Origin of the sequence: Chryseobacterium sp. c4a, assembly GCF_009900745.1 — a bacterium.
Classification (GTDB): Bacteria; Bacteroidota; Bacteroidia; order Flavobacteriales; family Weeksellaceae; genus Chryseobacterium.
The window spans coordinates 1-57,671 of the sequence record NZ_WXVU01000026.1 but is presented as its reverse complement, the minus strand read 5'-3'; the positions used below and the strand labels follow the sequence as shown (position 1 = coordinate 57,671).

General features: G+C 34.9%; 41 protein-coding genes. 19 read left to right on the top strand and 22 right to left on the bottom strand.

Annotated features, from left to right (window positions below):
* Positions 1-236 precede the first annotated feature (236 nt).
* Both GTR01_RS23570 and GTR01_RS23565 read left to right on the top strand, forming a co-directional pair.
* On the top strand, positions 237-3,134 hold the full coding sequence (locus tag GTR01_RS23570; RefSeq protein WP_160140160.1) for a SusC/RagA family TonB-linked outer membrane protein: 2,898 nt from the start codon (positions 237-239) through the stop codon (positions 3,132-3,134).
* A gap of 16 nt (positions 3,135-3,150) precedes the next feature.
* Positions 3,151-5,046 carry a SusD/RagB family nutrient-binding outer membrane lipoprotein gene (locus tag GTR01_RS23565; protein WP_160140159.1) on the top strand — a complete coding sequence of 632 codons (1,896 nt, stop codon included), beginning with the start codon at positions 3,151-3,153 and terminating at the stop codon, positions 5,044-5,046.
* A gap of 110 nt (positions 5,047-5,156) precedes the next feature.
* Here GTR01_RS23565 and GTR01_RS23560 read toward each other — a convergent pair whose 3' ends face one another.
* The 11 genes from GTR01_RS23560 to GTR01_RS23510 all read right to left on the bottom strand — a co-directional run bounded on the left by GTR01_RS23560 (position 5,157) and on the right by GTR01_RS23510 (position 21,495).
* Positions 5,157-5,732 (bottom strand): hypothetical protein, encoded by a 576-nt coding sequence (locus GTR01_RS23560; protein WP_160140158.1) that lies wholly within the window; start codon positions 5,730-5,732, stop codon positions 5,157-5,159.
* Between the two features lie 15 nt (positions 5,733-5,747).
* Entirely contained in the window at positions 5,748-6,275 is a 528-nt protein-coding gene (locus GTR01_RS23555) for a hypothetical protein (protein ID WP_160140157.1), read from the bottom strand.
* Complete coding sequence (locus GTR01_RS23550) at positions 6,272-9,022, bottom strand: hypothetical protein (protein WP_160140156.1); 2,751 nt, start codon at positions 9,020-9,022, stop codon at positions 6,272-6,274. The genes GTR01_RS23555 and GTR01_RS23550 overlap by 4 nt, the downstream gene beginning before the upstream one ends.
* On the bottom strand, positions 9,015-9,815 hold the full coding sequence (locus GTR01_RS23545) for a WxL protein host-binding domain-containing protein (RefSeq protein ID WP_160140155.1): 801 nt from the start codon (positions 9,813-9,815) through the stop codon (positions 9,015-9,017). The genes GTR01_RS23550 and GTR01_RS23545 overlap by 8 nt, the downstream gene beginning before the upstream one ends.
* A gap of 104 nt (positions 9,816-9,919) precedes the next feature.
* Positions 9,920-10,498: a hypothetical protein gene (locus GTR01_RS23540; protein WP_160140154.1), complete on the bottom strand. Its 579-nt coding sequence runs from the start codon at positions 10,496-10,498 to the stop codon at positions 9,920-9,922.
* Positions 10,499-10,685: 187 nt separating this feature from the next.
* Positions 10,686-13,028: a phosphocholine-specific phospholipase C gene (locus tag GTR01_RS23535; protein ID WP_160140153.1), complete on the bottom strand. Its 2,343-nt coding sequence runs from the start codon at positions 13,026-13,028 to the stop codon at positions 10,686-10,688.
* 82 nt (positions 13,029-13,110) lie between these two features.
* Complete coding sequence (locus GTR01_RS23530; protein WP_160140152.1) at positions 13,111-14,631, bottom strand: SusD/RagB family nutrient-binding outer membrane lipoprotein; 1,521 nt, start codon at positions 14,629-14,631, stop codon at positions 13,111-13,113.
* Between the two features lie 18 nt (positions 14,632-14,649).
* Positions 14,650-17,808 (bottom strand): SusC/RagA family TonB-linked outer membrane protein, encoded by a 3,159-nt coding sequence (locus tag GTR01_RS23525; RefSeq protein ID WP_160140151.1) that lies wholly within the window; start codon positions 17,806-17,808, stop codon positions 14,650-14,652.
* Between the two features lie 374 nt (positions 17,809-18,182).
* Positions 18,183-19,787 carry a hypothetical protein gene (locus GTR01_RS23520; protein WP_228452333.1) on the bottom strand — a complete coding sequence of 535 codons (1,605 nt, stop codon included), beginning with the start codon at positions 19,785-19,787 and terminating at the stop codon, positions 18,183-18,185.
* 17 nt (positions 19,788-19,804) lie between these two features.
* Positions 19,805-20,680 (bottom strand): WG repeat-containing protein, encoded by an 876-nt coding sequence (locus GTR01_RS23515; RefSeq protein WP_160140150.1) that lies wholly within the window; start codon positions 20,678-20,680, stop codon positions 19,805-19,807.
* 26 nt (positions 20,681-20,706) lie between these two features.
* Positions 20,707-21,495, bottom strand: coding sequence for an SDR family oxidoreductase (locus tag GTR01_RS23510; protein ID WP_160140149.1), 789 nt, complete (start codon positions 21,493-21,495; stop codon positions 20,707-20,709).
* 412 nt (positions 21,496-21,907) lie between these two features.
* On the opposite strand from GTR01_RS23510, the gene GTR01_RS23505 reads away from it, so the two are divergent.
* From GTR01_RS23505 to GTR01_RS23495, 3 genes are all read left to right on the top strand, one after another.
* Entirely contained in the window at positions 21,908-24,796 is a 2,889-nt protein-coding gene (locus tag GTR01_RS23505; RefSeq protein WP_160140148.1) for a SusC/RagA family TonB-linked outer membrane protein, read from the top strand.
* Between the two features lie 26 nt (positions 24,797-24,822).
* On the top strand, positions 24,823-26,331 hold the full coding sequence (locus tag GTR01_RS23500; RefSeq protein ID WP_160140147.1) for a RagB/SusD family nutrient uptake outer membrane protein: 1,509 nt from the start codon (positions 24,823-24,825) through the stop codon (positions 26,329-26,331).
* A 73-nt stretch (positions 26,332-26,404) separates the two neighbouring features.
* The gene (locus GTR01_RS23495) at positions 26,405-28,231 is read left to right on the top strand and encodes an alkaline phosphatase (protein ID WP_160140146.1); all 1,827 of its coding nucleotides are present in this window, start codon (positions 26,405-26,407) and stop codon (positions 28,229-28,231) included.
* Between the two features lie 271 nt (positions 28,232-28,502).
* Here the strand turns inward: GTR01_RS23495 and GTR01_RS23490 are convergent, their stop codons facing one another.
* From GTR01_RS23490 to GTR01_RS23465, 6 genes are all read right to left on the bottom strand, one after another.
* Positions 28,503-29,501 carry a phosphatidylinositol-specific phospholipase C gene (locus GTR01_RS23490; RefSeq protein ID WP_228452332.1) on the bottom strand — a complete coding sequence of 333 codons (999 nt, stop codon included), beginning with the start codon at positions 29,499-29,501 and terminating at the stop codon, positions 28,503-28,505.
* Between the two features lie 225 nt (positions 29,502-29,726).
* On the bottom strand, positions 29,727-30,407 hold the full coding sequence (locus tag GTR01_RS23485) for a hypothetical protein (protein WP_160140145.1): 681 nt from the start codon (positions 30,405-30,407) through the stop codon (positions 29,727-29,729).
* Between the two features lie 21 nt (positions 30,408-30,428).
* Complete coding sequence (locus GTR01_RS23480) at positions 30,429-30,917, bottom strand: hypothetical protein (protein ID WP_160140144.1); 489 nt, start codon at positions 30,915-30,917, stop codon at positions 30,429-30,431.
* A gap of 85 nt (positions 30,918-31,002) precedes the next feature.
* Complete coding sequence (locus GTR01_RS23475; protein WP_160140143.1) at positions 31,003-32,229, bottom strand: 3-phosphoshikimate 1-carboxyvinyltransferase; 1,227 nt, start codon at positions 32,227-32,229, stop codon at positions 31,003-31,005.
* 71 nt (positions 32,230-32,300) lie between these two features.
* Positions 32,301-32,627 carry a nucleotide pyrophosphohydrolase gene (locus tag GTR01_RS23470; protein ID WP_034692883.1) on the bottom strand — a complete coding sequence of 109 codons (327 nt, stop codon included), beginning with the start codon at positions 32,625-32,627 and terminating at the stop codon, positions 32,301-32,303.
* On the bottom strand, positions 32,627-34,036 hold the full coding sequence (locus GTR01_RS23465) for a hypothetical protein (protein ID WP_160140142.1): 1,410 nt from the start codon (positions 34,034-34,036) through the stop codon (positions 32,627-32,629). Before GTR01_RS23465 ends, GTR01_RS23470 begins: the two co-directional genes overlap by 1 nt.
* 183 nt (positions 34,037-34,219) lie before the next feature.
* On the opposite strand from GTR01_RS23465, the gene GTR01_RS23460 reads away from it, so the two are divergent.
* Together GTR01_RS23460 and GTR01_RS23455 are read left to right on the top strand one after the other, a co-directional pair.
* A complete protein-coding gene (locus GTR01_RS23460) occupies positions 34,220-34,471 on the top strand; it encodes a type B 50S ribosomal protein L31 (RefSeq protein WP_027375398.1) in 252 nt (83 codons plus the stop codon).
* A 223-nt stretch (positions 34,472-34,694) separates the two neighbouring features.
* Positions 34,695-35,855, top strand: a complete 1,161-nt coding sequence (locus GTR01_RS23455) for a putative sugar nucleotidyl transferase (protein ID WP_160140141.1) — start codon at positions 34,695-34,697, stop codon at positions 35,853-35,855.
* Positions 35,856-35,890: 35 nt separating this feature from the next.
* Here the strand turns inward: GTR01_RS23455 and GTR01_RS23450 are convergent, their stop codons facing one another.
* Positions 35,891-37,339 (bottom strand): DUF6794 domain-containing protein, encoded by a 1,449-nt coding sequence (locus tag GTR01_RS23450; RefSeq protein WP_160140140.1) that lies wholly within the window; start codon positions 37,337-37,339, stop codon positions 35,891-35,893.
* A 212-nt stretch (positions 37,340-37,551) separates the two neighbouring features.
* Here GTR01_RS23450 and GTR01_RS23445 point away from each other — a divergent pair, with 212 nt between their 5' ends.
* The 5 genes from GTR01_RS23445 (at position 37,552) to guaB (ending at position 42,221) form a co-directional block, all read left to right on the top strand.
* Positions 37,552-38,061 carry an RNA polymerase sigma factor gene (locus GTR01_RS23445; RefSeq protein WP_160140139.1) on the top strand — a complete coding sequence of 170 codons (510 nt, stop codon included), beginning with the start codon at positions 37,552-37,554 and terminating at the stop codon, positions 38,059-38,061.
* Positions 38,036-38,701, top strand: a complete 666-nt coding sequence (locus tag GTR01_RS23440) for a hypothetical protein (RefSeq protein ID WP_185155161.1) — start codon at positions 38,036-38,038, stop codon at positions 38,699-38,701. Before GTR01_RS23445 ends, GTR01_RS23440 begins: the two co-directional genes overlap by 26 nt.
* 51 nt (positions 38,702-38,752) lie before the next feature.
* Positions 38,753-40,033, top strand: a complete 1,281-nt coding sequence (locus GTR01_RS23435; protein ID WP_160140138.1) for a DUF4252 domain-containing protein — start codon at positions 38,753-38,755, stop codon at positions 40,031-40,033.
* 10 nt (positions 40,034-40,043) lie between these two features.
* Positions 40,044-40,553, top strand: a complete 510-nt coding sequence (locus tag GTR01_RS23430; protein WP_160140137.1) for a DUF4252 domain-containing protein — start codon at positions 40,044-40,046, stop codon at positions 40,551-40,553.
* Positions 40,554-40,760: 207 nt separating this feature from the next.
* Entirely contained in the window at positions 40,761-42,221 is a 1,461-nt protein-coding gene (gene guaB / locus GTR01_RS23425; RefSeq protein ID WP_160140136.1) for an IMP dehydrogenase, read from the top strand.
* A gap of 74 nt (positions 42,222-42,295) precedes the next feature.
* Here the strand turns inward: guaB and GTR01_RS23420 are convergent, their stop codons facing one another.
* From GTR01_RS23420 to GTR01_RS23405, 4 genes are all read right to left on the bottom strand, one after another.
* Positions 42,296-42,982, bottom strand: a complete 687-nt coding sequence (locus tag GTR01_RS23420; protein WP_160140135.1) for a T9SS type A sorting domain-containing protein — start codon at positions 42,980-42,982, stop codon at positions 42,296-42,298.
* A 5-nt stretch (positions 42,983-42,987) separates the two neighbouring features.
* Complete coding sequence (locus GTR01_RS23415; RefSeq protein ID WP_160140134.1) at positions 42,988-43,581, bottom strand: phage tail protein; 594 nt, start codon at positions 43,579-43,581, stop codon at positions 42,988-42,990.
* Positions 43,582-43,687: 106 nt separating this feature from the next.
* Positions 43,688-45,565, bottom strand: a complete 1,878-nt coding sequence (locus GTR01_RS23410; RefSeq protein WP_228452331.1) for an AAA family ATPase — start codon at positions 45,563-45,565, stop codon at positions 43,688-43,690.
* Complete coding sequence (locus GTR01_RS23405) at positions 45,565-46,635, bottom strand: DUF4407 domain-containing protein (protein WP_160140133.1); 1,071 nt, start codon at positions 46,633-46,635, stop codon at positions 45,565-45,567. Before GTR01_RS23405 ends, GTR01_RS23410 begins: the two co-directional genes overlap by 1 nt.
* A gap of 352 nt (positions 46,636-46,987) precedes the next feature.
* Here GTR01_RS23405 and GTR01_RS23400 point away from each other — a divergent pair, with 352 nt between their 5' ends.
* The 7 genes from GTR01_RS23400 to GTR01_RS23370 form a co-directional block, all read left to right on the top strand.
* Entirely contained in the window at positions 46,988-48,322 is a 1,335-nt protein-coding gene (locus GTR01_RS23400) for a hypothetical protein (protein WP_160140132.1), read from the top strand.
* Positions 48,323-48,384: 62 nt separating this feature from the next.
* Positions 48,385-49,530, top strand: coding sequence for a lamin tail domain-containing protein (locus GTR01_RS23395; protein ID WP_160140131.1), 1,146 nt, complete (start codon positions 48,385-48,387; stop codon positions 49,528-49,530).
* Positions 49,524-56,291 (top strand): RHS repeat-associated core domain-containing protein, encoded by a 6,768-nt coding sequence (locus tag GTR01_RS23390; protein WP_160140130.1) that lies wholly within the window; start codon positions 49,524-49,526, stop codon positions 56,289-56,291. The genes GTR01_RS23395 and GTR01_RS23390 overlap by 7 nt, the downstream gene beginning before the upstream one ends.
* The gene (locus GTR01_RS23385) at positions 56,281-56,832 is read left to right on the top strand and encodes a hypothetical protein (RefSeq protein WP_160140129.1); all 552 of its coding nucleotides are present in this window, start codon (positions 56,281-56,283) and stop codon (positions 56,830-56,832) included. Before GTR01_RS23390 ends, GTR01_RS23385 begins: the two co-directional genes overlap by 11 nt.
* A gap of 254 nt (positions 56,833-57,086) precedes the next feature.
* Positions 57,087-57,284 carry a hypothetical protein gene (locus GTR01_RS23380; RefSeq protein WP_160140128.1) on the top strand — a complete coding sequence of 66 codons (198 nt, stop codon included), beginning with the start codon at positions 57,087-57,089 and terminating at the stop codon, positions 57,282-57,284.
* Between the two features lie 3 nt (positions 57,285-57,287).
* Positions 57,288-57,431, top strand: coding sequence for a hypothetical protein (locus tag GTR01_RS23375; RefSeq protein WP_160140127.1), 144 nt, complete (start codon positions 57,288-57,290; stop codon positions 57,429-57,431).
* A 54-nt stretch (positions 57,432-57,485) separates the two neighbouring features.
* The coding region (locus tag GTR01_RS23370; protein WP_160138522.1) for a transposase at positions 57,486-57,671 on the top strand (186 nt) is incomplete at its 3' end.

Genomic DNA, 57,671 nt, shown 5'->3' with positions numbered 1-57,671 from the left:
GATAATCTAAAGTATCATACCAATATTTATCATTCGTTATAAATTACTTATTGCTCTTAAACTTTTTTGCATTCAAAAATGATCTATTTCTATTAAAATCGAATCTATTTTTTCAAATATGAAAGTATAACTTTAATTGTATCAGCGATATTTCAATATTTTAGCTTAATTTTTGTTAGTATGATATTAAATACTGTTAAAATGTTATATTTGATTCCCAAACATTAAATATAATTATGAATAGAATGATCATTAAAGTAGGACTTCTTTCAGCTTTATTTTTTTGCTTTACTGAATTGTCTGCACAACGTACAGATTCTACTAAAGTTGGAAAAATTGATGAAGTTGTTGTAACAGCCTACGGTGCTAAAAAGGAGAAAAAAACTCTTGGATATTCATTTCAGGATGTAAAAGGTCAAACATTGGTTGATGCTAAAGAGACAAATGTAACCAATGCTTTGGTAGGTAAAGTTGCAGGTCTTCAGGTTATAAAAGGAGGCTTTGGAGCCGCTTCTTCATCAAAGATAAACCTTAGAGGGTTCAACTCGCTTAAAGGGGATAATCAGCCTCTTATTGTAGTTGATGGAGTACCATTAAGCAATAGTGCAGGCTCAAAAGCAAAACAGAATGACGGATACTTTAATAATGACTTCTGGAATCCGGATTTGGACATGGGAAATGGGTTAGCTGATATTAATGCCGACGATATAGAAAGCATGTCTGTTCTTAAAGGAGGAGCTGCTTCTGCTTTGTACGGATCCAGAGGAGGAAACGGGGTGATCCTGATCACCACCAAAACGGGAAAGAGAAAAGGTGGTCTGGGCATTACCTATTCTACAAGTTTAGGTTTTGAAACGTTGTTTATGAAACCAGATATGCAACATAGTTTTGGGTTAGGGCTCAATGGGGTAGCCAATTCTGCAACAAGTGATAATTCCAGTTCCTGGGGCCCTGCTTTGGAAGGAGGTAAAAGGTATGATAATCTGAAAAATTTCTTTAAGACAGGAATAAGTTCACAACACACGTTAAGTTTCCAGGAAAATTTAGGAGAAGGGACAAGCTTATATACTTCAGCCAATTATTTGAATGATAACAGCCAGGTTCCTAATTCTAAATTTGAGAGATTTAATTTTATGGCTAAGATGAACTCAAATTTTGGGGCGAATAAAAGATGGACTTCTGAAGTAAAGGTTCAATATATAAGTACAAAGGCTAATAACAGACCTTCAGGAGGCAAAGGAGATGGTAATTACTATCCAAATATTCTTCTCATGCCTCAGAATATTGATGTAAGAGATTATAGAGAAGGGCAGACTCAGAATAATATAAAGTCAAGATGGATTACTCCTAATGGTATCAATCCTTATTGGTCTGCTTATAATGGCCTTAATGCAGATAAGAAAGATAGATTTCTCTTAAATGGATACCTTAAGTACCAGTTTAATGACTGGTTGAGTGGTGATGTAAGGATAGGGACAGACTTTTATGCTTTAAATGCAGATGCAAGAGTATGGACAGGTTCTTCACGAAAGAATTCTTATGCAACCAGTGAAGAAAAGTTTTATGAGAATAATTATATAGCAAGTCTTACAGCGAAAAAAGATCATTTATTTGGAAAATGGGGTGGATCACTTTCTGTATATGGACAAATGATGGAAAGCAGAACGAAAGCCTTGTACTTTAGTACCCAAAGCTTGATTGTTCCCAATGTATTCAGTGTAAATAATACAAGTGATATTGCTGGTATTGCTAATAATGAGGTGGATTTCTGGAAAAAAATCAATTCTGTATTTGCCAATGCGGAAATTAATTATGATGGGTATTGGTTTATCAATGCTACCGCAAGAAATGACTGGTCTTCCACCCTCATCCTTGAGAACAGATCTTATTTTTACCCTTCTATCAGTACATCTTTAGTATTAACAGAGATGCTGGATAAGCTAAATGGTACTACTTCTAAAGTATTAACTTTTGCTAAGCTTCGTGCTGCCTATGCGATAACCGGAAATTCTTTAAATCCTTACGAACTATACAATACTTACAAACTGGGGGCAGATCCAGGCGGACATGCCATTCTTGGCAGAAAGAAAATTCTTTATGATTCTAACCTGCATGCTGAGAAACTTAAAACTTTTGAAGTGGGAGCTGATCTTAAATTCTTCAACAGGATTTCTTTGGATGTAAGTTATTTCAGGAATACCGCAACCAATCAGCTCATAGATTTACCTATGAATCCGCTTTCGGGGTATGAGTATCGAAAGATAAGCTCAGGAGGTCTTAGTAATAGTGGAATTGAAGTTGTTTTGAATACAGACATTTTCAAGAAAGAAAACTTTACATGGAACGTCAATGCAAATTTCTCTAAATTGAAAAGTACGATTGACAGAATAGACGGAGAGGTTTTAAAATACCCTTTGGCTGGATTTGATAACGTTGGCTTTTTTGCAGAAGTAGGTATGCCTTATGGATCTATTTACGGGACAAAGTTTTTAAGAGTAGAAGATACTAACAGTCCTCATTATGGAAAGCTTATTGTGGGATTGAATGGTCTACCTCAGGCCACTGCGGAACAATATTATTTAGGAGATCAGACACCAAGAGCATTGTTTGGAATTACCAATAGCTTTGCCTATAAGAATTTTGGACTTTCTTTCCTTATCGATGGGAGAATTGGTGGGAAATTCTATTCGTCTACCCAATCCGCATTACAGAAAGTAGGACTTGCTGCTGATACAGCTCCTGGAGGAAGAAGAGACAATTTTATTCTTGATGCAGTTGTACAGCAAAATGGAGGTTTTATCAACAATACAAAGGAAATTACCCAACAGGATTATTGGGCGGCTGTAATGGCAGGAAATCTAGGTATTACGGAGCAGAATATCTATGATGCCACCAATATCAGGTTAAGAAATGTTCAGGTATCTTATAATTTCCCTAAAAGTATCTTTCAAAAGCTGGCATTGCAGAGTGCTAAAGTTTCCTTTACAGCAAATAATGTCTGGATGATTTATAGTAAAGCAAAAGGAATAGATCCTGAATCTGTCTTTGCCATTAATTCTAATGCTGTAGGATTTGAAAATCTGGCATTCCCAACGACGAGATCTTATTTATTCTCTATCACCTTAGGCTTTTAATATTAATAATAACATCATGAAAAAATATATTTTATCTCTCATTGCATTGGCTGTAGTTTGTACTTCATGTAATGATTTTGAAGAAATCAATAATGATCCGTTCTCGGTAGATATTAATAAGGCCGAACCGGAATATTTTTTAAACAACTCCATTTTAGGAGCTCAGCAGGATCCCAATATTGCAGAACGTACTTTTGTTTTGTATTGGAAAACGGCCTCGAGACAACACTTTACAACAGGAATAGCAGGGGGATCATATGATGATTCCTGGACTGTAGAATACTGGAAAGGAATTTCAGAATGGCTGAATAATGCCAATGCAACTATTGAAATTGCCAATGAAAAGAAAGCCATAGGTCAGGGCAAACCTCATTATGATAATCTTATTCAGGTGGCCAGAATCTGGAGAGCTTATTTAATGAGTGAATTTTCTGATAACTTTGGTCCGCAGCCTATTCAGGCATTTAAAGGAGTAAACCCTGGATTTGATTCCGAAAAAGAAGTCTATTATTTTATTTTAAATGAATTGAAAGATGCAGCGGCTAAAATGGATGTTAAGCAACCGGTTCCTACCAATCCTAATGCTTATGATATGGCCTATGGATTTAAGTGGGGGCAATGGGTAAAATATGCCAACTCTATGAGAATGAGAATTGCCATGAGGATATCAGAAGTGGATCCTGCAAAAGCAAAAACAGAGTTTGAAGATGCAGCCAATTCTAATATGCTTATCAGTACAAGTGACGATAATTTTAAAGTTAAAGAAGATATCGGTTGGAATCCTTTATCAGGGGTGATGTCCAGAGAATGGAATTCTCAGATTTTATCAGCTACCCTTAATAATATGTATATTGGCTTAGGAGGGATCAATTCTACAGATCAGCTGCCGGCTGCACAACATACAGCAGTGAAAAATTCTGATTATATCGGTATAAAATATGATGAACAATTCTCTACAATGACCAATGATCCAAGTGCCGGATATTGGCTGGATGGGCTTCCGAATAAAATAGACCCAAGAGCTTATAAAACATTTTATATTCCGGGGGATCTTACCAGTCCAATTTATTCACTTTATCCTACTACTACAAACCAGGCGACTACCAATCAGGGTGATTTAACGTTTGCCAATGGTTCTAAAGTTACAATCAACACGGTGAATACATGGAATGCAACTACAATAGGAAGCTGGGGAGTAAAAGGACAGAGAAACGGATTGAGAGGGGTTATTGGTTGCATGCCTGCTTTAGGGAAACAATATAGAGAGGGGAAAAATTCCAGAATTTTCTTTGCAAGCTGGGAGACTTATTTCCTGATGGCAGAAGCAGCTCTAAAAGGCTGGTCTGTTCCTATGAGTGATGTTGCTGCTTATAATAAAGGAATTCAAGATAGTTTTGATTATAATGGAGTATCACAATTCTATACTCAGTATATTGCTTCAACGGATTATAACCGTGACGGAACTTCAGTAGCTTATACGCATGTAACAGAACCGGGAGCTAGCCATACGATGAATTATAAAGACCCTTCTACAGGCAATATGGTTTCTGTTGAGATTAAATATCCGGCCAATACCATTTACAAAAACGGTTCAGTGAAAAATGATAAGCTTACCAAAATCATTACGCAAAAGTATATCGCCAATATGCCATGGCTTCCGCTGGAGTCATGGAGTGATCAGAGAAGACTGGGACTGCCTTTCTTTGAGAACCCTGCAATAGAAACTCCGTTGGTTAATTTACCTAATCTTAATTCAGGGAATTATATGACCAATTCTATTCAGAATTTTCCTCAGAGGTTGAGATATCCAAGTACTTTCAGAAATACAGATCAGAATGGGTATACGAAAGCCGTACAGTTACTGGGCGGACAAGATGCCGTACTTACTCCTCTTTGGTGGGCAAAGCATTAATTTGAAGATCATTTTAAAAATAAACCTTTCCAACATCTGGAAAGGTTTGTTTTTTTATATAATAGCACACCATTTTATTTTTTAATCCTCATTTTACATGATTTATTCCGTCAGTTTGCTACGATGGTGAAAACAACCCGGGCACCGTAAGTGCCTGCAGGAATTGTAACAGAAACGCCGGATACCTGCAATAGTAAAACAATATCGTCAAAAGTAACACTATTACCAAGCCCTAGAACTCCTCCAAAAGTGAACGTTACAAATGTTACATCGGATGCTTGGGGGATTGGAATGTAACTGGCTCCTCCATTGATACTGGCTGTGCAGAGAAGACACACGCCGTGTATTGTTGTAGTTCCGCCGGTTCTTTTTGCAGAAAGAGTCATAGAAGTATTCCAGGGGTTGGATGCATAATGCATCGTCATTTTTGCTCCTGAACTTGAAAGGACTTTGAGAAAAGAACCAGGTAATGTTCCAGAAAGTATTATTTGATTAGTACCTGTATTGGCAGTATTATCATAAGTTCCTGCATAATTGGTGCCTGCTTCAGTAATTGAAGGTATACTGGCAGTCCAGCTTCCAGAGACATTTACTACCTGTGCCTCCATGCCGTTGCTAATTAAGAATAAAATAAAAGTATATAAATATCTTTTTATAAGTGTTGTTCCGAAGAAGAGGCCATTCATTTTCATATTTCCGTTTTATTCTGTAATGGTATAGACAATGGTAAGAGTTGTATTGGTCTGAGCCTGTAGGTTGGCATAAGTACTAGGAGTAAGGGATATACTAAGACGATGTCCATTATTAGTACCATTACCTGTGTAAGCTCCTCCAATACCACTTATGATCGTGATTGGAGTATTGGTAAGGGTAACCTGTGCGGAAGGGGTTCCTAAGGTACCGCCACCTGCTCCGGATGCCGCAGCTGCCTGCAATCTGATATTCACTCCCGGAATTAGGGTCGTACCATTAACAGCTGCTGTGATTCTTCTGGTAAGCCCTCCAGAAGTAATAGCAGAAGTATAGTTGATCCACTTTGAGGTATCGGGAGTAGGGTTGGTAAGAGGATTCCCGGCTTCTGTAGGGGCTGTAAATTTTAAAGTAATACTCCCTGCAGGTTCTATGTCCATTAAGGTCACAACAGGTAGAGTCAGTGTAACATTCGCTTGAGAATACAATACACCGGAAAAAATAAAAGATGCTAATAATAGGAAGCGTTTCAAAATCATTTCTTATTTTTTATTTGATTATATCCTACTTTTAAAGATTCCTGTTGATACTTAATTTCTATTTGTTGTTTGACAATCTGAATATTGAGTTTTTTTTCTTCTGAAGGTTTTAAAGAAAATTGAAATTGATCTATTGAAATTTTATAACGTTTATCAAGACCATTTCTATAAAGTTTTACGATCCAATCGCCTGGGCGGAGATAGGTAAAATCAAAACTTTCACCTACGAAACAAATCTTACGATAGGTCTGATTGTTACTAATAGCTTCTACGATAATACTTTCTCTTTTCTTTTTTCCTTTTTTTACCTGCAATGCCTCAATATTCGTTTTGTCTTTTTCTTCGGCTTCCAAAAGTTGGATCTGTCCCTGTAGATTAGCCGCCGTTGTTAATCCGAAATTAAAGATGTTTTCTTTGTTAGAAAGAGATAATGCAGCTGGAAAAGCTATTGTTGGAATATCATTAATCTCAGTGGTAGAGCGGTCTATTTCCAAGAAATAATTACCTGGAATTACATTTTTGAATACATAATTTCCATCCTTGTCGGTAATAGATAAGTAACTGCCCAGCATTAATCTTATTCCTTCTGTTTTTTTGATTCCAAGGTTATTTATATTCCCGGATAAAGAAACATATTCGGCTGTTTTCTGTACGGGAATATTCGGTCGCCAGGTATAACGCATGGAAAAAATAAAGTCTTTATCTCCAATTTGTCCTCGTTGTAGTGAATATCTGCCCGAAAAGTCAAGTTCATTTCCCGGGAACAATTGTTGATGAAACAACATCTCAAATAAGTTTCTGTCTTTAAAGTAATCCTCAGGAATGTAATTGTTTTGATAGAAAATACTCAGACTGGTTTTATTAGAGAATCTGCTGAAAATTCTTGCTCCGTAATACCACATTTTTTGATTTTGTAACTGATATCTGGAGGTATTGGCATAACTTCCAAAAAGGGTAAAGGATGTTTTGAATTTTTCAAAGGAAAGATTGGCAGAGTATATACTAGAATTCCCACTAAAACCTGTTAAATAATTATCTGTTTTCCCCAGTTGCCCTTCAATGTTAATTTGAAATATTCCGATATGCTGATCTATACTTAGGCTAAAGAACCGCTCATCGTAATCAAACTGTTTAGGTTCTAAACGGTCTTGATATTTTTGATATCCATTATTAAGCATAATAGATCCACTAGAAAGATATTTATATTGTACTCCATATTGTATATATTTTCTATAGGGTGCCGCCAGAAACAAAGTGTCTCTCTTAAAATTTTTAGCATCCTGCATATAGTTGACGAAAACATTTATCTTCTTGGATAATCTGTATTGTAGATTTCCGCTGAAGGTATTCGTATTGGTAAAGTATCCTGCGAATTCTGGACTTGCTTTCATATAGAGAAGATTTCCGTTCAATTTTTCAAAATTAACTTCAACCTGAGCCATATACGCTGTTCCTTCGTTGTTTTTCGTGGTACTGTAGGAAAATTCTCCAGAAAGGTTGATATTCTTTGAAAGTTTAAATTTGCCTTTAGTATAAGGGAGATGTGCTTCTGTGCTTAATCTTGTACTTCCAAAATTGGAATTTTCTTCTAAAGGTGTTTTATAAAGATATCCAACTGAAATTTCAGACTCCTTACGAATTTTAAAAGCCGAATAAATATTGAATTCATCCTTAATATCTCTGAAAAAGCGTGGATGGTTATAGAAGCCTCCAACACTTATTTTGTTGAAATCGTACCGGATTTCTGCACCACGGCCATATCTGGCAAACTCCGTCAAATAGGAGGATGAATAGGTCTTGTCCCCCAAATGTACGAACAAATTTTCCCTTTTATAGTTCACAAAGTATTCCTCATACTGAGTAAAAGTATTGAGTTCAATAGGATTGTGTGTAGCGGCATGAAACTCTATCTGATTTTTATTCTCCTTATCCAGTGCTCCTTTACCATAGATCTCACCCTGAAATCCATCATTATATACCCCCATATTTTTCATTCCGATAAAAGATAATGAAGCCACAACAGGAAGTCTGTGATAAATATCTTTATTTGTGGGCTTTACGGATATGATCTGAGTATTGATATATACAGTTTGGTTTTGTTTAGGATTGTCTTTGGAGTAGACCGAAAGATTTAGATTCTGAAATTCATTTTGTTCCAGTTCTGGATTAGTAGCTTTATGTACTGTGATAACCTTTGATTCGTTGGGTCCAAGAATGATAGATGTCTCATGATCAATAATAGCATTTTTACTTTCCAGAAGAATATTCTCTGTTATATTTCCATTATTTTTTAAAAGAAAAGAAGCATCGATAGTTTCACCAGCCCTTATAAATTCTGGGGAATTCAGGGCTGTGAGAGAAAGCTTTCTGCTTGCCGAAACTGTAATCTGTGAGGTTTTTGTAAGGGATGACCCGTTGGAACGATCTGTAATATTGAGTGTAACTATATAATCTCCTTGTGTGGTTTCTGCTGAAATACGCAAAGGAACCAGATATACAGAAGTTTCATAAGAAGGGATTTGGAACTCACTTTTTGCTAGAATAGGAGTGATATTTGGATTTGAAGTAGTAGCCGAAATATCATATATTTTATTTTCAGATGAATTATTTTGCAGACTGAAGGGAATAGAAGTAGACATTCCCGGTATTAAACTATCTTTTTTACTGACCAATCGATTAGATTGTTGTTGAGAAAAAGCAAATAGCGGGAATAATATAATAATAAATTGTGTCCAGGTTTTAATCATTTTTTACTTCTAATTCCACATTGAGCGCAAAAGCGTTCTCATCTTCGTCTGTTGCTATTACAGTCGCTTTGTATTGAGCAGGCGGTACTTTACTGATATCAATGTAAAATGTTTTAGAAGTAGAAGGCAGTAACCCCATTGTTAAACTTGAAAAAGTCCCTATTTTTTCCCCTGTTTTGCGGTTATAGATTTCAATAGATGCTTTAGGCTTACAATAAAGATTTCCTTTATTGGCTATTGCAATTTTTACCGTTTGTTTCCCTTCTTCTTTTTCTACTTTGATATTTTCGAATGTAAGGTCCGGTTTGGCCTTTTCCGTATCATAATCTGTAATAACCTGAATGGCATATCGGATAACAGAGGTAATATTTACTCCAACTTGTTTATCGCTTGGTTTTATATCCTCTACAGGCTCTACAATAATTACACTCCAATAACTACCGGGATCTATTTTCTGATTGGGAACGGTAATTTCATACAATACCTCTGTTTTTTCTTTACCCTTTAATGTTACTAAATTGGTGTTGAGCTTTATCCAATCTCCATTAGTTCGCTTTTGGGTATGTACTTCCGTGTAATTAATGGTTCCATCGGCATGATAAGTAAAATCCTGTAAAAATAATTTTACACTTTGTGGATTGTTACCCGTATTTTCAATCGCAATTTTCCCTTTGTAAACTTTTCCGTTTTCTATTGTATAGGAATGCGTAAGCCCATTAAGAACCACTATGCCGGCATGTAAAAAGCTGAACTGCAAAATCAATGTGATTAAAAAAAGAATACGCTTTATCATTATGTAAAGTTTGGAGTTTAATAGTTAATAATATAAAAACAGGAAGAAACTGGAATCCAATTTCTTCTTGATTTTGAAATGCGGAATAGAATTTTATTTAAATCCTAATTATCTGAAATTGTATAGGTAACGGTAGCTACAGTAGTGGCGGTAGCCTGTAAATCTGCATAAGCTGCCACACCACCAGGCCCACTTCCTGCAGCAAGAGCATACGTAAGGTTGTGTCCATTGTTAGCCCCATTTCCTGTATAAGCACTCCCAATTCCAGAAATAATAGTCTGGTCAGCGGCGCTTAGTGTTAATAATCCTGCAGATGATCCTAAAGTACCTGCTCCAGAACCACTAGCGGGTGCCGCTGTCACGTGGATATCTATCCCAGGAATAATAGCATTAAGTTTTACACTTACATTACGAGTTGGGTCTGCAACAGATTTGATAGAAGAATAGTTAAGCCACAATGTAGTATTGGCTGCACTTGGGGTAATAGGATTCCCTGCTTCAGTAGGAGCTGTAAATCCTAAGGTAATATTTTTTGTAGCGGCAGGTTCAATATCTACCAGTGCAACTTCAGGGATAGAAATAGTAATCGTATGATTATCTGTATTTGTATCCTGAGCGCTTAAATTTCCAGATATAGCAGCTGCAAATAAAGACATTGCAACGGTTAATTTTAATTTATTCATGATCTCAATATTAGTTAAGTGAATATAATAAAAATCAATTAATAATGAAATAAATATATAATAATTTTTATATTGTTGATTATTTCACTTTCGTAATGCAATATATTTGATAATTATTTCACTTTTTAAATATAAAAAATCCTGCACAAACGTGCAGGATTTACAATGTTTTATTGAGGAATTGTTGTTACATCCAATGAGGATCTGAAACAGAAACTTTACCTGTTTCTATTCTTCCTGCAAAATGCCAGATATGATCATCTGAAGTGATTTTTAGATCATACCATCCTTTATAGGGGGCAAGATCGATAACTATTTTCTCCTCTGGTTTCTGAATAGAGAGTGTTTTTTTACTTTTGTCATACAGATTTTCCAGTGTAATATTTCCTTTTTTACCATTTTTAATGATCAGTTCAACCTGATTTTTCAAAATATTATTCGTCAATATAACCTCTGATGTAGAAGTATTGTTTCCTTTAAACTTTCGGAAAAAACCATTGGGGCCAAAAACTTCATAATCGTAGTTTCCTGATTGAGTTGTAGGATGTGATAATTCCTGCTGAGAATATAAAGCGTAGGAAAAATAATACTCTTTTCCATTGAACTGAGTTCTGTCATACAGATGAAGCGGAACTCCATTCTCCTTTAAATTGATCATTTTAATTTTTCCACCCTCCAGATTTACATGGAAATTGTAGGGAAGTGCATGAGATGGTTTCATTCCTTTTTCCTGAATGTGAAGTAAATCATTCTTCAATTCATTCTCGGAATACCATTTCAGTTGTGGGACAGGTTTATTTTTAGCAGCATTGATGGTTTTAGCGTAATCCTTCTGATCCAGGTAATCCATTTGTGGAGCCTTGACATTAGGAGAATTAAAAGCCGAAGTGAGATCACCACAAATAGCTCGTCTCCATTCGCTGATATTGTCTACATGAACATCTTTATTGAACTTTTTCATGATGAATTTCTCCAGAAACTGCAATACTGAAGTATGATCCGAAACTTCAGAATTTACAAAACCTCCTTTCGTCCATGGTGAAGCAATGATCATCGGAACTCTGTAGCCAAGGCCTACTGTTCCTTCCGCTTTTTCATAATCCTTTAACGTAGGATCAGACATATATTCCTGGGTTTTATCAACATATTCTACACCACTTTTTCCGTTAAGATCAACAGGCTGACTTGGGTTTAATGGAGGAGCAAAAGGGATTACGTGATCAAAATAACCATCATTTTCATCATAATTGATAATGAAAATAGTTTTTTTCCACATTTCAGGATCTTTGGTCAGTATATTTAAAACCTCAGAGATATACCAGGCTCCATACCAAGGCGATCCCGGATGATCTGAAAAATGTTCAGGAGCGACCAGCCATGAAACCAGTGGAAGTTTTTTCTCTTCCACATCCTTACGAAACTGGAACAACACATCGCCTTTTGGGACAACCAGCCTTTCTCCGTTTTCATCCTTTCCGACTTCTACATCGTGATAGTTCGGATCATTTGAATTGGTCGTAAAAGCCTTTTCATGAAGATTTTTCTCCATTGGGGAAAGCTTAGCGTAATTATTCGGGTGATATTTTATCAGGTCTTCCTGAAGTTCAGCAATGATGGCCTCCAGCCTTTGTTTCTGATTAGGTTTTTTCAGAATTTCCTCTTTCAATGAGGTAATTATCTTGGGAATATGTTCATGATATCCTTTTGAAAACTTTACATTAAATTTTGAAAACCATTCAATCGGATTATCTGTAAAATTACTCAGCCAGGCTTCCTGTTCTCCGGATAATCCTTTTGGAAGGCTGATCTCATTCTGATAAATACGCCATGACACATTTTGTTCCTCTAAAATTTCGGGGAAACTTTTCCATTTAGCTTGTCTGGCTTTATCATAGTCGATATCATCATTTACAACATTTGCTTTTGACTTTCCATTTTGTTGTTCTCTCAGGGTTCCTGACCAGTGGAAAAGTCTGTTCGGAGTAGTTCCTGTCATAGAAGAACAAAAGTATTGATCAAATATGGTAAAGGCATCCGCAAGCTGATAATAGAAGGGGAGATCCTCACGATTGTAATATCCTAAAGTGAGGGGAATATTTTTATAATTCTCGTTACCTGAAGCTTTTGCCTGCAGCCATTGGTCATATTTTCCTTTATTAAAAGCCTGTTGTTGATTTTCCCATGAATGGGGAAGTGAACTCATCCAGGTTGATTTGGTATTTCTCAGATCCAGACGGGCTGGTGCAGCATATTTTCCGGTATTTTCTTTTTGAAAAAAAGCGGAATGACCATCCTGCTTGATGAATGTTCTTTTATCCAAAAATCCACGAACTCCTTTTAGAGCTCCAAAAGCATGATCGAAAGAACGGTTTTCCTGCATCAAAATGACAACATGTTCTGCATCATAAAAAGTAGACAATGCAGTGGGTTCTATTGCTAAAGCTTTAAGGATTGCAGGATGTAAAACACTTGATGTTCCCAACCCAGCTAATAAAATACTTGATTTTTCTAAAAATTCTCTTCTGTTCATGATCAATCGTAATAAGAAAGAAATCGCAAGTTAATAGGATTTTCTCGCGATTTCTTTGTTTGTATAAAAATAAGTCAGATTTTTATTGTAACCACCAAGGTTTAGAGTTTATATTATCGTTTCCTCCGTATTGAGAGGTAATAGCTGCCTTTAAATTGGTACTGTTATAATTATACTCAGACTGAGGATATCTGAATCTGAATGGTGCCGGTACACCTGCTTTTAAAGGATAATTAGGATATCCTGTTCTTAGATAATCATAATAAGAAGTCCATTGTGACTGGTGGAACATAGTCATATACTTTTGCGTCAAAATTTTCTCTAATTGATTCTGTAAAGGAGCAGAATTATCATAAACAACCAATGGAGTTGCCAGATACTGATTCACATCAAATCCTGTAAAATATTGTCCCGGATTTTTTACATACGTCTGGTAAAAATTGAAACTAGCTTTGATTCCGTTGTCATAGTGTGTTTTTGCAGATCCTGAAATCCATCCTCTTGCGGTTGCTTCTGCCAGAATAAACTCCAGCTCAGAATAGCTCAAAATCGAAGAAGGTTCATTTGTAGGATCTTTATAAAAACGGTCGTTTACTTTGGAAATATTTTTTGCTGTGATCAATTTTGCATTATCAGAATAAGGAGAAACAGGGTCTCCTCCGTTATATCCACTGAAATCTGTAATCGCTTTCCCTGCCTCTTTAGCACCTGTAGTCTGAGCCGCAAAAGTAAACAATCTTGGATCATTACGGTCTTTAAACATATTAATAAAGTAATCGGCCATGTATAAACTTGATCCATATCCACTGTCGTTGAACATAGAGTATCTGCTATCGGCGGCATCCGCAAATTTAAGCTCTCCATTATCAGAAATTGAGCTCATTAGAGGCTGGCTTCCTGCGATAGAGGCAAACTCTGTTGCGATGGTATAACTCCCAACTGTTGTTTTCTTAGATAGTGTAATTAAAATTTTCAAACGGAATGAATTGATCAGTTTTTTCCATTTTGAAGCATCACCGTTGAAAATAATATCCCCTTCAATTGTATCATTGGTATTAATAAGATCGTTGGCTTCTTTTAATTCTGATAAGATTCCGGCCATTACAACATCCTGGCTGTCATATTTAGGCTGTGTAATTCCTGATTCTCCTTTTACAGCCTCAGAATAAGGGATGCTGCCTACTTTTAAACTTGTATTAAAGAAATAATAAGCTCTTAAAAATTTTCCTACAGCCACATAGTTTTTATTATTTCTTTTTTCACCCTCCTGCATCATTTTTACCGTATTAAGAAGTCCTTTAGAATAGACTTCAAAAGATGCATCGTTCCATTTCATATACTGAAAAGTATTTTCACCGTCAGTACCAATCATCATTCTTGAAGCATACATATTGTCTCTATTTACCCAAAAGGCATCTTTAGAAACATAGGTGAGAAGGTATTTGGGATCAATGCTTGCCTGATCATTGGGGTTTTCATTGATTTTATCAAGATTAGATTCACACGATGTCAATGCCAGTACTCCTGCTGTAAATACAGAGGTGATTAACCTTTTGACATTTTTGTTTTTTAACTCTTTCGTTTTGAATATATTATTTTTCATTGTAATGTCGCCTTTAAATTAAAATTTAAGATTAAACCCGATTCCGAACCATCTGCTTGAAGGATCCTGAATGTCATTGGTAACATCACCTGTTCTTCCGGATCTGATCTGGAAATCCGGGTCAGAATAAAGGTTTTTCGACTTTTTCCACATGGCAAGATTGTAGGCTGAAATATTTGCGGTAAAATTCTTGATCATTCCTTTAGGATTCAAGAGATAAGAGAAGTCGTATTCCAATACCACTGATCTTAACTTGATAAAAGTTCTATCGAAAACATTTGCAAATTCTTCACTTTCATTCTGGGTAACCCTTGCCTGATATGGGTAATTTTGTGCCCAATCCTGGAAGCTGATAGGAGTTGTATGCTGAGTATAACTCCCGGTTGCAGGATCGTAATTTACCCCATTGGGTACAAAATAATATTTTCCAGGGTTGGCATATTCAAGATCTCTGTATGCTACAGAATTAGGGTGTTTACCGCCCCACCACATTTTTTCAACGACCTGAGATCTCATAATTCCTCCGATGCTTCCGTCGATTCCGATATTTAAGGACAGCTTTTTATATTTAAAAGTGTTGGTGAATCCGAAAGTCCAATCAGGGTTGAAGTGTCCTAGATTACTTTGTGTATTGGCTCTGGTTGGCATTCCTGATTTAGCATCCAAGATGACTTGTCCATTCGGAGCTTTTTGCCATTCGTAATCGTAGTAGCTATCCATTCTTTCCCCTAGCTTAATGTTATTATAGTTAGGCATATTATCATAAATGGATGTTAGCTTCTGATTATAGGTGCTCCAGTTAAGTAAAGCTTTCCATGTAAAATCTGCAGTTTTTATAGGAACTAATCCAAGTGAGATTTCAAACCCTTTAGTGGTGTACTCGTTACCATTTACATATTGTGAAACGAAACCTGATGATTCAGCACTTGGGAACTGCAAGATGTTATTATAATCTAATGTTCTGAAATACGTAGCATCTAAAGTAATTCTGTTATTGAATAAACCTGCACTTAATCCTAATTCGTAAGACTTGGTCTGCTCAGGTTTTAAAGAATTTTCTCTATTCAGGATTGTTGGATATAAATAGGTTGGATTACCGTTAAAGTTAACGCCTTTATTGTTTGCATAATAGTTTCTGATCGAATAAGGCTGGAAATCATAAGCCACCTTTGCCCATGAAGCAGAAAGCTTTAGCATATTGATTGCTTCAGGCATTTTAACCAGATTGGAAATTACAGCACTAATGGATGCCGAAGGATAAAAATATGATCTGTTGGCCTTGGGTAGAGTAGAAGACCAGTCATTACGTCCGGAAAGGTTGATGAAGAACGCATTGTATAATCCGATATCAATCGTAGAATAAGCACTATAGATTAGTTTTTCCTTTAAGTACGTATATTTTTTGAGCGCTCCTATGGAATTTTCAAAGTTGTAGACTTCCGGAATTCTTAAACCATCTGTAGACATTTCATTGTTATTGTTTTTATAATAAAATGCAGACCCTCCGGCATTGATGGCAAAGTCAAAATTATCTGATATCTTTTTCTTGTAAGTAGCCAGTACATCATAGTTCAGATTCCAGGTCTTCAGATCTTTTACAATATACCCACCACTTCTTGGTGCGCTATAATTGAAATAAGAATAAGGGCTAAATGTTTCTGATTTACTGTGATTTTCTACAATGGAAATTTTACCTTTTACGGATAAATCCTTTGTTGCTTTATATTCTAATCCGGTTTGGGCATTAATGATGTTGGTTCTGTTTTGGTTCTTATAATATTCAGCTCCGAACCATGGATTGTTGTACCATGCATAATTCCAGTTCGCTTGTGCTCTGCCTTCTTGTCCTGGAATCCACATGTGATTTCTTAAAGCTTTTCCGTCTACATCACCACCCATCCAGATTAGGATGGTGTACATGTGCCCACTTGGGTTGTATTCATAATTGGGAATGTTTGGGGTAAAGGCTTGGTTGAAATTAAACTTCGTATCCAAGATAAGTTTGTCTCCCAAGTGATTTTCAGAGGAGAAATTCACTCCATACTTTCGTAAATAAGAATTGGGAACTCTGTCATCATAATTCATGAAGTTTCCTGAAAATCTGTAGATGTCTTTATTGTTTCTGTAGCTTATCGCGAAATTATTGTTGTTAATAATAGCTGGCTTTAAGAAAGTATTTAAATTATCATGGAATTTCCAGTCAATCGGAACTCTTTCATATCTTGATTTATCATTATACTGAGTACCGCTTACAGCTCCATACCAGGGGATAACCTGTCCGGTTGTTTTATCTCTGATCGGGCTGTTCCATTGTGCAATCTGCAATCCCGGAACAAATTTTGGCCCCCAGATCATATCTCCGTCATTCACCCCACCATCAGCGCCATCCCAGAATTCGTATTTTCCGTGAGATCCGTTTCCGTATTCAGTCTGTGTTTTAGGAAGGTTAGTGAAACCTCCTGTAATCATTGTATTTTGAGAAAACTCTACAGAGAACCCTTTCTTTTTTGCACTTTTTGTAGTGATAAGAATGGCTCCATATCTACCTCTTGAACCGTAAAGTGCAGATGCTGTAGCTCCTTTAAGAACGTTGATGTTTTCTATATTATTCGGATCTAAATTTTGGAAAACTTCTTTTTCTACGATTACCCCGTCAATCACAAATACCAGGTTAGAATTTCCTCTTAATGTAAATTGAGGAGCTTGCTGCATTCCTGTTGGATTAGAAACATTCAAACCAGCTACCTGCCCTGAAAATAAATTTCCAATACTTGGCGTTGTAATTGTTTCAAATTGTTTTGTTCCTACTTCCTGGGTAGAGTATCCGATTTTTTCCTTTTTCTTGGCGATTCCTAAGGCTGTAATTACCACCCCTTCAATCTGCTTCTCATTGGTTTTTCTTAAAACAATCGAATATTGTTTCTTTGAAGAAACTTCCACGGTATAAACAGAGAAGTCGGGTGAAAAAAATTCCAGAATGTCCTTGGGATTGGCTGAAATGGTAAAATTCCCATTTTCATCTGTCGTAGCGGTTTTTCCAGTGTTTTTGTCGGTGATATTAACCCCTGAAACACTTGTCCCATTTTCAGATTTTACATTTCCGGAAACGGCAATCTCCTGAGCTGTAATATATAAGGGAAGTAAAAAAACAGCAAACGTAGCTAAAGTTTTCTTCATTTTTTTTGAATGCAAATTTAGCCGGGCATTATTACGTGAATTTTACGCTCGTATTAAAATAAAAATACGTTTTATATATTTTTTAACAGAAATAATTAATAAAATGGTAAAGTGGGACGTGGTTGTTGTATCACTGTTTTTGCTTTATTATATAGGCTGGAATTCATTGACGTTTTCAAAATAGCTGAAACACTTTCTATTAGTTTTTGGTAATGAAAGAATTTTTAAATTATACTGCCATAAGCTGGAAGTAAGAGGATGTAATCTTTTTGAGCTCAGAAAATAATTGGAACATATTCTACATAAGGCTGCTACTCTCAAGATAGTAACCTTACAGCCACTTCAAACTTTCCGCACCCAGCTTCCTTTCTCTCTTAAAATCTACTCAGAATACCCCAGTGGATCTTTATATCATTGAATTTAAATGGATTTCCAAACTCATTACCATTAGATAGCTGAAAACTCATCAGCCCAATCGGAATGAAGAAATTGAATCCGAGTCCAACACTATAGAGCTTAGGCTTTACACCCAATGATTTATTATTGAGCTGCCCATATTGGCCAAAGACATCAAAGAATGCCTGGTTGCCTATGAGGTATCGGTATTCTAAGCCTCCGTAATAATAGAAGTCGGCGGCGAGGGAATTTTCATTAAAGCCCCGCATGGAATTCCATCCTCCAAAACGATAAAGTTCGTTTGCAGAAAACTCTATTTTAGAATCCATCATAGCTCCTTCTCCTTTTATATTGAGGAAATGGTTCCCTGAAATATGGTAATTATGCTCTCCAAAAAAGTAAAATTGGTTTTGACCGGACTTTATATCTCCTTTGGTATAAGTTGTTGTTAAATAATCGTATCCGGCATTGATCTTTGTTTTGTAAAGAAAAAGATCAATATCGGTAGGTTCGGTCATTTCAAACCAGATTCCAATCCCTTTTTTGTTATAATCTTTTCCGATAGCATACAGTGAGTCTATAACGGTAGACGTTTCCAATGTTGCTCGCAGACCGATCTTGTTTCGGTTATTGATATGATAATAAAAAGCGGGAAGGAATTTTACGTTCGCAAAGGTAGAATCCTGTCTATAGATATTTACCTTTGTATTCATCCCGACATTGGATTTAAAAAGGTAAGGGATATCCACTTGTAGATCAAAGGTCTGTCCTTTGTCAGGGTTTCTTTGCCAGTATAGATTGATGGCTTCAAAACCATTGAACATATTCTTAAAATTCACATTCATCGTACCATTTAAGGTAAATTTATCGGTCTTATCATTTCCAAAACCAATTACCCCGTCAAAAGTATTGGTCTTTTTCTTCTGTAAAAAAAGATAAATATTGGTAGAATCTTTAGTGAATAAAGTTTGTGGCTGCCGATCAAGCATAACGAAAGGATGGCTTTGAAAATTTTTGTTGATCGCCACTAGGTTCTTGTCATCATAATTTTTCCCTTTGAATTCTTTTTCAAGGTTTTTAATGAACCTTTTGGGAACCTTATCATAGCCTTTTACAACAAACCCGTCAATCGTTCTTTTATCATTCTTATTGATATCCAGTTCTACAATAGGGAAGCCGTTTTTCTGACCTTTGTATTTTGATTTAATTCTACTGAAAGAATATCCATCATCAATATAGCTTTTATTGATGCTCTTCTTAGTAGAATCTAAATTTTTGGTGAAAAAATCTTTCTGAACCTTCAGTTTTTGAACTATAGAATCCGAAAGGTTTACATAGGATTCGTTAAAGTTTTTTCCTTTGTCAAAGAAAATCTCCGTACTGTCCCCTTTTATCTTCACATCCTTCAACTGGGTGAAAAAATAATTATTTTGAGCTAAGGAGTCCAGAAATTTTACAGCTGAAACAGAATCTTTTACTTTTTTTCTGACCTTGGTTTCTGTATCTATAAGCCAATACTGTTTCTTCTGTGCTTTAACAAAAGTGCAGAAAAAGAGAAGTAATATGAGGTATAGTCGGATCAAATAACTGAGATGATTTTTTATTCGCTTTTATATTCTTTTCCGGAATCATCTATATAAAACTGAATTCCGTTTCTTTCCACAAGCATCATTCCTTTTGAGAATGTATCCAATACCTTATTATAAGCTGAATTATTGATGTATTTTTGAGAATTAAGACTGTATATTCTAATCTTCTTGTCCTTATCTGCTATTTTTATGAATTTTCCGCTTAAATCTGCTGGAGAATAGGGATAATAGCTCTCTAAAAATATCTTTCCATCCTTAGAATAATATTTGTCCAGCATGTTGCTGTTGATACTGTATAATCCAGCAACCATATAAGTTTCATAAGAACCTGATGGGTTTTGGTACGCATGAGGTTGAATATAATCATACTCTATAGGAACTACTGTATTACCGGTATTGTTAACCACTCCTTTTTTATTGTCTTTTTCAACTAAAAATAATAAGGGTGATGTGCTAAGTACATTTACTTTTTTATAGGTGTTCTTGAGAATCTCAGGAGTCTGATTGATAATGTTCTGTTCTGCATTATCGGATTTTCTCCTCATTTCTTTTATTTCCTCTTCAGTAGCTGAGATAAAAGTACTTTCATCGTCCGTAAATGATGGGTCTTCAAGTTTACTACAGCTGATTTCTGTATTATTTTCTAAAATACATTTTGTTTTATCCGAGAGTTGTACTTTGGCAGACATCTGATTACTATATTTTTTCAGCTGTGGATCATAAACCTTATATTCTGAAAATGGATAGGCAAAATCATATTGTGGTGCAATCACAAACTTATTGTTTTTATCTCCATAACCCCATTTATCTCCTTTCTTCAAGGGGAAAAGTGTAGGCTTTTGGGTAAAAATAAAGCAGGGTAGCAGCAGAAAAATAATACTTTTCATTAATCTTCAAATTATTTAAACTGAAACTAGTCCAGTTTATTATATTTCTTCATCAAATTCTCGTAAACACCTTGTGGAAGAATCCATTTCAATGGTACTCCGATTTTCTGGCCGAATTTACCAAAATAATAATGAGCTTTCCATTTATTTCTTCCTAAAAGTTTTTCAATATATTCTGCAACCTCTAATGGTTCTGTTCCCTCATCCACATGGGCATTCATCAAAGCATATATTTTATCAAATACATTTTTGTAAGGCTGAGAAACCTGAGCGATAACCCTGTTGTCTGCAATATTGGTTTTAATATCCCCTAAGTGCAGTGAACATACATCAATATTCCATTGATACACTTCATATCTCATAGCTTCAGTTACTTTATCCAAAGCAGATTTGGATGCAGAGTAGAATCCACGGAATGGTAATCCCATTTCACTCCCGATACTGGATACATTGATGATCTTTCCGAATTGTTGGGTTCTCATTGTAGGAAGAACTGCGGTCATCATCTGAACAGGGCCTGCAAGATTCAGACTGAAAAGTTTCAGGATATCTTCCTTGGTAGAATCTTCCACAGCGCCCACCATTCCCATTCCTGCATTGTTGATGAGAATATCTATTCTGGTTTCTGTTTTCAATACTTCAGCAATAGCATTCTGAACAGCAGTGTTATCGGTAACATCTGCCGGAATAGACTTGAAATACTGGCTTTCTGTGTATTTTCGGCTTAAACCGTATACTTTATGTCCTTTTTTACCGAAGTATTCAGCTAAAGCAAATCCAATTCCTGATGAGGTTCCTGTAATGATAATGGTCATTTAATTCGTATGATTTTTTATTGTTTCATTTTCCTATACGCTCATAATCCGGTTTTTTGATAATCTGAGGGCTGGGAAAATCTATTTTTAGCAAATGTAAAAAAAGAAAAGGGAAGTCTGTCATTTATTACTCTGGAATACTTCAGCAGAAAATAAGGAAATCTGCACTTTCATTATAGTCTATTGTCTCAGTTGGGTTATAAATTTAAAATAAAGTTAATATCAGTTGTGCATCGAATACTAACAGAATAATTATTTTTTGATTTTATAGTATTGAAAAAAGTGATTTAATTTCCCGATAAAGAATTCAGGAAGAGAAAAAAACTAAAATTTCTTAATAAAAACATAAGAAAATCTTAATGTACCACGAGGAAAGGCTGTTCTAATTTTGCACCTAATTAAATAGGATGTCATGAATGTATTTAAAATCCCTGTCTCAGTAACATATTTAACGGGTAGGGTATTACTTATTGGTGCAATTTCAGCTTCACCGATGTTCCTCTCTCAAAAAAAAGACAGTTTAAAAGAAAAATCCATCGATGAGATTGTTGTTGTTGGATACGGAACACAGAAAAAAAGTAAGGTTTCCGGCGCTGTTACGGAGGCTTCATTGGATAAGCTTACTTCCAGGTCTTTATCCGGAGTAGGTGAAGTTCTTCAGGGAAAAGCTCCCGGAGTAACGGTTGTGAATGAAGGTGGAGATCCTAATGGCTCTCCTAAAGTAAATATCCGAGGTCTGGGCGGAGTGAACGGTGAGTCTCCTCTTTATGTAGTGGATGGAGTTGTTTTTAACGGAACACCTGCAATTAATCCTAACGATATTCAGGATATCTCTGTTCTTAAAGATGCTTCTGCTGCTATCTATGGGGCGAGATCTTCCGGAGGGGTGATCCTGATTACCACAAAAAGAGGTAAAAAAGGAACTCTGACAGTAGATTTTGATGTTAAATACGGAATTAATCAGGCATGGAAAATAAGAGAATCTTTAAATGCAGCTGAATTCCAAGATGTAATGCGCCAGGCATACGAGAATGCAGGAAAACTGAATAACCTTCCATTGGCCTTCAATGCAGATAAATATTCTGACGGAGGGATTACCAGAACCAACTGGATGAAAGAGATTTTCCGTACAGGAACCATTCAGGAATACAATGTAAACTTGAACGGAGGAAATGAAAAATCCAGATTCTTCGTGGGAATGAACCATAGAAGTCTTGAAGGGATTTTATTAAACACTCAGGCAAAACGATATAATTTCAGAGTAAACTCTGAACACAAAGTAAAAGACTGGTTGACAATCGGAGAGAATATGTATTATAATTATTCCGACGGAAATACAGCCAATACAAGAAATGGATACACAGGAGCTTTAGTGGCGGCCATGTATTATCCGCCCAATGTTTCGGTATATACACCATCCGGAGCTTTTTCAGGCTTACCGATTGATGTGGCAGGAGGATATGGAGATATGATTAATCCTGTTGCTTATTTGAAAAGAATCAGTATTCAAAATCCTACTCATGAGATTTTGATCAATCCTTACATGGAGGTTACGTTAGCTAAAGATTTGAAATTCCGATCCAATTTTGCTCAAACCTTTAAAATAGGAAATGTAAAAGAGTTTACTTCAAGGGTACTGGAAGTAGGAAAAATCTTTGATACCAACAGTTTGGAATATCAGAACAATAATATTTCAACTTCTCTTGCCGAGCAGCTCCTTACTTACAAATTTACAACCGGTAAACATAATTTTGACTTCCTTGCAGGGCTAACGTTCCAGAAAACAACTGAAGACGGATTCCGTGCTAAAACTTTTGATTTCAGAAGTGAAGCGGAAGCCTTCCGATATCTTCAGAATACCGCAGATACTTATAAAGAAGCAGAAAGTTACAAATACAGAAGTGCTTTAACTTCTTATCTGGCAAGAGTAAATTATGACTATGCCGGGAAATATATGATCAGCTTATTGGGTAGGAGAGACGGAACATCTTTAGTCTCTAAAGAAAAACATTTTGCAGATTATTATTCCATTTCTGGAGCATGGATGGTATCTAAAGAAAATTTCATGAAAGATATTGTATGGCTCTCTAACCTGAAATTAAGAGGAAGTCATGGTATTTTAGGAAATCTTGGTGGAGTTTCTTATCAGGCAGTGAATCCGCAGATGATTCGTGATAATAACATTATTTTCGGCCAGGATCCATCACAAAATATTGCTTATTATGTGAAGACAATGGCTAACTCGGAATTGAAATGGGGAAAATCAGAACAAACCAACTTTGGGGTGGATGCTTCCTTCTTCCATAACAGGCTTTCTATGCAATTTGATTATTTCGTGAAGAAATCAACCGATCAGATCTTTAATGTCAACCTTCAAAGTACGGCAACCTATGTAGATCAGTATGTAAATGCGGGATTATTTGAGGATAAAGGATATGAATTAGGTATTAATTTTAATGGTAAAAATACCGGAGATTTTACCTATTCCATTGGAGCAACATTGAGTCAACTAAAAAATACGGTGAAGCAATTGGCTGATGTGGATGAGATCTTTATCAACAGTAATAACGTACGTGGAGTCTTGAAACCTACCCGTGTAAAGGTGGGAGAGTCTCTTTATTCTTATTATGGTTATAAAACCGATGGAATTTTCCAAAATCAGGCAGAAATCAACAATTATAAAGATGCTAATGGGAATCTTATTCAGCCTAATGCCAAACCTGGTGATATTAAATTCCTGAAGAAGGAAGGAAATACAGGACAGCTCAATAACAATGATTTTGTAAACCTTGGAAATCCATACCCTAAATTCTCTTACGGATTATCTTACAACATGACTTGGAAGAACTTTGATCTTAACTTATTCTTCCAGGGAGTATATGGAAACAAAATATTCAACGGGTTAAAATTTATTTCATTAAACCCAGGTGGAACCGGGCAGAACTATAATATGGACAGAGATATTCTGAATGCATGGACTCCTCAGAATACAAATACCAATATTCCAAGAGTGGTACAGGGTGACCCGAATGGTAATTACTCTAAAGTATCTGATTTCTACGTAGAAGACGGTTCTTATCTAAGACTTAAAAACCTTACGGTTGGATACTCGTTACCGAGAGAGCTTTATAAGAAACTTGATGTGAATAAAATCAGAGTGTATGTGACAAGTAATAACCTGTTTACCATTACTAAATATACAGGTTTTGATCCTGAAGTAGGGATGGAGAGCTATGGTGTAGATACCGGAAGATATCCTCAGGCCCGTTCATTTATTTTCGGACTTGAAGTCGGGTTTTAATCTAACAACAATTTAAAAGTAAAAAGATGAAGATTTTCAATACAGTAATTTTATTAACAGGGCTTTCTGCAGCAGTATTGTCTTGTACCAATGAACTGAATATAGAGCCGGAAGGTACTCCCACAGAAGCCAATTTCTGGAAAAGCGAAAATGACCTGATTACGGGATCTAATGCTATGTATAAGCCGCTTTCCGACAGTGAATTTTATGGAAGAGGTTTTTTCTGGTTCATCAATGCCAGTGATGATATGGTAACAGGAAGATCGAAGAGTGAGGCTGATAATGTGAAGAATTTTAGCAGCAATTATATCGCAGCCGGAGATCTGGAGACGCAATGGAACAAAAGATACACGGTAATTGGTGTTGCCAATCGTGTGATCCGTAATGTTGATAATATCCAGGCTTCACAGGCGGTTAAAAACAAATACTTGGGAGAAGCACTGTTCATGAGCAGCAGAATGTATTTTGAAATGGCTTACAGCTATGGAAATGAAAAAGCAGGTGTTCCTATTATAGATCGTACAAAAGAACCGGATCCCAACCCAATTCCGAGAGCTGCTAATGTAATGGAAAACTACAATTATATTGTAAACGATCTGAAAAGAGCAGCAGAATTATTACCTAGCCAGAAAGAACTTCCAGCCAAAGATTACGGAAGACCTCATAAAGCTGCAGCATGGGCATTGCTTGCAAAAGTGTATCTGTTTATGAAGGATTGGAAGAATGCAGAATATTGGGCTAATGAAGTAATGACCAAAGGAAATAGAAATCTACTAAATAATTTTGGTGATGTTTTTAAAGCTGAAAACAACTACAGTTCAGAATATATCTGGTCAGTACCGAGTACTACTAAATTTAATGGAGTAGGTAGTATTCTTCCGGGAGTAATGCTAGAAAACAAAGGTTGGGGTAAATATAATGGTTGGGGATATTTCCAACCCACAAAAGAATTGTATGATGAATACGAAACCGGAGACCTTAGAAGAAGTGTAACCATTCTTAAAGAAGGAGATCAGTTTACCTTTGATGGAGCAGTAAGAACCTATGCTACATCAAACTCCCTTACGAAAGCTCAGTTTAACAAATATATGGATGCTTTCAAATATCCATTTAAAGATGGGCATGTAAATGCTAATGGAGATTACCCTTGTACAGATTTTGCCGTACCTATTATGCGTTATGCTGAGGTCATCCTTATCAAAGCAGAAGCATTATTGATGCAAAACAAACCTGCAGATCAGGAAATCAATATGATCAGAAAACGAGCTGGTCTTGCTGCTAAAAACGGTTGTACTATGGTTGATCTGAAGCACGAAAGACGTTGCGAACTTGCAGGTGAGTGGGCAGACAGACACAGAGATCTTGTACGTTGGGGAGATGCACAGGCAACCTATGCTAAACCCCTTCATGGAATGGATGGTAAAGAAGCTTGGGCTGCCAGAAACTTCAATCCAGCTATCCATAATGTTTGGGCAGTTCCACAGGTTGAGATCGTAAATAGCCATGGTGTTATTAAACAAAACGAAGGTTGGTAAAATTTTAGTCATGTATATTATCACTATATCATTGCAGAAATTCTGTGATGATATAGTCTTTTTAAAAGGTCTTATGAAACTATCAAAAATATTGGGCTTGCTGGCCCTTGCCATTTTTTCTGAAAATCAGGCACAAAATTATTTGAATTATAACGTAGGGAATGCCCATTCTCACAATGATTATATGCAGGAAATCCCTTTTTGGCAGGCTTATTATGCCAATTTTGGATCCATTGAAGCAGATGTTTTTTTGGTAAAAGGTAAACTTTGGGTAGCCCATACAGAAAAAGAACTTTCCGCAGACAGAACGCTGGAAAATCTTTATTTGGACAATATTTCAAAGCAGATAAAACTGAACAAAGGAAATATTTATTCAGATACAACTAAAAAACTACAGCTGTTGATCGATATCAAGCAGGATTATAAAACAACGCTGAGTGCATTAGTGAATACATTGAAAAAATATCCTGAAATTACTAGCAATTCAGGAGTGAAAATTGTGATCACAGGCGGAAGACCTCAGCCTGGAGATTTTAAAAACTATCCAAGCTATCTTTATTTTGATGGAGATTTAAGTAAAGACTATTCTGCAGATCAGTTAAAAAGAATTGGAATGTTCAGTGCAGATCTACCAGAGCTGGTAAAATGGAATGGGAAAGGAATTCCAAGGGATGAAGAAACAGATAAGATCAGAAAAGCAGTAGATAAAGCTCATGCTCAGCAAAAACCAATGCGTTTCTATGGAGCTCCTGATTTTCCCAATGCATGGGTAAACCTGATGGATCTGGGCGTAGACTATATCAATACCGATCATATTCCGGATCTTAAAAAATTCATGAATACCATTCCAAAGAACTTCTACAAGAATACTAAGGAATACACTACTTATGCACCCACCTATAAAACAGATGGTATCAGCAAAAAAGTGAAAAATGTAATTCTTCTGATTCCGGATGGTACTTCCTTACCACAATATTATGCTGCTTTTACTGCTAATAAAGGAAAGCTGAACGTTTTCAATATGAAAGCTACAGGGCTGTCTAAAACAAATTCATCCAATGCTTATATTACAGACTCAGCACCGGGATCTACAGCTTTTTCTACAGGTACAAAAACTAAAAATACATTTGTAGGTGTAGATGGCGCAGGTAAAGCTTTGGCTCAAATTCCTGATATTATAGCAGCGAAAGGATGGGTATCCGGATTGATCTCTACCGGAGATGTAACCGATGCAACTCCAGCAGACTTCTATGCACATTCTGATAACAGAAATAGTTCCGAAACTATTCTGAAAGATTTTGCTACTTCTAAAACCAAAATACTGATCGGAGGCCCTACCAATGGATTGACCCCAGCAACAGAACAGAAGCTTAAAGAAGCCAAAATAGATCTGTATCATAATCTTAAATCAGCCCAAAAAATAAATAACAGAACATTGATTATTGATCTTTTGGCTTCACAAAGAATAACCAACGGCAGAGGAAATTGGCTTGCTGAGGCCTTTGATTTGACCCTAAACGACTTAAAGAATAATAAAAAAGGATTCTTTATGATGATAGAGGCTTCCCAGACTGATGGTGGTGGACATAGTAACAATATCGAGCAGCTGGTGACCGAATTATTAGACTTCGATCATGTGGTAGGAAAAGCAATGAAATTTGCAGATGAGAATAAAGAAACACTGGTAGTGGTTGTAGGAGATCATGAAACAGGTGGCTTAACACTTTTAGATGGTAGCCTGAAAGAGGGTTGGGTGTTTGGAAATTTCAGTACCAATGACCATACTTCTATTCCATCAAGCGTTTTTGCCTATGGGCCGAACTCCAAAGAATTTACAGGATTATTTGAAAATACAGAAATTTTCAACAAGATCATGGCAGCATACGGAATTGAAAAATAGTTGAATTGATTCCTTTGAATAAAAAATGCAGTCTTTAGTAGTTAAAGGCTGCATTTTTATTTATCCCCAATAGAAATTACAAGACTTTCAAAACTTTAGTGAGCTATTTTATTTCTCAGAGATTGTACGGATTTACACAGAAGCCTACAGATAAGAAAATTAGAGTATTGATTTATTTCCCAACAAATAATCTGCTCAATCTGCGAGAGTAAATGAAAAAAGCTGCCTCAAAAAGAGACAGCTTCATGGTGACAATTTATATTTAACTATACTAAAAATTAGTTTTGACAATCAATTCAGCTAGTTCAGTATTTACAAAATCAATAGGCATTACCCCATAAGAGCCTTTTGTATTATTTTGGAAGTATGTTTTAAGTTTTGGATTAATAGCATTGGAAACCGTAGGAATACTTGGAATTCCGAAGATTCCCGGTTTATAACCGCTGGTGAAATTGATGAAAAGTCTGTTGTCATTGCTGCTTTTGGCTTCATTAAGCAGATTGAAAATTCCGTTCCATTTATCATCATTGTTAGTTACCTTATAATAATCCTGAACTTTAAGCTGAGCTCCCGGATTATTGATTTCAAAAGTGGTATTATCTGCCCAGGAAGTTGCATTGATTCCTTTAGCAGTTCCTGCTGAAAATCTTCTAAGCAATTTGATTTTTCCTCTTACCTCTCCAAGAGTAGGAATATTTGTTCCAAGATCCCATTTTGAAGGATTTTTTTGAACATAAGAGTCAAAAGTGCTTTCAAAACTTCTTGTTGTATTGGAAGCATCATGTTCTTCTTTTACAGACATGATGATGGTTTCTGATGGATGACTTTGTAGGAAAGCATAGCAGGCATTCAATACGTCATCAAAATTTAAATTCTGGTAAATAGCACCATGATGGATCGTAAATGAATTATCAATATGTCTGCAACGGATATCCAGGAATCGAACACCTGCATTCAGCTGTTCAGCAATGCTGAGGTCTTGTGTTTTTGCTGTACCACTCACTACGGGGGCATCTATACGAGCTCCGGAATCATGGGTGCCTGGAATGGAGATTTTTGAAATTGAAATATTATCCTGCAGGCCGGCCATCCAACTGTTCATTTCAACAGGAGCCAGAGATGCCATTTTAGAACTTGCTTTGCTGGCCGAAGTAAGACCTGTTTCATTGGAATCTCTTTCTACCACTCCTTCTGAACAGGAGAAGAACACGGTTGCAGCGGCAATACTAAGCGTAAAGTTTTTTACATATTTCATTTGGTACTTGAACATAGTTTTAATTTTAATTGGATCTAAAATTAAGAATATGTCAAGTAATGAGGAGTTAATTTAATTTTAAGAGATGATTAAGTTGTTGCGTAAAGAGAAAGGATACTGAGGACTGGAAGAGGGAAGTACTTTGAGTCGAGGATGAGGTATTTTCTTTTTTATATACTGAAATAGCAGATCAAAAGTCTACTATGGCTTTTCAGGGATAGTTAACCTCCAGCTTCCTTCTTAGAAAATAAAATCTTCCTTCAACCCAGGAATTTTAAACCTATGTTCTCTTATTTTGAAATCATCCATTGTAATTAAAGGGTTAAATTTATGGACGAATTCTTTATAAACGTTTTTTGGTATTTTCGTCTCTTCATCACATGAAGAATACTCTTTGTTTACAATTACTTTTCCCGTAGAAAAATTGATTTCATGGGTAATATCAAAATCACAGGTATCTGCAAAATTATCATATGAGCCAATCAGGTAAAAATCTCCATTCTGAAATCTGAAAGTATGCTTACTAACCTGAGTATGTCTTGAATTACTGAAAAAGCTCTGTTCCACAAACAGACAATTATTTTTGATCTGGATGTTAAGAATATTATCATCAGGATAAAAACCGAGTCCGCTCGAATACAAAAGGGTGGAGTTTTCTTTCCAGATTTTTAGGCTCCCTTGTTCATGTTTCAGAATATAAAAAACTCTTTGATAATCTTTTTTCCCAAAGTCTCTTTCATAATCAGATGCTATTTTATCCGTATCAAATACAAGAACTGTTTCATCTTTTCCGTCTTTATCCAAATCTCCTTTTACCTCTGTCACTTTTTTATACCCTTTAGGGACAGAAAAATTTTTTAGATTTTGAGCAAAAACGATAGTGGTCATTACAATGGCAACAAAAGAAAATAACTTTTTCATGGGAAAAACAATATTCAGGAATTATAATCCTGTATTCTCTTTGACAATCAATTTGGATTCGTCTAAACTGCTTAGGTTACCCTTTATCGACTTGTATATCCCTGGAATATCGGTTTCTTTCCCTTTACTATCAGTTACGGTAACTCCGGTGGAGTAAGATCCATCTTCTGCATAGTAAGATTTGTATAACTGATATTGATAGCCATTATTTTTGAATGACAGATAATGAAGTTCCATTCCTGAGTTTTGTTTTCCGCCACCTCTCATATAAGAATTATAAGTGAATTTTTTCCAGCTATCCTTGGTTCTTTCCATAGGAAATTCCATTTCTACTTTATTTTTGTTACCAAAGCGATATTGGATGTATTCATCTTTCTTATCCTTTACCAATATCATTTTTTTTCCATTTTTTGTTTCAAAAGAATAGATAACTTCTTCATTAGGTAAAAGGTATTGCGCCCAAATTGACAACGGAAGTGCCAAGGCAAATAAGATCAGAAATTTTTTCATGATTGGGTGTAGTTTATGATTGATGCCTTAATTTGAGAAGGTTCAATGATTCATTCTCAAATTAAGGCATTTTTAGATTTTCAAATTATTTCGTCATTACGCTGGCAAGATCCTCCCAGAACATCGGGTAAGATTTTTCCACTACATCTTCATCTTCAATCGTAAGTTCTCCAATCAGACAATAAGGAGCAAAACTCATCGCCATTCTGTGATCCTGATATGTTTTGATTGAAATATGTTCTTCAGGTTCTCCGAAACTTACAGAATCAATGGTTAAATCCGTAATCTTAGTTTCGGTACCTAATTTTTTTAGTTCATTATATAAAGCTTGAAGTCGGTCTGTTTCTTTTACTCTTAATGTTCCCAATCCTGAAATTTCAAATGGAATCTTTAATGCGGCAGCTGTTACACAAAGCGTCTGTGCAATATCCGGGCAGTTGTTCATATCCAAGATAATTTTTTCCGGAAATACAAAATCAGGTTGAGGTTCCAAAGTAAGCTTGTGCTCAGCTTCAGAGTAGGTTGTTTTAATTCCAAAGAAATCTTCATAAATTTTTGCAATCGCAGAATCTCCCTGAGTAGACTCTTTGTAGAAACTTTTCAGATGAATAGTTTTTCTTCCCAATGCACAAATCGAGTAGAAGTAGGACGCAGAACTCCAGTCGCTTTCTACTTCATAGGCCTGTACTGAAGATTCATTATCTGAAGTGAAAGGTTCTACTTTAATGGTATTTCCTTCAAAGGTGTTTTTAATTCCAAATCTTGTTAGAATATCAAGTGTCATTTCAATATAAGATCTTGACGTTACTTCACCCACAAGATTAATTTCCAGTCCGTTTTCAAGCTTTCCCGCAATAAGTAGGAGAGAGGTAATAAACTGGCTGGAAATATTGGCTGGAACATTTACCGAAGTTTGAGTGATCTTTTTTCCTGTAATTTTTAAAGGAGGAAATCCTTCGTTTTCCATGTACTCGATATCAGCCCCAAGATCTTTCAGAGCACTTACCAAATTTTTAATAGGTCTTTCCTTCATCCTTCCAGAGCCGGTAAGAATAGTTGTTTTTCCCTCTTGAATAGAGTAATAAGAGGTAAGAAAACGCATTGCTGTTCCCGCATGGTGAATGTCGACTACATCTGTAACTTCAGACAATGCCTTTTTCAGCAATTGTGTATCCTGAGAGTTAGATAAATTTCCGATTTTTATATTACTAAACAGGCTTTCCAGAATCAATAAACGATTCGAAATACTCTTCGAACCGCTGATCTGTACTGTTTTATCTCCTATTAATGTTGATTTTTCTAGCTTCTTCATTATTTCTTCATATTCCTTAATACAAGATTTCAGATCTTTAAATCTATATCTGAAATCTTGTATTAAGGATCTTATTTTAATTTTTCATTATTCTGATGACGATCCTTATCACGATCCGTCTTTATCTTCATTTTTCTGTCAAAGGCATCCTGCAGATTAACTCCAGTTTGATTGGCCAGGCATAACGTTACAAAAAGTACGTCTGCCAGCTCCTCACCAAGATCCTTATTCTTATCACTTTCCTTTTCACTCTGTTCACCATATCTTCTGGCGATGATTCTGGCCACTTCTCCTACTTCTTCAGTAAGCATCGCCATATTGGTGAGTTCATTAAAATATCTTACACCGATGGTTTTGATCCATTCGTCAACCTGTTGTTGTAATTGGGTAATTTCCATTATTGATAAGCTCCGATCGTAGGGTTTGTAGTTCTTGGTTCATTCACAATATCAAAAGGTACAGTTCCCGCTACAGTCACATTTCCTTTTCCTTTTGCCGGAGAGGTTGTTTTTACTCTTAAATTCATTTTGGCTGCAAAATAATTCATAAACTGCGGATCCTGATTTTTGATTGTTTGTATTACATTCGCATTATTATCAAAAGTAAATCCAGCTTCCGATGTTCCAGAATATTTTAATAAACAATTTTGGATAAGGTATTCAAACTGTTGTCCTGGCGTTGCTTCAAATTGTACAGCATTATCTCTATCAGAATACACAATACTGTTTTTTAGATTGAATTGTTGTAAAGCACCCTGCTCTGTCTGTCCTTTATCATTCTTCCATTCATTCGTTACGAAGATCCCTTTTCTGTCAAAGGTTCCCATCAGTTTAGAATAGTTGGCAATGGTAGCATGTGTATAATTGTGCTTTCCGCCTTTAAAAATTCCGATGGATGCTAAGCCACAGTTATTCATCACTACATTATTAGCAGTGACGGTAGAATTTACAGCGTAAATTCCATATTCAAAGAAAGTATGAATAAAAGAATTATTGATAGTAGCCGTTGTTTGCTTCATTTCAAGTCCTTTTGTTCCTCCAAATAATCTGGCATGATTCATATTAAGAATGGAAGCAGGTTCCATTTTGATCGAATTCCAGTTTTTAGAAATCGTATCATAATATGGATCATTGCGGTCACCACGAAGAATAACCTGTTTTTCAAGAGTTCCATTAATATTTAATACCCCTTTTGAGGAAACCTTCATTCCACTGTTTTTATGGAAATATACTTTGGTTCCAGGATCTATATCCAGGGTGACATCAGGATTTATAGTAAGATTTCCGTAGATAATCTTTGCTTTATTATTAGTCCATGTTGTGGAAGTCGTAATTACGTTCGGATTGGTAGGAGTCTGAATAAAAAACTCAGCATCCTGTACAACTGAGAACAAAGTAACATGTTGTTGTCCTGCAGGCCCGGTAAATATAACTTTATCTTCGGCGATGGCTTCAGGCCCCGTAGCTTGTGGAGCAATTTCTACATATATATATAGACTGTCTTTTTTTCTAAGCGGAACGTTTTTAAAATCATATCCCGGCTTTCCGTCTACATTGATTCTGTATAGCGATGCTGCTCCGCCCTCAAGATTTACTCTTGGGATCAGAACATCCTTATCCTCATTATTATATACTTTTACTACATAGGTTTCTGAACGTACCTGATGATATACCGTATCACAGAATACTGTATCTCTTGAAAATCTTAGCTGTTGTGAAGGACTATCAAAGGTAATATCATCCTTATTACATGATACTGCAACAAGGAGCATCCAGAAAGAAAAAGCCAATAATAATTTGAATTTCATCGAAATTAAAGTTTAAGTAAGTTCCAAATTTAACGAAAATACTTTGAATTTCTTATCAAGAAAAAAATATTAGAATCAGTATTTGGATATTAGAAAAAAAGTTGTACTTTTGCAACCTAAAATTAGCAGAGAAATATCCATTACTATTTCGAAAGCAAACTTTAATTTTTTAAAAATAGCATTATGAAAAACGGAATCCACCCAGAAAATTATAGACTTGTTGTTTTCAAAGATATGAGTAACGACGAGGTGTTTCTTTGCAAATCTACTGCAGAAACAAAAGATACTATCGAGTTCGAAGGACAAGAGTATCCACTAATCAAAATGGAAATCTCTTCAACTTCTCACCCTTTCTACACTGGTAAAGTGAAATTAGTTGACACTGCAGGTAGAGTTGATAAGTTCATGAACAAATACAAAAAATTCGCTAAGTAATTTTTGTATATTCAAAATATTAAAGCCTTTCAATCTTTTGGAAGGCTTTTTTTGTATCCAGACTTTATTATTATAAAAAGATCAGCCAAATATTTAGTCGTTCCGTTCCCGGTCTATTATCTTTTCTCTTCTATCTCAACTTCTCATATCTTTTTGTATTTTTGTTTTAAGTAGTAAAGGTTCAGCTTTTGGCCTCTATCTTTTAACCTATAATTTCTAAAAAATGCAATTAGTATTTTCAGACGCACAATATTGGGAAGACTTTCTTCCGCTTACCTTTACCCGACCAATTGCAGCAATGCGATGTGGAATCCTTACCTTTTCTGAAAGATGGCAGAGAATTCTGGAGAATACCGAAGTTTCTTATTTTACAGAAATGTATCTTCAGGATAAGTTTAAAACTCCGGAAGAAAAAGAAAGCCTATTCTTGGTTCCGAATTTTATTCCTACAGCATCTGTGATTCAACAGATTAAAGACCTGAAGCAAGGGGAAGCTTTGGTGTATGAAGACGAATTGGTAGCAGCAAAGGTGAATATGAAAGGGTTTTCTCTTCATCAGATCGAAAAAATGACGGATATTAAAGAAGAACTTATTTTCTTTAAAAAACCTAAAGATTTATTTACGTATAATCATCACGCTATTGATTTTGATTTTGATCTGCTTACCAAAGGAAGAACTTCACAGGAGCTGTCTTCTACAAACGGCTTTTTAGGAGATAAAAAAGATCTTTTTATTGAAGAAGGAGCCTCTATTGAATTCTCAACAATCAATACAAAAACCGGAAAAATATATATTGGAAAAAATACAGAAGTCATGGAGGGATGTCATCTTCGTGGTCCAATAGCACTTTGTGATGATTCTAAATTTAACCTTGGAGCTAAAATTTATGGAGCGACTACGGTTGGGCCGCACTGTAAAGTAGGAGGCGAGGTAAACAATATTATTATCTTCGGATATTCAAGCAAAGGGCATGAAGGATTTGTTGGAAACTCAGTCATTGGAGAATGGTGTAACTTTGGGGCAGACAGTAATTCCTCCAATATGAAGAATAACTACGGAAATGTAAAATTCTGGAGTTACAGAACCAAAGCATTTGAAGATACAGGTTTACAATTCGCAGGCTTAATTATGGGGGATCATTCTAAGACTGCTATCAATACGCAGCTAAACACCGGAACAGTTATTGGAGTTGCCTCTAATATTTTCAAACCAGGTTTTCCACCTAACCTTGTGGAAAACTTTTCTTGGGGTGGCTTAAAAGATGATGAAAGATTCAGACTGGATAAAGTGTATGAAGTGGCGGAAAGAGCTATGGCGAGAAGGAAAGTTGCTTTAACGGAAGAAGATAAGGCTATTTTGAAACATGTTTTTGAAACGTATTAAAATGGAATATAAAAACCTCAGAATTTTCTGAGGTTTTATTTTTTAATAGTAATAGGATGTGTATTTTCCCATTTTTCCCAAGAATCTTTGTCCCCTTTTAACCATTTAATATATTCTTCGATAATTAGACCTGAAATAGTTTCGTTTCCATATATTTCTTTTCCGATCCCACGATCATTAAAATACTTTAATAACCTGGAACCTCCATTTATTCCCCAATTATTTCTTATCCACATTCCAAGTCCGCCCAAATGAGAATTATATTCAAAAGAACTCTCGGCTTCTTTTAGCTTTTTTTTACTTTCAAAATTTAATGTTTTATCTAACTCTCTCATACATTCATAAAGGTTTTTAGGAATGTATATATCATTAATTTTTTCTAGTGTAAGACGTTTCTTGAATTCTTCTTTTTGCCTGTTTTTTTCCTTTATAGTTTCTATCTCTGCGATTTTATCGTCAAAGTTTCTATAGCCTCCAAAAAAATGTTCTAAATAAATTTTGTCAACCTCCTTAGGAATAAAATCTGTCATAAAAATTGTGGTTTCCAAATAATCCTTTATTTTCTTATAGTTGAACGCCTCATCGGCTTTAAAGGTTTCAATCTCAAATTTTCCACTTCTGTTTATATAACCTGTTATTTGTACTTCATTTAGTTTATATTTATGATAGGTTGCATCATCTATAGAAATAAATTTTAATCCTGAAAATTTGCTTATTGTTTCAGACAATTTTTCGCTACTTACATTATTTTGAATGTCATTAATATATTTATAAGGATATTTATAATATGAAATCTGGCTTTTAATACTTTCAATATTTTTTACTGTTGGATATAGAGAATCAAAATCAATTTTTGTTTTTAAGATCCTATTGGTATTTAGATCAAATAAAGTGACCATCTTTCTGGAATCTACAATATAGATTGTATCGTTTTTGTTAAAGACGAAATTTCGATTAAGAAATCTTTCTTTATCACTTATATTATCTTTGTAGACTTTCATAGTCGATGTGCTTTTCCGATAGTCTAATATGCTATTGGTATTCTCATAGAACATTTCACATTTTTCTTTGTCCTTATTACAATTTATAAATTCATCCGTATCATATGATTGTACAAGATTCCCATCTAAATAGTAAGTTACATTTTTATGCTCTTCACCTTTAAAATACGTTCGGTCTTTAATGTAAACTATTTTTCTGCCATCATTACTAACTGCCAGAAAAAAGGGATATTCATCATATAAATCAAAAGACCTATTAATCTTGTAGTAAGTCTTCCTAATGCCTAAACTTTCATATTCACGATTATATGTTATAATAGATTCTCCTCTTAATGTCGGGTAAGTTTCATCGTAAGAGATAGATTTAATATTGAACTTTGAATTAGGAGAATTTGTATAAGAGATAGGTACACTCTCCGTTGATAACTGAGACTTTAAAATTGAAAATAAAAAAGAAATGAGAACCAATAATATTTTTTTCATGAGCAAATATAAAAATTCTCTATTAATTCTCAAATCCGGGAAATGTATATTGATAAACAACGATGAACATTAAGTAAATCAAGACTTTTATAAAAAGATATAATCTATTAAGAATCTGTTGAAAATAAAAACTTGAAATTTTTCAAAGTTTTTTTATTTTTGATGTAATAGATTGTAAAGACTGGTTGTCTTACCTATAAGAAACAAAACTCATGACCCAAGAAACTTTCAAGAATACGGTGTTTATTCTCAAAGACGAGATGTATCGTTTTGCGAAGCGATTCGTCATGAGTAGTGATGAAGCAGAAGATGTAGTGCAGGATATCATGATGAAGTTTTGGCAGAAGAAGGATGAGCTGGAGCAGTTTGGGAACTTAAAATCCTATGCACTGAAGTCTGTCCGGAACGAATGCCTGAACCGCCTGAAGCATCACGATGTGAAGATAGGCTTTGCGGATATGCAGCTTCACCGATCGGAGCTTTACAGTATGGAAGTTGATAACCTTAAGGAACATATTGTAGGATTTATCAATCAGCTCCCCGAAAAACAGAAGCAGGTGATCCACTTGAAAGATGTAGAAGAGTACGATGTTTCCGAAATTTCTGAAATGCTGGAAATGGAAGAAAATGCAGTAAGGGTAAACCTTATGCGGGCAAGACAAAAAGTAAAAGAACAAATCTCACAACTGATGAGCTATGAAAAAAGATCAATTACAAGATAAATACAACGAAGTCTTCCAAAGTATAAAGGAAGAAAAAATGGAATGGAGTTTTGACGACTTCCTTCAGCAGGCAGAAAATAAAGTGCCTGAAGAAGACGCAGCACCCATTATTCCATTGGAAGAAAAGAAAAAGCCCTCATTTCCCAAATGGTTTTGGATGGCCGCCAGTGTAACACTGGTTTTTGGGATCGGATTTTTCCTTAAAAATAATTCAGGAGTTCAGGATAAGGAAAACTTGGTGAAAAATGAAGTGTTAAAGCAAAAGTCTGGTTTTATTGAAGAAAATAATAACCACCAGGAGCAAGTAGCAGTTAATCACACCGATTCTATTTCAGGAACTAAAAAAGATTCTATCTTTCAGGATAATCATGTAGCTGAAAAAGATGTGATGGATGAAATATTACCGAAAAGAGGAAGATTGAAAAAGGAAAGAAAGCCAAGATATGCAGACAATTCCTATTTTAAAAATAATAAAACAAAAGATTCTACAGGATATGAAAATTCTTATGTTATTGTAAATGGTAAAAGAATTGACAATGTAGAAGAAGCAATCAATGTAACAAAGTATTCATTCCAGATATTTGCAAATAACGTTAGTGAAAAATTGGCACAGCCTACTGTAGTAGATGATGATTATTAATCGGAAAAATAAACCGATTGTCATCATTAACTTAAAAAATAAAATTGACTCATGAAAAAACTATTCATAATATTCGCTCTTGCTTTTTCCCATTTCTTTAATGTATATGGACAAAAAGATAAATTTGACCAGCTCTTTGACAAATATCAGGAAGTGGAAGGAGTAACCTCTATTAAGATCGCTAAACCTATGTTTGGAATGCTGAACAGTCTTAATATTGATGATTCTCAGCTGGATCAGATTAAACCGTTGTTGTCAAAAATTAACGGATTAAAAATTCTTATTACCGAAAATCAGGAGAAAGGAAATACAGCCGATGGACGCAAGGTACAGGCTAATATGTCTCAGCTGAGTAAAGATATTTCTTCTTATTTAAAGAATCTCAACTACAGCGAAATCATGTCTGTGAATAATGCCGGGGCAAAAGTGAAATTTCTTTCTGCAGAAGCTAAAAATGGTATTTTGGAGGATCTGTTGCTAAGTATTGATGGGGGAAGTGGAGAAAGTATATTTGTAATGCTTGATGGAAAGCTTTCCATGGATGATGTGAGTAAGATCATCAATTCCAGTGAAACTAAAAAAAGCACAGTTTCTAGTATAAGAACTAATCTGAATTCAGATAGTAACTCATCTTACCTTAATGGAGAAGCCAGAAATGTTGGCGATTTTTCTGGAATTCAAATGAGTACAGGTGTCAACGTAATTTTTAAACAAGAGAAACCTACCAGTGTAAAGGTTATCGCTGATGCAGATAAATTACAATACATTGTTACAAAGGTTGAGAATGGTATCCTGAAAGTATATATAGATAATAAAGGAGTAAGAAATTTAAGGTTTAAAAATTTAAGTATCAATGTGTCTTCTCCAAGAATGGATAATATTGATGTATCTTCGGGATCTAATCTTACGGTGGTAAATTCTATTCAGGAGAAAACTATGACCATTGATGCTTCATCTGGATCTAATATCACCGGTGATTTCAAAGTTGCCAATGCTGCCACTATTTCTGTGTCTTCAGGATCAAATGTAAGAGCAGGAATTACAGCAGGGAATATAGCGATCAAAAGTTCAAGTGGCTCCAATATGAGTCTAAGCGGCAATGCAGATTCAGGAACCATTGATATCAGCAGCGGAGCATTGTGTAAAGCAGATGATTTGAAATTTAGTCATCTTGAAACGGAAGTTACTTCCGGAGCAAATCTGACTGTAAATGTATCAGGTAAACTAAAAGTGAAAGCTTCTTCAGGAGGATCTGTAAGATATAAAGGAAGACCTGAAATAGATGCTAATATCAGTAAAACATCAGGTGGATTGCTAAGACCAATTGATTAAAACCATTGCCATGAAAACTCTTAAAACTATTTTATTCTCGCTTTTGGTGATAGGGGCTCTTCAATCCTGTATTGTTTCCAGTAAACCGAAAATGGATTTCTTTTCAGATTCCGGGTATAACTTTAAGGATGCTAAGTTTACAAGCTTCAATGTACCGCTATTGCTGGCTAAACCTTATATCAAAAAGGCTTTAAGAAAAGACGGAGAAAGTGAAGAACTTATTAATCTTATTAAAAAAGTTTCTAAAATAAAGGTACTTACCGTAGAAAACGGCAGTAAAGAAATGCTGAATGATTATGCTAAATTTTTGAATAATAATCATTACGAAGACTGGGCTACCATAAAGCATAACGGTGACAATGTAAACCTGAGAGTAAAACAAGATGGAGAGGCAATTAAAAATATGCTGATTACTGTAAATTCTGATAAAGAATTGGTTTTTGTAGATGTAAAAGGGAGCTTTACCCCTGATGATATTTCAAAAATGATTAATGCAGTTTCAGATAAAGAGAAAAAATGATTTAAAGATCATATTTTTCTTTAAAGATCAAAAAAAATGAACTATTGCAAGTAGTTTCAGACATACTAAATTTATTTTGTAAAGGAAAACCGTTCTAAAAAAGAGCGGTTTTTCGATTTAACTTATTGATTATTAATTTTTATTTAAACTATTAAAAATGATTTTCATATGTCATTAAAATAACCTAATTTTGCAAAGAAAGTAAAGATGTCTATTCATAACAAAATTGTAGAGACAGCCATCACTTTCGATGACGTTCTTCTAGTCCCTTCTTATTCAGAAGTTTTACCTAATCAGGTTTCATTAAAATCAAGACTTACCGACAAAATCACGCTGAATGTTCCGATAGTTTCCGCTGCGATGGACACTGTTACTGAAGCTGATCTGGCTATTGCACTTGCAAGAGTTGGAGGGTTGGGCTTTATTCACAAAAACATGACGATTGCTGAGCAGGCAGCGCAGGTAAACCGTGTGAAACGTTCCGAAAACGGAATGATCTCAGATCCTGTAACGCTTTCAAAAGATCATACTTTAGGTGAAGCTAGAGAATTAATGGCTAAATATAAAATATCTGGCCTTCCCGTGGTTGATGCAAATAATGTATTAATCGGAATTATTACAAACAGAGACGTAAAATATCAGGAAAACCTTGATGTAAAGGTTGAAGAGATCATGACTAAAGATAACTTGATCACTTCTGATAAAAATACCAATCTTGAGAAAGCAAAAGAAATTCTTCTTAAAAACAGAGTTGAAAAACTTCCTATTGTAGATGCTGAAAACAAATTGGTTGGTTTAATTACCATTAAAGATATCGATAATCAGCTTGAATATCCAAATGCAAACAAAGATCAAAACGGTAGATTAATCGTTGGAGCAGGTGTTGGAGTTGGTGAAGATACATTAGAAAGAATTGAAGCTCTTGTAAAAGCAGGTGTTGATATCATTGGTATTGATTCAGCTCACGGACATTCTATTGGAGTTTTAAATAAGATTAAAGAAATCAGACAGGTATATCCTGATTTGGATATCGTTGGTGGAAATATCGTAACGGCTGAAGCTGCAAAAGATCTTATTGAAGCTGGTGCTAATGTTCTTAAAGTGGGTGTTGGGCCAGGTTCTATTTGTACAACAAGAGTAGTTGCTGGAGTTGGGGTTCCTCAATTATCGGCGATCTATAACGTTTACGAATATGCTCAGACTAAAAATATCGCAGTAATTGCTGACGGAGGTATTAAACTGTCGGGAGATATCGTAAAAGCTATTGCTAGTGGAGCGGGAGCAGTAATGCTAGGATCTCTTTTAGCAGGAACTGATGAAGCTCCAGGTGAAGAAATCATTTTCCAGGGTAGAAAATTCAAAACATACCAAGGTATGGGAAGTCTTTCTGCTATGAAGAGAGGTGGAAAAGAAAGATATTTCCAAAGTGAGGCTAAAAAATTCGTTCCGGAAGGAATTGAAGGAAGAGTTCCAAGTAAAGGTAAATTGGAAGAGGTTATTTTCCAGTTAGTTGGAGGATTAAGAGCAGGAATGGGATATTGTGGAGCTAAAGATATTGAAACTCTACAGAAAGATTCCAAATTAGTAATGATTACAGGTAGCGGATTGAAAGAATCACATCCACATGATGTGATCATCACTCAGGAAGCTCCTAACTATTCTTTATAAGAGAAAAGTATTATATCAAAATAAAAAAGCTTTCGGAATCTCCGAAAGCTTTTTTATTTTAATAATATTAAAATTTATTTTTTCATGAATTTAAACTCATGAGATTGTAAGCCACGAGTTGTAATTCTTAATAGATACACCCCTGGTGTGAGCTGGGAAACATCTACTTTTGAATCGAATATTTCAGACCTTATAAGACGGCCGTCAATATGATATATCTGCATAATTTGACCATCATTAATTCCGGAAATGTGAATGATGTCAATAACTGGATTGGGAAATAATTGAATTCTGTCTTTAGAAATTTCTTGTACTCCAAGAGCGGGACCTTGTACATCTCCTGTCATGGTAGAGTTTCCGGAAGCAAGATTACCACCACATTGGCTGTTGGTTATTGTAGTATTTTCAATCCATGTTCCAGCGGCGTTTCCTGGTGGAATTGGAAGGCTGTTGTTGCTTGTAGAATTGTAGTAGATTAAAAAAGGAGTTGTGAAAGTACCATTGCCTTCATCTGCGAGAAATTCCCATCGGGATAAAGCATTGTTCCATTGAATTTTAAATTCACAAGTTCCAAGACCTCCACAAGGCTGCTGTCCATCAATAGGAGTTGTCATATAAATATTTTTATTGAAGCTATCCGTTCCGGTTTTATTGAAAACGAAATTCTGATTATCAAATAGATTATGACATCCGTTAAAGGTGATCGTCTGGCCCGAAGCTGAGCCTGCAAATACCAGACATAATAAATAAAGGTATTTCATAACCATTAATTATGAGATGGGAAAATACCATTCAGCGCAATAATACATTTTACTGTAAGAAATGGCTGCCTGTTTTCATGAGCTTGATTGCCTCCCGTATTGTTTAGCATTGTACTTTTCATGGTAGTATCCGTTGCAGCATCTGAATATTCTTTATCCAGAATTTTTGTATTAGCGGGTAAACTTCCGGTAGGTACATTCTGATTTCCTTCAGCGGTTACAGCATTTACCGTGTGATTGTGAGCTGGCATTTGTGCCACGGTTAAGGTCACGCTTTCAGCTCCTCCGGTTTGTCCAATGGTGTAATTTGTTTGACCTCCGGGAGCCTGTCCATTATGAACAAGAACTCTACCCCGCATATCAGGTAATGCAAAGTTCGTAATTCCATCTCCTCCGTAAGTAGTCCCTAAAAGAGAGAAAAGGGCTGTGTTTTGGGAGATAGACATAAGCTGCCCATTACATTCAGCCCAACCATTCGGGGCAAAATTATAAGGTACAAATGCAATTTGACCTAAAAAAGGTTCTGATCCTTGAGCTTTTAATACAGGGGAAAATGCACTGCAGATGAGCAGTGTGCATGTGAAAAGTAAATTTTTCATGATAATTGATTTTTACTAGAATAAATTTAAAAAGAAAAACCCTTTCAGATTGAACTAAAAGGGTTGAATTTATTAATGGTTTTTGGTATTTCTATAGATATTTTCTCTAGGAATTCAGTAATTGATGATAATTCGTTATATGTAAATATCCTTCTTCTTTGATGCTGACTACTAATTGATGCTCAATTGCCATATCATGAATTTCCTTTGGTGACATACTTCCTTTTTCACTAAGGGTTTTACTCATGTGTTTAAGTAAATCAAGATGCAGCATCAGATCTTCTCTGGTTTTTTGTACAAGTTCCTGCATTAGTTTTTCGATTCTTTCATCGGTGATGTGCTGCTGCATACGATGAGGATAAGCTTCTAGATTATAGGCAGCCTGATACTCTTTTTCAAAACCATATTTTCTGATAAAATCAATAGCGAGGCTTGTAGCCTGTTCCCTGTCGTGACTTCTCCCGATACTGGCATGCTGATCTCCAAAAATAATTTCTTCTGCAATACCACCTGCCAGATAGATTTTTATTCTATTCAGAAGACTTTCTTTAGTATCATGAATCTGATGAGGGAAAGTAAAACCTGCCGCATAGCTGCTTGCTACTTTACTTTTAAGTTGTAGGGGAGCGAAGCCTGTATAAAGGATATAAGAAACAGCATGACCACATTCATGAACGCTGATGTTGGCCACGGCATCATGCTGGTTGGCTTGTCGTATACTGTCGATTCTGCCTAAATAAGGAATTTCAATGGTTCTCGTTCCTATTTTTCCGGTAATTATTTTCTTCTCCTGAAGGTAATTAATCTCTATGTTTTTATCATCATGGATAATGGCTTCAAATAGAAAATTGCTGAGGTTGGTATCTAAAATGTCCACCACACTGCTGAAAACAGGGCGTACCCCTTGAACCGGAAAGACTCCGTTTCGGTATATCAGCTCATTGATGGCTTTGTTGATCTTTAAAGAAACTCCAAACTTAGTTTTTGTTTTATGTTTTAGATTATCAATCTCCCGCTGAATTAGCTTGTGAAAATCCTCAGTTTTTAAAGAAAAATAAATCAAATGAATATTTCCAAACCTGGCTACCTGTTCAGGTCGGAATTTTCTGGCTAACGCATTTTTAATATCAACAACAGTTATTTTCTTAGTGAATGCATGGTAAATATTAGCGTCCACATCTGCTTCACTGGTTTCTTTTGACATTTGAAAGGCTTCATCCAGATTTCCACTGATGATGATAAGCATTTTGCTATAATCTACAGGTTCATAGATCTTCTTTTCTTTCTGTTTCTTGCGAATGAGCTTAATCATATCTTCTTCCTTCATATCTATGATGCTCATAACATCATCATCCATGCTAAGGTATTTTTTTAGCTCCTTGGCATCCCATAGGTTCAGATAAGGATTTTCATCAAGCTCTGTTTCTCCACTCAATTTGCGCCTGTCATTTTCTTTTTTGCGGAACAGATAGGAAAATAAATAATGTTCAAGATCTTCACGTTCTCTTTTACTTAAACGTCCATCACTCAATAGTTCCCAGAAATCTGTGAATTTGGTTTGTGGTACAGGCATTCCATCCGGATCAATAGTATTGAAGCGCTGGATCTCATCAAAAAGGGCAATGCTTGGTTTCTCATCACTCAGTCCGTTGCTTTGTAAAATATCTGAAACACTTTTACTCCATGATGTTTCATCCGTATTGCTTAATTCAATTTCTACGAAACGGTTTTGGAAATCAAGAAAGCGAACCATTTTTCTTACCAGATCCGTTTTTCCTACACCGGTCATTCCCCATAGATTAATAACCACAGGGCGGGTCAGAATCTCCGGCATCAGGTACCATATCTGAATATATTCCATGATATCATCGATGATCTTATCTATACCGATGAATTCTTTTTTAAGGTAAGCTTTACAATCGTCAAGCTTCTTCTTCTTTTTTTGGATTTCTTCTTTGTTAATAATCATGTATGAAAAATACATTATTTTTTTAGATTATCCTTGAAATCTTCGACTCTGAAATCGGTAAGAGCATTTCCTTTTTCTATTTTTTCTTTAGAATATAATCTGAAGTCATTTTCTGTTTTTTCTAAGAGATAATCATAAGGTCCTACATGAGAAATCAACTTTACCAAAACGGGAGAAATTTCAAGACAGATAAATAATCCCATGATAAAGGTAGCCGCCAGTCCTATGATAGCGGAGTTTTTACCAAGTTCGTCCAAAGCCTGAAGTCGGGCAGCAAAACCATTGAATTTATCTTCAAAAGTTTCTGTAGACTTTCTTTCTGTTTCAAGGTTGGTATAGACTTTTGAAATTTCTTTATCCAGATATTCCAATCTTGGAGCTACTTGTTTCTGATAATTTTCAAGATCTTGTCTTCGTTGCTCTTTAAGTTGTTGTTTACGCTTAGCGTTAGGGCCAAATCCTTCCTTACCACTGGTTAAACCGGATTCTTTACCTAGAATTTCCTTCTCAAGCTCTACAGATGCAGAATCATAAGATTGTTGATATTGAGCCGCCTTTTCTGCAATTTGTTTTTTTTCTGTTTCAAAAGGGCCGCTTTGCTGAAGAATTCTTCCGGTCATTTCTCCCTGAAGCTGTTTTTTATTCCTTTGAATGATGGTATTGAGTTGTTTGTTTACCTCTTTCTCAAAGATTTTAAGCTCTAAAGGTTTTGAAATAATTATCCCTAAAAATGTGGCAAGAATTAAACGAGGAATAGACATCAGAATCTGATTCCACCATGTTCCTGTTTTTTTGATGGAAGAGACAATATATCGGTCAAGGTTAAAGATCATTAATCCCCACAGGATTCCAAATCCTACCGCTGCCCAGATATCATCAAATACTGTATACATGGCATAGCCTGCGGATAGTGTGGCAAACACGGCTGTGAAGAGTACAATACCTCCAATCCCGGAAAATTTATTCCATTCACTGGGGGTCTTTCTTAAAATATGGATGTTCCCGCCGGAGCATACCATCAGAAACTTTTGGAACCAATTTATTTTATGATTCACTTGATTTATAGTTTGTTGGTCTGTTTTCATTATAGAAAATTTATACAAAGGTAATACTAAAAACTATACCAATGTAAAAGATAGTATTATGTTTTACCAAGTAATTTAAATTTTGGCTTTAAATAACTTGCTGAGATTGTGATTTTATTGATTAAAAAAATATTTGTTTTGTAGGGTTTTATAAAAAATATTATATGTAAATCAATAGTTTGTTTTGTTTTTCATGTGGTGGTGAAAAAAGCATGACTAATTGTTTGTAGAATATGTAAAATATTTTACTTTTGCATCAAGGGGAAGTTAGACAATATATTTATGACCTATGTGGTATAAAGATACAGGCCGTTGAAACCCTGTCTTCCCCTTTTAATTAAAAAAACAACTAATGACTAGAAAAGATTTCCTTACACTAGGCTCTCTAGGTGTATTCTATTTGCTATTTCCAAGCTATCTGTATTCTAAAGTTACCTCTAAAAGTTGTCTACCTGATGATATTAATGCAATGCTAAAATCTGCATCAGATTTAAAAAAGCAGCAAAAATTTGAGGAAGCAAAAAAAATCTATCAAAAAATCATCTTACAGTTTCCTAATGAAATAAGAGCTTATGATGGTATGCGTAAGATCTTATTATCGCAAAAAAACAAGGAATGGGAGGTAATACTGATGTTTAAAGCAGCTTTACTGATAGCACCGGATAATATTGAGCTTCAGCAGCGTCTCAACAAAGAGTATGTAAATGCTGCGACCGGAAATAAAAAAATAGTAAAACTTATCGGTTCCAATGGACGTTTATTAACTGATGTTAAAAAGCAATATGAAAACCCAACTCAAAGGAGATCTAGAAATGCGACTATGCAGGAACAATACTCTAAAGTATGCAGATTGGTAGAGTGGGATGCTGATAGTGGGAACCTTCACAAAAATGCAAAGTTTAAAGCCTATAAAAAAGAGCAGTATCAAAAACAAAAACATAGATTTGATCATCTTACAACAGACGAATTAAATACTGAATTGAATACATTATTGGCAAAGCCTTTTTCTAAAGACAGAGAGCAACATATTCGCCAACTTTATAACTTAAGTTTTAAAAAAATGCGGAAAGAGAAAAATCCTGAAGCATTAAATAAGGCATTAACGTATTACAATACTGTAGATAAAAATGATCCTTTATTTTTAAAATATATCCGAGATTTAGCCCGATTGCAAAAGAAACATGATGTTTTAATTCAGATTGAGAATCAGAATAATGCTCTAAAGAAAACATTCTGGTCTGCTTTATCACTATTAGATGCCTACATCAAAAAGGCAGAGCATCAAAAAAGTGCTGTTTCTGTTGAAACAATAGGACTTATGAAGTTTTTAGAAGAAAACATAGATGCGCCAGATAAACGATTTGAAGTTAATACCCGTAAAATCAAGCTTGATATTATGGGAAATCAGCTTGATGCTGCTAAAGACAAAATACTTCTTCAAAGTAAAAATATGTATGGTGCTTTCAATACACATATGATTGACCGCATAAATGTTCTGATTGCAAAGTACTATTCGAAAAAAGGAGATTCGGAGGGGAAAAAAAGAATATTGAATATTGTGGTTGATCCAAGACAATATATTGATCATACAGACTCTCTTATTAAATCAATTGCTTTAATGAATCAGAACAGGATCTCCAAGGGAGTTTACAATCAAAATTTACAAAAACTAATAAGCCAGTCATGAAAATAAAATATTCAGCTTCTTTTTTTCTACTCCTTGTTGGAAAGCTTTTTTATTCTCAGATAATGATTACAGAGATATATTGGAATACTCCCTATAATGAAAAACTGAAATTTACTAAGAAAATCAACGGGGTTCCTAATGGTGAGCTGATTGATGCAATAAAACACCATAGAGGAGAATTTGTAGAGATCTATAATTACAGCGATAGAGACCTAAATCTTAAAAATTGGACTTTATATGATTATCAGGGTTCATTTCAGCTGCCGGATAAGATTATTAAAAGCGGGCAGTTTGTGGTAATTGCCTATAGTACTCTTCCAGGAAATACAACTCCTTTTTCAGAGTATTTTACCACCACAGCTGGAAAAGAAGATCAAATCATTCTTCAGGATAAGATTATTTTACGAAATAAGAGAGAAACTTTATCTTTAGGATATGTTACAAATGATGGGGTTGGAGCTATAGTAAGTAAAATGGGATGGGATTTCAGAAGTGAACCTAAACCTAATTTTATAGCTAATTTAGCAGGAAATCCCTCACAGTTTTATACTGTCAAATCAATACAGTATCATCCTGATCCCGCGTCTACGCTGGATCCAAATATACAACTCGAACCAGACGCTATCACTGATTATCAGGCAGCTCCTAATCTTTTGGCTGCTGATTTTGTTCCTCCTATTCAAAAGTATGAAGAGCTGGTTAAAAATACATTTCAGGAATCTTTTTCCAGTTTGGATTGGGGAGATAATGTTGATGAATTGGTTAATAAGACCTGCCCTATTTCAATTGAACAGGTTTCTCAAACCCCAACAACTCCTAATAATCCTGTAAGACAATGTTTTTCATATGATACTGCCGGAAATTTTGTGAATACAAATTGTGGAAAGAATGTTATAGTTCCTCCAATAGAATTAATTACACATGATTTGGATGAGATAAAGAATACTATTAAAATATTCCCTAATCCCACAAAAGCTTCGGAGCAATATAACGTGACGATATCATGGTCTGGCCCGGCATTAGATAAGATCCAGAGCGTACAGGTTTTTAATTCAATAGGTTCAGTTATTCATAATTTTAATTTTACACCAACTCAAGGTATCAATACAATTTCCTTTAGCCTGCAGAATCAGCTTCCAGGAACTTTTGTTGCCAATTTTGTTTTATTTAATGGGCAGGTAATATCTAAAAACATTTTAAGATGGTAATTTCACAAACAATAAAATTAAAGGTCTATTCTTTTCTATTCTTTTTTATATCATATCACTCAATATTTGCTCAAGAGAATAAGACTATTGAGATTCCTTTGAAGTATAGCACTACAGGCTATGCTGAGAATAATCCTATGCAGAAAAACCTAGTTTCTAAAACAACAGAATCTAATATACTTACTCCTTCGGTACAGGCAGAAATGGTTACTAGTGAAACAGGTGCTCTTACTTATACTTTACCGATAGAAGTTTTTAAAGGATTAAATAATTTTCAACCCAATGTTGCTTTAGCTTATAATAGCCAGAATAGCAATGGACAGGCTGGATGGGGTTGGAACATCGTAGGACTTTCTACCATAACAATGGGAGGGAAAAGTAAAGAGATTGATGGAATTACTATTGGTCCACAATACGATGGTAAGGATCCATATTATCTGGATGGGCAAAGGTTAATAAAAATTGATGAAACTACTTTTGCCACAGAAAAATTTTCAAAAATTAAAATTACAAAACCTACATCCGGGGAATATAAATTTATTGTTCAGTATACAGATGGTAAAATTGCAAAATATAAAGAGTTGGCTTCTCAACAGTTTTATATTTCTACAATTGTAGATGCTTTTAACAATGAAATACACTATTCTTATCAGGTAGAAAATAATGTTCCGGTAATAACCAAAATATCATATGGAGGCAGTAATGCTGCGGATGATAAATACTTTGTCAATTTCCTTTATAAAGCTCGAAAGAGAAATATTCAAATATTTAGAAAAGGAGTTTCATATCTTACCAATAAAGTCCTTTATGAAATCAATACAGGATCTTCCAGTGTGTCATTATACAGAAAATATGTTCTTTCTCATGATTATATTGAAGATAATAGTGTAGAACGTTTAAGAAATGTGGATGTAAGTAATGAGAATGGGGAGAATCTTAAACCTTTAAACTTTAATTATAATACCACTACCCAAGGAATAATAGCATGGGGAGCAAATAGATGGGATGGAATTAATGGTGGGGCTACTGGTTTAGGAAGTGTTACTTTAGGTAATTTTTCAAAAGGAAAATATGCTTATCCTGTTTTTCAGGTTAGAGAATCGAATGGATATTCTATCAGTGATGGTGGTGTTTTTTCAGGAACGATAAATGTAGGAACAAATAATTCAGGTACATCTTTATTTTCGGGAAGAGTTCTGGATCTTAATAACAGAATAACAGAAAAAGATCAATTAATTGTTGTGAATGAATCTCCCATAGGTACTGGAGATTATAACAGTCCAAATTCTGCAGCAAACCAACAGCTAAAAGATCAGGTTGTCTTCGGTATAAAGAATATGGTGACCGGCGATCTGCGAAAAGTGACAGTTCCTGTAAAAGGAGGATTGGTAGAAGTACAGAATTATATAGCACCAGATCCTTATGACCCTTATAGCCAAGGATCTTATGAAACGTCCTATACTAGAGATGAAACAAGAAGAGAATATGTTCAGGCGGACTTTAATAACGATGGGCTCATAGATTTTTTAATTATAGAACCACAAAATTTAAACAGAGGAAATCGTATATATCTGGCTGAAATCGGAAGACAAAATTCCAGTACTGCAATTGATCTTAACCCAATTATTTTAAGCGAAACTTTAGCATTACATGGTAAAGATATTTATCCGGTAGAATTTGATGGGGACGGTCTTCCGGAATTGTTGGTTGTAGATAAATATAATGCAAAATATTCTGTCTATAAAATAAATTTTGGAACAAATGGCTTGGATGCATTAGTTTCTAATGAACAGCTTTATAATTTTGGAAGTAAAACGCCTCTTTTTTTTGGAGATTTCAATGGTGACGGTTTAACTGATTTTATTACTCCACAAACTGTTTATGAAATTCCTGAAGACGATAATTCTGGAATTAAAATGGGAGATACTTATTACAGGATGCAAACAGAAGGCTTGCTATGGTGGAAATATACCGGAAACGGAGCAACATTTATAAAAAATCAGGAAGATTACACAGAACAAAAGATTGCGTATTTAAAACCCTCTCAGAATAATTATATAAAAAGAACCACTTTTTGGCAAAAGTTCTGGAACGGGCAACCTGATTCATATGAATTTACACGATATGCAACTAATAATATTATTATTACAGATTTTAACAATGACGGACGGTCAGATATTATTACCATTAATAAAATTGGTAAAATAAAATATAATGTTGATGGGAAATTATATGGAGCACTTGTACACAATCTATCTAATACTTTATTAAGAAGAGCTTCTGCTCTTAGAATTGAAGAATTTTATTCATCACTTACGAATAGGGTGAATTTTTATGAAAACAAGAATTTACAGGGAGGTACATTTAAACAATTATCTACCTTTTCTATAGAAAATAACGGAATTTCTCCATTATCGCTTATTACATCAGTTTCCAGTTTTAATTATCTCAATATATTCAGAGCTGGTATTGATATTTTTGATCCAATTTTAAGGGAGAATAAATTTATTGGGATCAGTAATGATAATTTTTTAGAAAAACAGATCCAGGAGGTGAATAATGGTTCAAATGTTCTTCAAAAGATCAGTTATGAGAGTATGGATTTTCTGGAGGGGGCTGAGGCTAATATTAACAGGAGTAAAATAGCCTATTATTATAAGCCACAGGAACAGTTGAAATATCCTTATTTGGTGCATAAAGCTAATCCAATGCTTTATTTAGTCAATAAAATTCATACTGTATTTGATGATAAAATCCTTACAAAAGAATACCGATATGAAAACGGAATACAGCATCTTGAAGGAAAAGGATTCAGAGGATTTCAGAAAACCTATGCCAGTGACGCTTATGAATCTGAACTGAAGAATGGAAAGTATATTAATAAAAACCCTGTAAAAGCGGTTTTCTGGAATATTGAGACAAGAGATCCGGAAATGGATAACGCTGTTGTAAAATCTACTTATGGCGGTATCAATAAATTTTTTGTTGAAAATACAACCATCAATAAAAAGTTTGACAAAGGAAATCATCAGTATCTTATTATGCCTGTGGAAGAGAGTTCCAAAGACATTCTTAAAGATGTTCTTATCAGTAAAAAATATAATTATGATGAGACTGATGATCTAAAATTAAAAAGTGCAAGTACAGATTATAATGGAATTGGATTTTCTGTTTCAAAATATACATATAAACCGGAATTCTCTAACGGAGATCATTATTTCTACGGAAAGATGGCATCTGTTGAAAATATAGTTTCTAAAGATGGATTGTCACTTTCTAGCAAAGAAGAATCTGATTATTTTCCAAACGGAAATGTTTCAGAGTCCAGAAAATACAGTAACCAGGCTAATATGGCACCTGTTGTCACATCTTATACTTATGATGGAATTGGCAATCTGAAAACTCAGACGTTATCTACCTTAGGAATTGCAGCTCAAACTACGTCGTATGACTATGAGGGAACCAATCGTTATGTAAATAAGACAACTAGTCCTGACGGATTATTTTCTACGGCAGATATCAATTCGTTTGGAAGGGCGGTCTCTGAAGTTTCTTCACTTGGTTTATCTACCTCTTATCAATATGACAGCTGGGGAAATATAACAGAAATAACAGATTTTCTGGGTAAAAAAACAAGCATCTGGAAATCTGTTGCAGATGCTTCTTCAGGGGGCTTATATAATCTTCATAAAAAAAGAGAAGGGGGTGCAGAGACCATTGTAACCTTTGACAAGTTTGATAAAGAAATTCAAACAAAGGCACAATCTGTAAATGGTAAATGGGTTGTTCAGAAAACAGAATATGATATTTTCGGAAAAAAGATCAAGTCATCTGAGCCTTTTTTTGAAGGCGAAACAATAAAATGGAATACGGTAGAATATGATGAACTCAATCGTCCTGTAAAAAATATTGCATATACCGGAAAAGTAATTACGACATGCTATGAGAAACTGAAAGTTACAGTAGATGATGGTTACAAAAAAACATCTAAAACTGTAGATGCGATGGGGCATGTGGTAAGACAGCAGGATCATGGAGGTGTTTTAACCTATTTATACTACCCTAACGGAACTTTAAAGGAAACCAATTATGAAGGCATCAAAACAAGTTTTGAAATTGATGCCTGGGGAAATAAATCTAAAATTAAAGATCCTTCTGCGGGAACTTTTACCTATGAATATGATAATTTAAGCCGTATTATTAAGGAGACAACACCAAAAGGTTATACACTGTATACTTATGATGATTTAGGAAGACCTCTTACTGAAAAAACGTACGGAAATAAAGCTGCTGACAATACCAATATAGAAAAAAAATACACCTATAATGGGCAGACAAAACTTCCAGAAACCATCACTGGTACAAGCAATGGTAATACATTTACCTATACCACTTATTATGACCAGTATTTCAGAATAAAAGGGAAGAAAGAAGAAACACCTGCTTTTACCTATACGTCATCTACTACATTTGATGCCTTGGGGAGAGCGGATACTGTAGATATTAATACTAAATTTTCAGGATACTATTCCTCTTCATCTGTAAAAAATATATATGATAGTAATGGTATACTGATCCAGCAAAACGATGCTGTAAAAAATACTGTGATCTGGCATATATCATCAGTAAATGCAAAAGGGCAGACTACTCAGATGGAGTATGGTAATGGGTATACAATTACCAGCCAATATAATCCGAATGATTTTTCTCTTACTCAGATAAAGCATCAGAATACCAACAACGGAACATCAGTTCTGGATATTGATTATAATTATGATGTAAATAAAGGGGTACTCAACTGGCGGAGAAACAATACTTTCGGAAAAAAAGAAGACTTTACCTATGATAAGCTTAACCGTCTTCTTACAGAAGCGGTAAACGGAGTCTTATCTAATGAGTATACTTATGATAAAAGAGGAAGGATAACTTCCAATACAGAATTAGGAAAATATAATTATAACGAAACAGATTATAAATTACAAAGTATTGATTTTAATACCGCAGGGCAGAATGTAAGTGCTCAGAGAGGATTTGCTTCTATTGCTTATAATGCATTCAAAGCACCAATAAAAATAAGTCTCGCGGGTAAAGAAGATCTGAATTTTGAGTACAATATTCTGAAAACCCGTTACTCCATGTTTTCTAATTCAGGAAAACAAAAGTTTTATACCTCTGATTTTGCCATAGAATTTACAAATACTCCCAATAAAGGTGCTGGAACGCTTGAGATAACAACCTATATCACGGGGGATCCATATTCTGCCAATTATATAAAGAAAGATTATATAACATTAGGGGCATCAGTAGACCGCTCAGAAAACTATTTCCTGCACAGAGATAATCTCGGAAGTATTCTTGCTATTACCAAAGCAGATGGAACTGCTGTTGAAAAACGTTTCTTTGATGCTTGGGGGAATCTTAAAGAGCTTGTCAATGAAAGTGGACAAAAAATTACAGATGCTGTACAGCTAGCTTCAGGAAATCTATTTTTAGATAGAGGGTATACAGGACATGAACATTTGTGGAAAACCGGGCTTATCAATATGAATGCCCGTCTGTATGATCCTATCCTTAGAAAATTTTTAAGCCCGGATACTTTGGTTCAGGATCCGTTCAATACGCAGAGCTATGACAGGTTTGGATATGTTTATAATAACCCCTTATTGTACGTAGATATAGATGGGAATGAATTCATATCTTTAGGAGTCGCAGTTATTATTGGAGTTGCTGTTGCGATTACAACAAAAGCAATTATGAACATGATTAACGGGATTCCATTCTGGTACGGAATGGGGAAAGCTGCGGTAATGGGAGGAATTTCGGGTGCTATTAGTTTTGGGATAGGATCGGCGGCTACGTCTACTTTTGGAACCATTGTGAGTGTAGGTAAAGCTCTTTTTGAAGCGGGTGCTCATGCCTTAACCAGTGGAGTAATGGCTTCTATAGGTGGTGAGTTTGGAGGAGCTGCTTTTATGAGCGGAGCAATTTCTTCTCTAATGTCTAGTGGAATACAGGCTTTAGGTACTAATTTTGGATTAAGTAAAACATCAAATAAAACTGTTTATAATAATTTTGGAAAAGAATATATGAAAGCTGTTATGGTTACTGCCGGAGGATTAAGCGGAGGTATTTCTTCTACTATTGCTGGTGGTAATTTTTGGGATGGGTTTAGGCAAGGTATTATCACAAGTGGTTTAAATCACTTGTCACATGTAGGCGCTGGTGCCATAGCAAAAAATGTATTACAAAACAGATTAGAAAAGACTTTGGGTGATAGTGGAATTAATAATGATTGTACCACAGTACAAGCTTTGGAAATATTAAAGATTGTTTTTAAAGAAATGTGGGACTTAGGTACTGGATGGGGAAAATTTGCTGACGAATCGGGTGCTATTGCAGAATGGGAGAGTAATGATAGTCAAAAAATTTCAATAAACAAATATGGAAATTTAATTGCGGGTTCAGGAAGTCCTGCTTGGGGAATTACTAACAGTAAGGGGCAAATGCTGTATGCAATATCTTTACATACTGGCCCAATTAACAGATTTGCTGAGGTATTTTTACATGAATTAGTTCATTCAATAGATTATGTTAGTGGCTTTTATAAAGTTTTTTGGAGATTACCTAATATTACTGCTTTAATGGAATATAGAGCCTATAAATATGTTTATGATTGGACAGGGCAGAAAGATTCAAATCAAGACTACTTTAAAACTCAAATGGGATATACACCTAAATTTTTATTACAATATGGTTTTTAAGGATATAAAATTAATTATTTTACTATTTAGTATTGTCCAAATTAAGGCACAAATAAAACTAAATACTAAAAATGAGATTGATATTTTTTTTGAGGATAGTAAGTTTTCATTAAATAAAATTTTTAAAGGAAATGAATCTTACTTATTTAAAATTGTCAATAATACAAACAATACTTATATTATTGATCCTTACGGTTTCAGAGGGAATAATGTTGTGGAGACTTGTGATAAGAGTATTGTGGAGCCAGATAGAATTATTTTAAGTGGACTTTATAGAAGAACAGATAATGAGGATTGCTTCAATGATTTAGTGATTCTAAAACCTAAAGAAGAAAAATATATTCCCTTAAGTATTATAACTCTCAAAGGATCTTATGATCTTAATAAAAATAAAAAATATATACTAAATTTAAGTTCTACTCACAATAAGTATACAATGACGTTACTTGGTTGTCAAGATTATATTAAAAATGAATTAGAGAAAAAAGGCTATAAAGTACTAGAAGATAATATTGTTGCTAAAATACCTATAGTTCCTTAATTGTAATATTTTGATAATTATTTGTGATTTCATAATAAAAATTAAAGATAGAATACATTGATAGGAGTTTGAAATAAACAAAAAAGTTAAACCACTACGAAAGCAGTGGTTTAACTTTTTGAAAATTGCCCAATAGAGCACAGAGTTTCTGGAATAATTTTTCTGTAGGGAATGATTACATAGAGTCTAGAGAATATATGGAAGAAGCAAAGTGAAATGGGGGATATATCAATGATATAGGGCAAAATCATATTATGAATTCAATGCAAGTACATTCCATAGATATCATGTCTGGTTTTTCAAAAGGGTTGTATGGTAGCCCTATTGAAAACGATATCATTGAGTTTAGAGCTTATAAAGTGGCGAGCGAATGGACTGGGTATATTGAATCGAAAGGTTTGGATCACCTTTCAAAAATAGTAGATTTTTATTTCTCATTATATAAAAAGTAAATTATGGACAAAAAAAATTCAATAATAGCTTTTATATGTCTTTTTCATTCCTGTACATCTCAAATAAAAAATGATGGACAAAATTTAGAAATCATTGTACCTAAAACGGTGACTTTAGATAAAATAAAAATAGGAGTAGAAGGGTAAACTTCCCTGTTTTTCAGACAAATTAAAATTATTAAATTTAGTTTGTTAAACATTATGAAAAAGAGCAAATTTTCAGAACATCAGATTATCAATATTCTGAAAGAATATGAATCTGGGAAAGCGACAAAAGATATTTGTCGTGAGCATGGAATTTCAGCAGCTACTTTCTACCAGTGGAAGCAGAAATACGGAGGAATGGATGCACAACATCTTAAGGAACTTAAAGCGTTACAGGAAGAG

Bases quoted from the DNA above. Each gene is read 5' to 3' on its own strand.
- GTR01_RS23570 (WP_160140160.1), top strand. From the start codon at position 237: ATGAATAGAATGATCATTAAAGTAGGACTTCTTTCAGCTTTATTTTTT.
- GTR01_RS23565 (WP_160140159.1), top strand. From the start codon at position 3,151: ATGAAAAAATATATTTTATCTCTCATTGCATTGGCTGTAGTTTGTACT.
- GTR01_RS23560 (WP_160140158.1), bottom strand. From the start codon at position 5,732: ATGAATGGCCTCTTCTTCGGAACAACACTTATAAAAAGATATTTATAT.
- GTR01_RS23555 (WP_160140157.1), bottom strand. From the start codon at position 6,275: ATGATTTTGAAACGCTTCCTATTATTAGCATCTTTTATTTTTTCCGGT.
- GTR01_RS23550 (WP_160140156.1), bottom strand. From the start codon at position 9,022: ATGATTAAAACCTGGACACAATTTATTATTATATTATTCCCGCTATTT.
- GTR01_RS23545 (WP_160140155.1), bottom strand. From the start codon at position 9,815: ATGATAAAGCGTATTCTTTTTTTAATCACATTGATTTTGCAGTTCAGC.
- GTR01_RS23540 (WP_160140154.1), bottom strand. From the start codon at position 10,498: ATGAATAAATTAAAATTAACCGTTGCAATGTCTTTATTTGCAGCTGCT.
- GTR01_RS23535 (WP_160140153.1), bottom strand. From the start codon at position 13,028: ATGAACAGAAGAGAATTTTTAGAAAAATCAAGTATTTTATTAGCTGGG.
- GTR01_RS23530 (WP_160140152.1), bottom strand. From the start codon at position 14,631: ATGAAAAATAATATATTCAAAACGAAAGAGTTAAAAAACAAAAATGTC.
- GTR01_RS23525 (WP_160140151.1), bottom strand. From the start codon at position 17,808: ATGAAGAAAACTTTAGCTACGTTTGCTGTTTTTTTACTTCCCTTATAT.
- GTR01_RS23515 (WP_160140150.1), bottom strand. From the start codon at position 20,680: ATGAAAAGTATTATTTTTCTGCTGCTACCCTGCTTTATTTTTACCCAA.
- GTR01_RS23510 (WP_160140149.1), bottom strand. From the start codon at position 21,495: ATGACCATTATCATTACAGGAACCTCATCAGGAATTGGATTTGCTTTA.
- GTR01_RS23505 (WP_160140148.1), top strand. From the start codon at position 21,908: ATGAATGTATTTAAAATCCCTGTCTCAGTAACATATTTAACGGGTAGG.
- GTR01_RS23500 (WP_160140147.1), top strand. From the start codon at position 24,823: ATGAAGATTTTCAATACAGTAATTTTATTAACAGGGCTTTCTGCAGCA.
- GTR01_RS23495 (WP_160140146.1), top strand. From the start codon at position 26,405: ATGAAACTATCAAAAATATTGGGCTTGCTGGCCCTTGCCATTTTTTCT.
- GTR01_RS23490 (WP_228452332.1), bottom strand. From the start codon at position 29,501: ATGTTCAAGTACCAAATGAAATATGTAAAAAACTTTACGCTTAGTATT.
- GTR01_RS23485 (WP_160140145.1), bottom strand. From the start codon at position 30,407: ATGAAAAAGTTATTTTCTTTTGTTGCCATTGTAATGACCACTATCGTT.
- GTR01_RS23480 (WP_160140144.1), bottom strand. From the start codon at position 30,917: ATGAAAAAATTTCTGATCTTATTTGCCTTGGCACTTCCGTTGTCAATT.
- GTR01_RS23475 (WP_160140143.1), bottom strand. From the start codon at position 32,229: ATGAAGAAGCTAGAAAAATCAACATTAATAGGAGATAAAACAGTACAG.
- GTR01_RS23470 (WP_034692883.1), bottom strand. From the start codon at position 32,627: ATGGAAATTACCCAATTACAACAACAGGTTGACGAATGGATCAAAACC.
- GTR01_RS23465 (WP_160140142.1), bottom strand. From the start codon at position 34,036: ATGAAATTCAAATTATTATTGGCTTTTTCTTTCTGGATGCTCCTTGTT.
- GTR01_RS23460 (WP_027375398.1), top strand. From the start codon at position 34,220: ATGAAAAACGGAATCCACCCAGAAAATTATAGACTTGTTGTTTTCAAA.
- GTR01_RS23455 (WP_160140141.1), top strand. From the start codon at position 34,695: ATGCAATTAGTATTTTCAGACGCACAATATTGGGAAGACTTTCTTCCG.
- GTR01_RS23450 (WP_160140140.1), bottom strand. From the start codon at position 37,339: ATGAAAAAAATATTATTGGTTCTCATTTCTTTTTTATTTTCAATTTTA.
- GTR01_RS23445 (WP_160140139.1), top strand. From the start codon at position 37,552: ATGACCCAAGAAACTTTCAAGAATACGGTGTTTATTCTCAAAGACGAG.
- GTR01_RS23440 (WP_185155161.1), top strand. From the start codon at position 38,036: ATGAAAAAAGATCAATTACAAGATAAATACAACGAAGTCTTCCAAAGT.
- GTR01_RS23435 (WP_160140138.1), top strand. From the start codon at position 38,753: ATGAAAAAACTATTCATAATATTCGCTCTTGCTTTTTCCCATTTCTTT.
- GTR01_RS23430 (WP_160140137.1), top strand. From the start codon at position 40,044: ATGAAAACTCTTAAAACTATTTTATTCTCGCTTTTGGTGATAGGGGCT.
- guaB (WP_160140136.1), top strand. From the start codon at position 40,761: ATGTCTATTCATAACAAAATTGTAGAGACAGCCATCACTTTCGATGAC.
- GTR01_RS23420 (WP_160140135.1), bottom strand. From the start codon at position 42,982: ATGAAATACCTTTATTTATTATGTCTGGTATTTGCAGGCTCAGCTTCG.
- GTR01_RS23415 (WP_160140134.1), bottom strand. From the start codon at position 43,581: ATGAAAAATTTACTTTTCACATGCACACTGCTCATCTGCAGTGCATTT.
- GTR01_RS23410 (WP_228452331.1), bottom strand. From the start codon at position 45,565: ATGTATTTTTCATACATGATTATTAACAAAGAAGAAATCCAAAAAAAG.
- GTR01_RS23405 (WP_160140133.1), bottom strand. From the start codon at position 46,635: ATGAAAACAGACCAACAAACTATAAATCAAGTGAATCATAAAATAAAT.
- GTR01_RS23400 (WP_160140132.1), top strand. From the start codon at position 46,988: ATGACTAGAAAAGATTTCCTTACACTAGGCTCTCTAGGTGTATTCTAT.
- GTR01_RS23395 (WP_160140131.1), top strand. From the start codon at position 48,385: ATGATTACAGAGATATATTGGAATACTCCCTATAATGAAAAACTGAAA.
- GTR01_RS23390 (WP_160140130.1), top strand. From the start codon at position 49,524: ATGGTAATTTCACAAACAATAAAATTAAAGGTCTATTCTTTTCTATTC.
- GTR01_RS23385 (WP_160140129.1), top strand. From the start codon at position 56,281: ATGGTTTTTAAGGATATAAAATTAATTATTTTACTATTTAGTATTGTC.
- GTR01_RS23380 (WP_160140128.1), top strand. From the start codon at position 57,087: ATGAATTCAATGCAAGTACATTCCATAGATATCATGTCTGGTTTTTCA.
- GTR01_RS23375 (WP_160140127.1), top strand. From the start codon at position 57,288: ATGGACAAAAAAAATTCAATAATAGCTTTTATATGTCTTTTTCATTCC.